Raw genomic sequence first — 56122 nt, 5'->3', positions numbered from 1 at the left:
CCGTCGCGTGCGGCGACGTACTGCTTGCCCTGCCACAGGGGCAGGACGGGTACGTCCTCGGCGACGATGTCCTGAATCTCCGTGAACGCGGGGACGGCGACGTTGCGGTCGACCGCCCTCCGGGACTCGGGGATGAGCCTGGTGCGCACCGCGCTGTTGGCGTACGGCGTGCCCAGGAAGTTGTCCTGCTCCAGGAACGGGGCGAGGAAGTTGTCGGCGTCCGCGTAGTCGGGGAACCAGCCGAGCCCGTAGGCGGCGTGGTCGCCCTTCTTCTGCGCGGGACGGAAGTCGCCCCACTCGCTGCCCTGGACGGTGATGTCGAACAGCTGGGTGGAGTTCAGCTGGGCCTTGAGGGCCTCGAACTCGGCAGCCGTGCCGTCGCCGTAGTGGTCGCTGGTGTAGTGCAGGGTCAGCTTGACCGGGGTCTTGATCCCGGCCTCCTTCAGCAGGGCGGCGGCCTTGGCCGTGTTGGCGTCGCCGTACTTGTTGAAGAAGGAGTTGACGTGGCCCGTCACGGTGGTGGGGACCAGCGAGTAGAGGGGCTGCGCGGACTTGCCGTAGACCTTGGAGATGAGGGCGTCGCGGTCGACGGCGGCGGCGAGGGCCTGGCGTACGGCCTTGTCCTTGACGACCGGGGCCTCGGTGTTGAAGCCGAGGTAGCGGATCTCCAGGCCGGGCATCGGGACCAGCTTGACGCCCTTGGGCGGCCGGTCGCTGAACTCGGCGATCTGGGCGGGCGACAGGGTGCGGGAGACCATGTGGATCCTCCCGTCGGTGAGCGCCTTGCCCATGGCCGGCGAGTCGGGGAAGGTGCGCAGTTCGACCTTGTCGTTCTGCAGCTTGATGTCGCCCTTGTAGTGGGGGTTCTTGCTGAAGACGGCGCGGACGAGCTGGTTGCCCTTGACCTCGGCCTTCATCGTGTACGGGCCGGAGCCGTCCACGGCGAAGCCCTCGCGGAGCTTCTTGGCGTCGTAGTTCTTCTCGCTGACGATGCCGGCGGCGGGGGTGGAGAGCTTGTGCGGGAAGGTCGCGTCCGGGGTCTTCAGCTGGAAGACGACGGTGTCGGCGCCCTTGACCTCGACCTTGTCGAGGGTGGAGAGCAGCGAGGACGGACCGTTCTCGTCCTTGATGGCGAGGACGCGGTCGATGGAGAACTTGACGTCCTGGGCGGTGAGCGGGTCACCGCTGGCGAACTTCAGCCCGGGGCGCAGGGTGCAGCGGTAGCTGGTGTTGCCGGTGTCGGTGAAGCGGCAGGCGGAGGCTGCTTCGGGGACGGGCTGGCCGCCGCCGCGCGGGGTGTGCATCAGCGTCTGGACGGTCTGGCGCAGGATGTTCCAGGCCCCGGCGTCGTAGGCGTAGGCCGGGTCGAAGGGGGCGGGAGCGAAGTCTGCGGCCTCGAACCGGTCGGTGGTGCCGACGACGATCGCTCCGGATCCCGCTCCTCCGCCGCTCGCGGTGCCGCAGGCGGCCAGCGCGGGGGTGAGCAGTCCGGCCGCGGCCGTCAGCACCATGGTCTTGCGGTTCATGCTGGAAGTACTCCCTGTAACCGGCACTTGTTCAAAGCGGCGTAAAGGGCACTTCGCGGCGTCGCCCGTTCAGGGCGGAACGATCGGGCCGGTGTGATGACGATCGGTCCACGCGGTCCCGGCACAGGGGTGTGTGTCGGGACGGCTGAGGTGCGGCGCAGTGCCCGCAATGACACTAGTGGTCCGGGACGGGATGGCTGGAACTGACCGGACTTGGGGCGTAATCGCACCGTGATCGGAGCGAACTGCCTGTTCACGCGCGGGGCTCCGCAGATTCGGTCAGCAGCTGATCAATCCGGACACAAAGGAACCCCCCAGGGGCCCGGGACAGGTCCATGGGGGGTTTGACAGGTGACCAAGCTCACTCTGAGCGACGGGTGCGGAGGGGATGGAATTTCAGCCTCCGGGGCCTGCGGCGGAAGATCCTTCCGCCGGACCTCGATCCTGCAGGCGTTTGGTTCGGCACAGAGCGTGCACACGGAGTTCCGGTGTGTGGCACCCGCCCGGCCGGCGGGTGCCCGCGTGCGCCGCCACGTGGCCGAGTGTGACCAGTACGACGAGTGTCCCGGTCAGTTCATCGGGGCGATGAGGGAGCGCAGGAAGGCCAGGTCGACGTCCTCCAGCGAGCGCACGACCGTACGCCCCGGGGCCGGTTCGATCACGCCCACCGAGGGGATGGCCACGACCCGGCAGCCGGCTGCCTCGGCGGCCGCCACACCGGTCCTGGTGTCCTCGATGACCGCGCACCGCGAGGGGTGCGCGCCCAGCGACCGCGCGGCGAACAGGTACGGGTCGGGATGCGGCTTGGTACGGGGCACCTCGTCGCCGGCGACCGTCATGGTGAAGCGGTCGCGGCCGAGGGTGAGCAGGACCTGGTCGATGACGCGGCGGTGGGAGGCGGAGACGAGGGCGGTGGGCACGTTGTGCCGGGCCAGCTCGGTCAGCAGCCGCTCGGCGCCCGGCATCAGCGGCACCCGGTCGGCGATGCGGGCCTCGAAGCGCTCGTTGAGCAGGACGCTCAGCTCGGCGAGGCCGATGGGGGCGCCGGTCGCCTCGATCAGGAAGGCCGCGCTGCGGCTCATCGGTCCGCCGACGACCACGTCGCGCCAGGCGTCGTCCAGCCGGTGCCCGAGCTCGTGGAAGATCTCCGCCTCGATCTCCCACCAGAAGCCCTCGGTGTCGACCAGGGTGCCGTCCATGTCGAGCAGCACCGCCTGCAGGGCCGAGCCGTCGGCCGTACGGGCGACGGCGGCGGGAACGGTGCTCGTCATGCGCATGCCTCTCAGAAGGGACGAGAAGGCCGGTCACCTCTTCCCGCGGGGCGTTCCCCGGGGAACAGGCGACCGGCCTGTATGGGACCGACAAGTGTACGTCGGCTGAGCTCAGCGTGCGTTGAAATACTTCGCTTCGGGGTGGTGAATCACGATCGCGTCGGTGGACTGCTCCGGGTGGAGCTGGAACTCCTCCGACAGGTGGACGCCGATCCGCTCCGGCTGGAGGAGGTCGGCGATCTTCGCGCGGTCCTCCAGGTCGGGGCAGGCGCCGTAGCCGAGGGAGAAGCGGGCACCGCGGTACTTGAGGTCGAACATGTCCTCGACCGCGGCGGGGTCCTCGCCGCCGAATCCGAGCTCGGCGCGGACGCGGGCGTGCCAGTACTCGGCCATGGCCTCGGCGAGCTGGACGGACAGGCCGTGCAGCTCCAGGTACTCGCGGTAGGAGTCGGACTCGAACAGCTTGGCCGTGGCCTCGCCGATCCTCGAGCCCACGGTGACCACCTGGAGGCCGACGACGTCGGTCTCGCCGGACTCCTCCGGGCGGAAGAAGTCCGCGAGGCACAGCCGCCGGCCGCGGCGCTGGCGCGGGAAGGTGAAGCGGGTCCGCTCGTTGCCCGCCTCGTCGAGGATGATCAGGTCCTCGCCCTTGGACACGCAGGGGAAGTACCCGTAGACGACGGCGGCCTCGAGCAGGTTCTCGGTGTGCAGCTTGTCCAGGAGGCCGCGCAGGCGCGGGCGGCCCTCGCTCTCGACGAGCTCCTCGTACGTGGCTCCGCCCGCGCGGGCCTGCTTGAGGCCCCACTGGCCCTTGAAGAGGGCGCCCTCGTCGAGCCAGGAGGCGTAGTCCTTGAGCGGGATGCCCTTGACCACCCGGGTGCCCCAGAAGGGCGGGGTGGGGACGGGGTTGTCGACGGACACGTCGGAGCGGCCGCCGGTCTCCTGCGGCTCGTCCACCTGGAGGGCTGAGGTGTCGCGCTTGGCGACGCGGCGCTGCTTGAGCTCGGGCAGGGACGCGCCGGGGACGCCGCGCTTGACGGCGATCAGGGCGTCCATCAGGCGCAGGCCTTCGAAGGCGTCGCGGGCGTAGCGGACCTCGCCCTCGTAGATCTCGTGGAGGTCCTGCTCGACGTAGGCGCGGGTGAGGGCGGCGCCGCCGAGGATCACCGGGTAGTCGGCGGCCAGCTTGCGCTGGTTCAGCTCCTCCAGGTTCTCCTTCATGATCACGGTCGACTTCACGAGCAGGCCGGACATGCCGATGACGTCGGCCTTGTGCTCCTGCGCGGCTTCGAGGATCGCGGAGACGGGCTGCTTGATGCCGATGTTGACGACGTTGTAGCCGTTGTTCGTCAGGATGATGTCGACGAGGTTCTTGCCGATGTCGTGGACGTCGCCGCGGACGGTGGCGAGCACGATCGTGCCCTTGCCCTCGTCGTCCGTCTTCTCCATGTGCGGTTCGAGGTAGGCGACGGCCGTCTTCATGACCTCGGCGGACTGCAGGACGAAGGGGAGCTGCATCTGGCCGGAGCCGAAGAGCTCGCCGACGACCTTCATGCCCTCCAGGAGGGTGTCGTTGACGATGTCGAGGGCGGGGCGGGTCTGGAGGGCCTCGTCGAGGTCGGTCTCCAGGCCGTTCTTCTCGCCGTCGATGATGCGGCGCTGCAGGCGCTCGTCCAGCGGCAGGGCGAGGAGCTCCTCGGCGCGGCCGGCCTTCAGTGACTTGGTGTTGACGCCCTCGAAGAGGGCCATCAGCTTCTGCAGCGGGTCGTAGCCCTCGGCCCGCCGGTCGTAGATCAGGTCGAGGGCGGTGGTGACCTGCTCCTCGTCGAACCGGGCGATCGGCAGGATCTTGGAGGCGTGGACGATGGCCGAGTCCAGGCCCGCCTTGACGCACTCGTCGAGGAACACCGAGTTCAGCAGCACGCGGGCGGCCGGGTTGAGGCCGAAGGAGATGTTCGACAGGCCGAGGGTGGTCTGGACGTCCGGGTGGCGGCGCTTGAGCTCGCGGATGGCCTCGATCGTCGCGATGCCGTCCTTGCGGGACTCCTCCTGCCCGGTGCAGATCGTGAAGGTCAGCGTGTCGATGAGGATGTCCGACTCCCGGATCCCCCAATTCGCCGTCAGGTCGGCGATCAGACGTTCAGCGATGGCGACCTTGTGCTCGACGGTGCGGGCCTGACCCTCCTCGTCGATGGTCAGCGCGATGAGCGCGGCGCCGTGCTCCTGGGCCAGTCGGGTGACCTTGGCGAAGCGGGACTCGGGGCCGTCGCCGTCCTCGTAGTTCACCGAGTTGATGACGGCGCGGCCGCCGAGCTTCTCCAGGCCCGCCCGGATGACGGGAACCTCGGTGGAGTCCAGGACGATCGGCAGCGTGGAAGCGGTCGCGAAACGACCCGCCAGCTCCTCCATGTCGGCGACGCCGTCGCGGCCGACGTAGTCCACGCACAGGTCGAGCATGTGCGCGCCCTCACGGATCTGGTCGCGCGCCATCTCCACGCAGTCGTCCCAGCGGGCCTCCAGCATGGCCTCGCGGAACTTCTTGGAGCCGTTGGCGTTGGTGCGCTCGCCGATCGCCATGTAGGAGGTGTCCTGGCGGAAGGGCACGGTCTGGTAGAGCGAGGCGGCGCCGGGCTCGGGCTGGGGGCTGCGCGGGGTGATCTCGGTGCCGCGGACCCGCTCGACGACCTGGCGCAGGTGCTCGGGGGTCGTACCGCAGCAGCCGCCGACCAGGGACAGCCCGTACTCGCGGACGAAGGTCTCCTGGGCGTCGGCCAGCTCGGAGGCGCTCAGCGGGTAGTGCGCGCCCTCCTTGGTCAGGACGGGCAGACCGGCATTGGGCATGCAGGACAGCGGGATGCGGGCGTTGCGCGCCAGGTAGCGCAGGTGCTCGCTCATCTCGGCGGGCCCGGTGGCGCAGTTCAGGCCGATCATGTCGATGCCCAGCGGCTCCAGCGCGGTCAGGGCCGCGCCGATCTCCGAGCCGAGCAGCATGGTGCCGGTGGTCTCGACGGTGACGGAGCAGATCAGCGGGACGGAGACGCCGAGCGCCTCCATGGCCCGGCGGGCGCCGATGATGGAGGACTTCGTCTGCAGGAGGTCCTGGGTGGTCTCGACGAGCAGCGCGTCGGCGCCGCCGGTGATCAGGCCCTCGGCGTTGATCTGGTAGGCGTCGCGGATCTGCGCGTAGGTGATGTGGCCGAGCGTGGGCAGCTTGGTGCCGGGGCCGATGGAGCCCAGGACCCAGCGCTGCTGCCCGGTGGAGGCGGTGAACTCGTCGGCGACCTCGCGGGCGATGCGGGCGCCGGACTCCGACAGCTCGAAGTTGCGGTCGGCGATGTCGTACTCGGCGAGCGCCGCGAAGTTCGCGCCGAAGGTATTGGTCTCGACGCAGTCCACGCCCACCGAGAAGTACGCCTCGTGCACGGTGCGCACGATGTCGGGGCGGGTGACGTTGAGGACCTCGTTGCAGCCTTCGAGCTGCTGGAAGTCCTCCATGGTGGGGTCCTGCGCCTGGAGCATCGTCCCCATGGCTCCGTCGGCGACGACCACGCGGGTCGCGAGTGCCTCTCGGAGGGCATCGGCCCGGGTCTGGGTGTCAGCGGGCGGGGTGGGCAACGAAGCCATGGTGGTGCTCCCTGGGATGCGACGGCTGTCGGCTTTGCACCCCCTCTGTGTCAAGGGCGCACGCGGCCAGCGTAACCGCGAGGCACCGGACCCGGTGCGGGTGTCCCACGTGGCGGACTGCATTCTGTGTCGGGGGTTGCCGGGGCTCCCCCCGGCGCCGCTGCGGCGCAGTCTTTCCCCAACGATGCACGAGGTCGACATCGACCGATACTGTTCAGCATTGTCGAACCACGTCAAGATGTCAGTACGGACAGCAAGGTCAGCAGGAGGCTGCGCGATGGCACGGAACATCCAGTCGCTCGAACGAGCCGCTGCGATGCTGCGACTCCTGGCGGGCGGCGAACGCCGGCTGGGGCTCTCCGACGTGGCCTCCTCCCTGGGCCTGGCCAAGGGCACGGCGCACGGCATCCTGCGCACCCTGCAGGCCGAGGGCTTCGTGGAACAGGACCCCGCCTCCGGCCGCTACCAGCTGGGCGCGGAGCTGCTGCGCCTGGGCAACAGCTATCTCGACGTGCACGAGCTGCGCGCCCGCGCCCTGGTGTGGACGGACGACCTGGCCCGGGCGAGCGGCGAGAGCACGTACGTGGGCGTGCTGCACAAGAGCGGGGTGCTGATCATGCACCACGTGTTCCGGCCCGACGACAGCCGTCAGGTGCTGGAGGTGGGGGCCATGCAGCCGCTGCACTCGACGGCGCTGGGCAAGGTGCTGTCGGCGTACGACCCGGTGGCGCACACCCAGTCGCTGGAGGTGGAGCGCGAGGCGTTCACCCCCCGTACGGTCACGGACGCCGCGGGCTTCGAAGAGGTCCTGGACCTGACGCGGGCGCGCGGCTGGGCCTCCGACGTCGAGGAGACCTGGGAGGGCGTCGCCTCGGTGGCGGCGCCGATCCACGACCGGCGCCGGATGCCGGTCGGCGCGGTGGCGGTGGCGGGTGCCGTGGAGCGGGTCTGCGGGGCGTCCGGGGAGCCGCACGCCGCCCTCGTGGCGTCCGTACGGGACTGTGCGCGCGCGGTGTCACGCGATCTCGGCGCGGGCCGGTTCTAAGCGCCCTCCAGGTCCACGCCAGGCTGCATACGGGCCCCACTCGCGGTCGCTCCGAGTCGCATCCGGGTCGCATCCGGGCCGTCTTCGGGCTCCCTCTAGCACTACCGCGCCGCCATCTGGCTGCTTTCTGCCCATTTTTCGCCAGATCTCGACCACAGGTTGGCCGGATTTGGGCGATCGTACCTAGTGGTAACGATCCGACACCTTGGCCTGACCAGCCCTTGACGCATTCTTCACTTGGGCGGAAAACTGCCGTTCACCGGTCGGCATTGTCGAACACCTGACGGCAATACGCGCTAGGATGCGACAAGGCCAAGGACCGGTGCAGCACTCACCGAGTGCGCGGAACCACCGGTGGGACCCGGTGTCCGCCCACCCCTGGACGTACGTAAGGAGTCGCGGGTGTCTACCTCCGACATCTTCATCGGCGAGACCATCGGTACCGCCCTGCTCACCCTGCTCGGCGGTGGCGTCTGCGCCGCGTTGACGCTCAAGAGCTCCAAGGCCCGCAACGCGGGCTGGCTCGCCATCACGTTCGGCTGGGGTTTCGCCGTACTGATCGCCGCCTACGTCGCCGCACCGCTGTCCGGTGCGCACCTCAACCCGGCGGTCACCGTCGGCCTCGCCGTCAAGACCGGCGAGTGGGGCGACACCCCGGTCTACTTCGCGGGCCAGCTGCTGGGCGCCATGCTCGGAGCGGTCCTGATGTGGATCACCTACTACGGGCAGTTCCGCGCCCACCTGGCCGACCCGGAGCACATCCGCGACGCCAAGCTCGGTCCCGAGGACCCGCACCCGCACGACCAGGCGGGCCCGGTGCTCGGCATCTTCTCCACGGGCCCCGAGATCCGTAACGTCGTGCAGAACCTCGCGACCGAGATCATCGGCACCTTCGTCCTGATCCTGGCCATCCTGACCCAGGGCCTCCAGGACGGCGGCAAGGGCCTCGGTGTGATCGGTGTCCTGATCACGTCCTTCGTGGTCGTCGGCATCGGCCTCTCGCTCGGTGGCCCGACCGGCTACGCCATCAACCCGGTGCGCGACCTCGGTCCGCGCATCGTGCACGCCCTGCTGCCGCTGCCCAACAAGGGCGGCTCCGACTGGGGATACTCCTGGATCCCGGTGGTCGGCCCGCTCGTCGGTGCCGTGCTCGCCGGTGGTCTTTACAACATCGCGTTCGCCTGATCAGCAGTACCGGCACGATCGCAAGATCCGCACCGCCCTCCTGATTCCGCCTACTCACCAGACCTGCCAGGAGCAGCCATCATGACCACCAGCACCGGCCCCTTCATCGCCGCGATCGACCAGGGCACCACGTCCTCGCGCTGCATCGTCTTCGACCGCGACGGCCGCATCGTCGCCGTCGACCAGAAGGAGCACGAGCAGATCTTCCCGAAGCCGGGCCAGGTCGAGCACGACGCCACGGAGATCTGGACCAACGTCCAGGAGGTCGTCGCCGGCGCCATCGCCAAGGCCGAGATCACCTCCGCCGACGTCAAGGCCGTCGGCATCACCAACCAGCGCGAGACCACGGTCCTGTGGGACCGCCACACCGGCGAGCCGGTGCACAACGCGCTGGTCTGGCAGGACACCCGCACCGACGCCCTGTGCAAGGAGCTCGGCCGCAACGTCGGCCAGGACCGCTTCCGCCGCGAGACCGGCCTGCCGCTGGCGAGCTACTTCGCCGGCCCGAAGGTCCGCTGGCTGCTCGACAACGTCGAGGGCCTGCGGGCACGCGCCGAGGCCGGGGACATCCTCTTCGGCACCATGGACTCGTGGATCATCTGGAACCTCACGGGTGGCCCGCAGGGCGGCGTGCACGTCACGGACGTCACCAACGCCTCGCGCACCATGCTGATGAACCTGCACACCCTGGCCTGGGACGAGAAGATCGCCGAGTCCATGGAGGTCCCGCTCAACGTCCTCCCGGAGATCAAGTCCTCCGCCGAGGTCTACGGCCACGTCAAGGAAGGCGTCCTCGCCGGTGTCCCGGTCGCCTCGGCGCTCGGTGACCAGCAGGCCGCCCTCTTCGGCCAGACCTGTTTCGCCGAGGGCGAGGCCAAGTCCACGTACGGCACCGGAACGTTCATGCTGATGAACACCGGCGACAAGATCATCAACTCCTACAGCGGCCTGCTGACCACGGTCGGCTACCAGATCGGCGACCAGAAGCCGGTCTACGCGCTGGAGGGCTCCATCGCCGTCACCGGCTCGCTCGTCCAGTGGATGCGCGACCAGATGGGCCTGATCAAGTCCGCGGCCGAGATCGAGACCCTGGCCTCCTCGGTCGAGGACAACGGCGGCGTCTACTTCGTCCCGGCCTTCTCCGGCCTCTTCGCCCCGTACTGGCGCTCCGACGCCCGCGGCGTGGTCACCGGCCTCACCCGGTACGTCACCAAGGCGCACATCGCCCGTGCCGTCCTGGAGGCCACCGCCTGGCAGACCCGCGAGATCACCGACGCCATGACCAAGGACTCGGGCGTCGAGCTCGCGGCCCTCAAGGTCGACGGCGGCATGACCTCCAACAACCTGCTGATGCAGACGCTCTCGGACTTCCTGGACGCCCCCGTGGTGCGCCCGATGGTCGCCGAGACCACCTGCCTCGGCGCCGCCTACGCCGCCGGCCTGGCCGTCGGCTTCTGGCCCGACACCGACGCCCTGCGCGCCAACTGGCGCCGCGCGGCGGAGTGGACCCCGCGGATGCCCGCCGAGCAGCGGGACCGCGAGTACAAGAGCTGGCTCAAGGCCGTGGAGCGGTCCATGGGCTGGGTCGACGACGAAGACGCCAGCTGACCGCACTCGGCTGACGAATCGACGAGGAGCTAAAGAGATATGAGCAGCCTGCAGAGCGTTCCCGCCCTGGGTACGCACCCGACCGCCGGTTCGAACGCGAGCCGCGCCGAGACCCGTGAGCAGCTGGCGAAGGCCACGTACGACCTGCTGGTCATCGGCGGTGGAATCCTGGGCACCTCGGTGGCCTGGCACGCCGCGCAGTCGGGTCTGCGGGTTGCCATGGTGGACGCCGGCGACTTCGCCGGCGCCACCTCCTCGGCCTCCTCCAAGCTCGTCCACGGCGGCCTGCGCTACCTGCAGACCGGCGCGGTCAAGCTGGTCGCGGAGAACCACCACGAGCGGCGGGTGCTGGCCAAGGACGTGGCCCCGCACCTGGTCAACCCGCTCACCTTCTACCTGCCGGTCTACAAGGGCGGTCCGGTGGGAGCGGCCAAGCTGGGCGCGGGCGTCTTCGCCTACTCCGCCCTCTCGGCCTTCGGCGACGGCATGGGCAAGGTCATATCCCCGGCCCGTGCCGCCGCCGACAACCCGGGCCTGAAGACGGACAACCTCAAGGCCGTCGCGGTCTACTACGACCACCAGATGAACGACTCCCGCGTCGCCGTCATGACGGTCCGCGCGGCCGTCGAGTCGGGCGCGGTCGTCCTCAACCACGCCGAGGTCACCGGTCTGCGCAAGACGCGGGGCCGGGTCACCGGCGCCGATCTCAAGGACCGTCTCGACGGCACCGAGTTCGGGGTCGACGCACGGGTCGTGCTCAACGCCACCGGCCCGTGGGTGGACCACCTGCGGCGCATGGAAGACAAGCACTCCATGCCGTCGATCCGCCTCTCCAAGGGCGCGCACATCGTCATGAAGCGCAAGTCGCCGTGGAAGGCCGCCATGGCCACCCCGATCGACAAGTACCGCATCACCTTCGCCCTCCCGTGGGAGGACCAGCTGCTGCTCGGCACCACCGACGAGGTGTACGAGGGCGACCCGGCGGACGTGCGCGCCACCGAGTCCGACATCGCCCAGATCCTGGACGAGGCGGCCTTCTCCGTGAAGGACGCGGACCTCGACCGCTCCCTGATGACGTACGCCTTCGCGGGCCTGCGGGTGCTGCCCGGCGGCCCCGGCGGCGTGGAGAAGGCCAAGCGCGAGACGGTCGTCTCCGAGGGCGCCGGCGGCATGCTGTCGGTGGCCGGCGGCAAGTGGACGACGTACCGCCACATCGGCCGCGTGGTCATGGACAAGCTGGCGAAGCTCCCGGGCAGCCCGCTGACCGAGGACATGGAGCCGGTGAAGTCCCTGGTGCGCCGGATCGCGCTGCCCGGTGTCGCCAACCCGAACGCGGTCGCGCACCGGCTGCTGGTGGACCGTGAACCGGGCACCCGGATGGACCCGCTGACCGCGCGCCACCTGGCCTCGCACTACGGCTCGCTGGCCTTCGACATCGCGCGGATCGCGAACGAGGACCCGGCGCTGGCCGAGCGCATCCACCCGGACGGCCCGGAGATCTGGGCGCAGGTCGCCTACGCCCGCGACAACGAGTGGGCCGAGACGGTCGACGACGTGCTGCGCCGCCGTACGACGGTGACGATCCGCGGTCTGGACGACGAGGCCGTACGGGCCCGCGTCGAGGAGATGCTGGGCCACAAGGCATAGCTCTCACGCAGGTGGGGAAGAGGGGCGGTTCCGAGGGGAACCGCCCCTCTGTCGTGGGCTGTGGCCGACGTCGTATCAAGGCTTAGGCTGACCCACGTACACAAGGGAACTTCGGAAGGAGACCTGGGTGATCGAGCTTGAGGGCGTGCCCGAGCTGATCGACCCGGTCATGGTGGCCGCGTTCGAGGGCTGGAACGACGCGGGTGACGCGGCCTCCGGTGCGGTCGCGCACCTGGACCGGGAGTGGAAGGGCGAGGTGTTCGCGGCGCTCGACGCCGAGGACTACTACGACTTCCAGGTCAACCGGCCGACGGTGTGGCTGGACAACGGGGTACGGAAGATCACGTGGCCGACGACACGGCTGTCCGTGGTCCGGATCGGCGGTGCCAAACCGCGCGACCTGGTGCTGGTCCGTGGAATCGAACCGTCCATGCGGTGGCGGTCGTTCTGCAACGAGATCCTCGGCTTCGCGCACGAGCTGGGCGTGGAGATGGTGGTCATCCTGGGGGCGCTGCTCGGGGACACGCCGCACACCCGGCCGGTGCCGGTGAGCGGGGTCACCTCGGACGCGGACCTGGCGCGGACGATGGACCTGGAGGAGACCAAGTACGAGGGTCCGACGGGGATCGTGGGCATCCTGCAGGAGGCCTGTACGCACGCGGGCGTCCCGGCGGTGTCGTTGTGGGCGGCGGTGCCGCACTACGTGTCGCAGCCGCCGAACCCCAAGGCCACCCTGGCCCTCCTGAACCGGCTGGAGGATCTGATCGACATCCGGATCCCGCTGGGCGAACTGCCGGAGGACGCACGGGCGTGGCAGCTGGGCGTGGACCAACTGGCCGCCGAGGACAGCGAAGTGGCGGAGTACGTCCAGACGCTGGAGGAGGCGCGGGACACTGCGGACCTGCCGGAGGCGTCGGGCGACGCGATCGCCCGGGAGTTCGAGCGGTACCTGCGGCGGCGGGATCCGGCGGCGGGCCCGGCTCCGGAGCCGGGGGACGGGTCGTACCTCCGCGACACCTCGGGCGGCCTCCCCCGCCCCCCGAAGCGCAAGCCGGACCCCTCCGGGGAGGAAGCGGAGCCGCCGCCCGCCCCGTCCCCCGACGAGGACAACACCCCGCCGGAGTCCTGACATCGCGGGGGCGTCCCCTGAAAATCCAGCCCCGCCGGCGTTTGAGGCGATCTTTCAGCCTCGCCGGCGTCTGAGGCGCGGGGTCCGGGGCGGAGCCCCGATCCTTCAGCCTCGCCGCGGGAAAGGCGATGCCCCCGGGCCGGGTGGCCAGGGGGCATCGGCAGGGCTGCGGGGCGGCTACAGGGCCACGCCGAGCAGCGCGTCCACCGTGCGCGAGACCAGGCCCGGGGCCGACTCGTCGTCCCCGTCCGAGGCGTTCTGCGCGTCCACCCAGCGGTCCACCGCCGCGAGCGCCGCCGGGGCGTCGAGGTCGTTCGAGAGGGCCTCGCGGACCTCCTCGACCAGCGCGTCCGCCGGCAGCCCGTCCGGCCGGGACACGGCCGCGCGCCACCGCTCCAGCCGGGCCACGGCCTCGGCGAGGATGGCGTCCGTCCACTCCCAGTCGGCCCGGTAGTGGTGCGCCAGCAGGGCCAGGCGGATCGCCGCCGGGTCCACCCCGGCACGTCGCAGCGCCGACACGAAGACGAGGTTGCCCTTCGACTTCGACATCTTCTCGCCGTGCAGCGCCACCATGCCCGCGTGGACGTACGCCTTGGCCATCGGGAACTCGCCCGTCAGCGCCTGTGCGTGCGACGCGCCCATCTCGTGGTGCGGGAACGCCAGGTCCGACCCGCCGCCCTGGATGTCGAAGCCCATGCCCAGGTGGTCCAGGGCGATGGCCACGCACTCGATGTGCCAGCCCGGCCGGCCGCGGCCCAGCGAGCCGCCGTCCCAGTCCGGCTCGCCCGGACGTGCGGACATCCACAGCATCGGGTCCAGCGGGTTCTTCTTCCCCGGCCGGTCGGGGTCGCCGCCCCGCTCCGCCGACAGCAGCCGCATCGCGTCGGCGTCGAGGTGGGAGACCCCGCCGAAGTGCGGGTCGGACTCGACCGAGAAGTAGGTGTCGCCGTCGAGCTCGTACGCCGCGCCCGCGTCCCGCAGGCGCTCGACCAGCGGAACGATGCCGGGTATGGCCTCGACGGCTCCGATGTAGTCCTGCGGCGGCAGCATCCTCAGGGCCGTCATGTCCTCGCGGAAGAGCGCGGTCTCGCGCTCCGCCAGCTCGGTCCAGTCGTGGCCGTCACGCAGCGCCCGCTCCAGGAGCGGGTCGTCCACGTCCGTGACGTTCTGGACGTAGTGGACCTGCCGCTTGGTGTCGAGCCACAGACGCTGCACGAGGTCGAACGCGTTGTAGGTCGCCGCGTGACCGATGTGGGTCGCGTCGTACGGGGTGATGCCGCAGACGTAGATACGGGCGACGGGACCGGGGACGAGGGTGATCGTCCCCTGGGTCGCGGAGTCGTGGATCTGGAGGTCGCGGCCCTTGCCAGGAAGGGCGGGGACCTCAGAAGCGGGCCAGGCATGCATGTCTCGAGCCTAACCGGACGGATGTTCCGGAAACGAACCGGACCTGCACTGTTGTCTTGATCGGCGCTCTTGCGGTCTGGCCGGATCTGTGCGTCCGGTCGATGGCCTGATCAGACCGGTGGCCAGGGGATCGCGGGCCACTGCCCGGAAGGCTGCGGGTGGGTCCCGGTGCGCAGCAGGTGCGCCACACGGTCCCGTACGGCGGCCAGCTCGACCGCGGTGATCAGCTCGGCCAGTCGGGTGGCGAGCGGGGCTCCCTCGGCGAGCCCGGCGGCGAGCGCGTCCAGCACCTCGCGCGCCTCGTCCGTCAGCGGCTCCCCCGCCCAGCCCCACAGGAGGGTGCGCAGTTTGTCCTCGGCGTGGAAGGTCACGCCGTGGTCGATGCCGTAGAGCCGGCCGTCGGGCGCGGGCAGCAGGTGGCCGCCCTTGCGGTCGCCGTTGTTGATGACGGCGTCGAGTACGGAGAGCCGGCGCAGCCGCGGGTCGTCGGCGTGGACGAGCAGGGCGGTGCGGCCCTCCCCGACCTCGGCGAAGGCGACGGGCTTCCAGCCCTCCCCCGCCTCCTCGCCCTCGACGAGCGCGAGGAGGGCGCCCGCCGGGGTGCCGCCTTCCGCATCGCGCTCCGCGTCACCCTCCGGGCCGCCTTCCGGGCCGCCTTCCGGGCCGCCTTCCGGGCCCGCCGACTCGATCCACTGCTGGACCATGCCCTCGCCGTAGGGCCCGTCGCGCAGCACCGTGGGGGGCACCAGGCCCCATCCGGTGGCCTCGGAGACCAGGTAGGCGGCGACCTCGCGCCGGGCGAGGTTCCCGTCGGGGAAGTCCCACAGCGGGCGCTCCCCCTTGACCGGCTTGTACACGCAGTCGACGCTCGCGCCGTCGTGCGTGACCGTGCACAGCAGGACGGCGTTGGACGCCTCGCGGATCCGGCCGACGACGGTCAGCTCGCCCTCGGCGAGCAGTTCCTCCAGTTCCCCCGTGTCCGTCACGCCTGGCGCCGGTAGCCGTTCTGGCGCGGGCACACGTGCCCCTCCGGGTCCAGCGGCAGACTGCACAGCGGGCACGGCGGGCGGCCTGCGTTGACCACGTCCAGGGCCCGCTTGGCGAAGGCCCGGGCCTGGGCGCCGCTGAGGCGGACCCGCAGCATGGGCGGGCCGTTCTCCTCGTCCTGGAGCAGCCGCTCCTCCGCCTCGGCGAGGTCCTCGTCGGAGTCGGCGTCGAGTTCGACGAGCGCCTGGGCCTCGACGATCATCCGCTGCTCTTCGCCGTCCCAGGCCAGGGCCATGGTCCCGACGCGGAATTCCTCTTCGACCGGGACGTCCAGCGGTGCGGTGTCGGCGGCCTCGGTGGGGGCGACGGCCGGGACCGGGGCGTTGCCGCCGGTGCGCCGCACGACCTCGTCCAGCAGCTCGTCCATCCGCTCGGCAAGCGCCGCGACCTGGGTCTTCTCCAGGGAGACGCTGGTGACACGGGTGCCGGAGGAGGCCTGCAGGAAGAACGTACGGCGTCCCGGCAGACCGACCGTGCCGGCCACGAAGCGGTCCGGGGGGTCGTAGAGGAACACCTGACGGGGCACGTCCAGTCTCCAAGTCTCGGTGGCAGGGGCGGATCCGCGCCCTTGTGTGGGCCCGTCCACCCTACTGCTCCGTCCGATCATGCCGCGCCCGCGCCGCCTCCCACGACCGCGTTCCCGGTGTCTTCGGCGTCTTTGTCCGATGCGACGGCCTCCGGTACGGCCGGACGCCGTACGAGGGTGCCAAAGTCCCCGGTGTCGCCCAGCCGGAACACGAAGGGCCGGGTCGGCGTGTACCGGATGGCGGTCACCGAGCAGGGGTCGACGTGGATGCGCTGGAAGAGGTCCAGGTGCATCCCCAGGGCGTCCGCGACAAGGGACTTGATGATGTCGCCGTGGGAGCACATCAGGAAGACGGCGTCGCTCCCGTGCTCCTCCTCGACCCGCGCGTTCCACTCCCGTACGGCGTCCACGGCGCGCGCCTGCATGGCGCGCATGGACTCGCCGCCCGGGAAGGCGGCCGCCGACGGGTGCTGCTGGACGATCTTCATCAGCGGTTCTTCGGAGAGCTCGGAGAGTTTGCGGCCCGACCAGTCGCCGTAGTGGCACTCGCCGATGCGCTCGTCGGTGTGCACTTCCAGCTCCGGCCTGGCGGCCAGCAGGGGGGCGAGGGTCTCCCGGCAGCGTTGCAGCGGGCTGGTGACGGCGGCCGCGAGCGGCACGCCCGCCAGCCTCCCGGGCAGCGCGGCGGCCTGCTCGGCCCCGCGCTCGTCCAGGGCCACTCCCGGGGTCCATCCGGCGAGCAGCCCAGCGGTGTTGGCGGTGGACCGCCCGTGTCGTACGAGGATCAGCGTGGCCATGGGCCCAGCCTATGTGCTGCCGTCGGCGTGCGGGCGGGGCCGGGGCGGGCAAGAATGCCCGCGTGATTGTCGACTGCGCGATCTATCGGAACGGCTTCCGGACCGAGGGCCCCGAGGACTTCTCGGACGCCCTCGACGAGGCGCGGGCGAGCGGTGACGCCTTCCTCTGGGTCGGCATGTACGAGCCGACGGAGCAGGAGTTCGACCACGTCAGCCGTGAGTTCGGGCTGCACAGGCTCGCGGTGGAGGACGCGCTGAACGCGCACCAGCGGCCGAAGCTGGAGGTGTACGACGACTCGCTGTTCGTCGTCCTCAAGCCGGTGGCGTACGACGAGGCCGCCGACACGGTGACCACGGGCGAGTTGATGCTGTTCATCGGCGACTCCTTCGTGGTCACGGTCCGGCACGGGGAGGGCGCCGCGCTGGCCGCCGTACGGCGTCGGCTGGAGCACGAGCCGGAGGTCCTCAGGCACGGTCCGACGGCGGTGCTGTACGCGGTGGCGGACGCGGTGGTGGACCACTACATCGACGTGGCGGCCGAGCTCCAGGCGGACCTGGAGGAGCTGGAGGCCGAGGTCTTCTCCCCGAACCCCTCGGACTCCAAGAACACCGCCGCCCGGATCTACGGGTTCAAGCGGCAGGTGCTGGAGTTCCGGCGGGCGACGAACCCGCTGCTCCAGCCGATGGACCGGCTCGCGTTCGGGGAGGTCCCCTTCGTCCACGAGCACGCCCAGCCCTTCTTCCGCGACGTCGCCGACCACCTGACCAAGGCGAGCGAGTACATCGAGGGGCTCGACCGGCTGCTGTCGGACGCCCTGGCCGCGCACCTGGCACAGATGGGGGTCCGGCAGAACGACGACGTGCGCAAGATCTCGGCCTGGGCGGCCATGGCGGCCGTCCCCACGATGGTGGCGGGGATCTACGGGATGAACTTCGAGCACATGCCGGAACTCGGGTCCACCTGGGGCTATCCGGCGGTGCTGGCGCTCATGGTGGCCGTCTGTCTCGGCCTGCACCGGATGTTCAAGCGCCGCGGCTGGCTGTAAGCCGAGCGGGGAACGCAGGTCTACGCGAACCCGGGCGCGGTGGCCGGTGCACCGCCCAGGGCGCCCAGGCGCTCCGGCATCCGCAGGTCCACCATCCGGTGCCAGCCGCTGAACCGCTCGTAGGCGTACATCGCGCGGATGCCGGCGGAGAGCGCGGCGGCCTTGGCGGTGGGCCAGTGCAGCAGCCGTCCCATGTGGTCCATGACGGCGAGGCTCACGTCCCGGTAGACGGCGATCTCGGTGAGCGCGCTCTCGCGCAGCACCCGGTGGATGGTCCGGCCGTGGCCCGCGCGGGCGAGCCGCAGCAGTTCCTCGTGGCAGTAGGCGAGGTGGTTGTCCTCGTCGTGGCTGATCATGTGGATCGCCTTGCCCACCTCGGGGTGGTCGCCGAAGTACTTGACCAGCATGTCCATCTGGTCGGCGGCGCGCTGCTCGGTGACGCGGCTGTGCGCGAGGTAGACGACGATGTCCTCCTCGCTCAGCGCCGCCTCACGGCGCAGCTTCTCGTGCGCGAGCCCGATGCCGCGGCGTTCCAGCAGCATCGTGTAGTCGGTCTCGGGCGGTACGGGGACGGGCGTCAGGCCCCGCTTGCGGAGCAGGGCGTTGAAGATCCGGCCGTGCTTGTCCTCGTCCGCGCCGTGCCGGGTGATCTTGGGCGCGAGGTCGCGCATGGCGTCCGGCACCAGGGCCGCGATGCGCGCGTTCTCCCAGCCGCCCTGGGTCTCCCCGCTGGCGGCGATGGAGCAGAACAGCTGGAAGGAATCGTCGTGGTCGACGATCTCCTGGAACAGGCTGCGGGCAGAGAGCATGCACCGAGTCAAACGCCGGTCGGCGGGGCGGGCAACCGATACGTCGCACTACTCGTCCGAATGAACGAAATCAGGGGATGGGCCTCGTTGCGTAACCCGGCGGCCGCCCGGCGCGTTGTTGGCTGTGTCGGCCGTGGCGGGGAAGACCCCCCGAGCCCCCACCACGGCCGCAGAGCTTTCCGGCGGCAACCGGCTCATCCGGCCCCTCCGGAATCATCCGGTCCCTCCGGCTCAGGCGAGGCCCGCGCGCTCCATCGCCTCGGTGCCGGCGCGCAGGGCGGCGATCCGCTCGTCGAGGGTGAAGCCGGCCGGGGCCAGCGTGAGGGTGGTGACCCCGGCCTCCGCGTAGGCCCGCATCCCGTCCGCGATCCGCTCGACCGGACCGAGCAGGGTGGTCGAGTCGATCAGCGAGTGCGGGACGGCCTCGGCCGCGCCGGTCTTGTCGCCCGCCAGGTACTTGTCCTGGATCTCGGCGGCTTCCTTCTCGTAGCCCATGCGCTGGGCCAGCTGGTTGTAGAAGTTCTGCTTCCGGCTGCCCATGCCGCCGACGTACAGGGCGGTGTAGGGGCGGAACATGTCCGCGAGCGCGTTCACGTCCTCGCCGAGGGCCAGCGGCACGGTCGGGCAGACGTCGAAGCCGTCCATGGTCAGCCCGGCCTTCTCGCGGCCCGCCCGGATGTGGGTGAGCGCGGTGGCCTCCAGGTGCTCGGCGGCCGGGAAGATCAGCAGCGCGCCGTCGGCGATCTCGCCGGTCTGCTCCAGGTTCTTCGGCCCGATGGCGGCGATGTAGAGCGGGATGTGCTCGCGCTCGGGGTGCACCGTCAGCTTGAGCGGCTTGCCCGGGCCGCCCGGCAGCGGCAGGGTCCAGTGCTCGCCCTCGTACGAGAGCCGCTCGCGGGTCATCGCCTTGCGGACGATCTCCACGTACTCGCGGGTCCGGGCGAGCGGCTTGTCGAATTTGACGCCGTACCAGCCCTCGGAGACCTGCGGGCCGGAGACGCCGAGGCCGAGCCGGAAGCGGCCCTTGGTGAGCGAGTCGAGGGTGGCCGCCGTCATGGCGGTCATCGCGGGCTGCCGCGCCGGGATCTGCAGGATCGCCGAGCCGACGTCGATGCGCTCGGTCTGGGCGGCGACCCAGGCGAGCACGGTCGGGGCGTCGGAGCCGTAGGCCTCGGCGGCCCAGCAGACGTCGTAGCCGAGGCGGTCGGCCTCCTGGGCGACGGCGAGGTTGTCGGAGTCCATCCCCGCGCCCCAGTAACCAAGATTGATGCCGAGCCGCATGTGTCGTCCCCTTACCGGTTTACCGATCAGTAACGTAGGTCTGCGGGGACTGTAGCGCGCCAGGGTCCTCTGCGTCAGCGCCCCAGTAGTCTCAGCGCTCATGGAGCACAGGCATCTCGGCCGCACCGGACTGCGCGTCTCCCGGATCGGCCTCGGCACCCTCACCTGGGGCCGCGACACCGGCGAGGAAGCGGCCGCCGAGCAGGTGAAGACCTTCTGGGAGGCGGGCGGCACCCTCGTCGACACCGCCGACGTGTACGGCGGCGGTGCGGCGGAGTACCTCCTCGGGCAGCTGGTGGGCGGGCTCATCCCGCGCCGGGACCTGGTGATCGCGACCAAGGCGGGCAGCGTGCCGGACCCGGACCGCAGGTTCGACGGCTCGCGCGGGCACCTGCTCGCCGCCCTGGACGCCTCGCTGGACCGGCTGGGCACCGACTACGTCGACCTGTGGCAGGTGCACGCCTTCGACCCGGCGACCCCGCTGGAGGAGACCCTGCAGGCGGTGGACCTGGCGGTGAGCAGCGGGCGGGCCCGGTACGCCGGGGTGTCGAACTTCTGCGGCTGGCAGCTGGCGAAGGCGGCGACCTGGCAGCTCGCCGCCCCCGGCGTGCGGACCCGGATCGCCTCGACCCAGATGGAGTACTCCCTGTTGCAGCGCGGCGTGGAGCGGGAGGTGCTGCCGGCCGCGCTGGACCTCGGGATCGGCCTGCTGCCCTCGTCCCCGCTGGGCCGCGGGGTGCTGACGGGCAAGTACCGGGACGGCACCCCCGCGGACTCCCGGGGTGCCTCGGAGTCCCTGGCCGCCTTCGTGGACCCGTACCTCGACGAGGCGGCGGGCCGGATCGTGGACGCGGTGGTGACGGCGGCCCAGGGGCTGGCCGTGACCCCGCTGCAGGTGGCCCTGGCGTGGATCCGGGACCGGCCCGGGGTGGTCGCGCCGATCGTCGGCGCGCGGACATCGGCGCAGCTCGCGGCGGCGTTGTCGGTGGAGGCCCTTAGTCTTCCCGAGGAGATCTGCCGGGCGCTGGACGATGTTTCGGCTCCGGTGCACCGCTACCCCGACCAGGACTGGAGCACGCTGTGAGTACGGACCGCCAAGCTGCCGGACCCGCTGCCGCGGAGGACCCGGCAGCCCCCCAGGCGGCCCCCACCCCCGTCCCCACCCCCACCCCGACCCCGGCACCCGCCGAGGCCACCCCCGAGGCAGCCACGACAAAGCCGACGCCAACGGACGCCGAAGCGCAGGCAGTCGAGGCGGAGCCCCGGCCAGGCGAAGAGCCGACACCGGCCGAGGCCACAGACACCGGCGAAGCCGAGGCAGTGGGGGCGGAGCCCCAGCCGGCCGACGCCGCGGAGCCCGGGGAAGAACCGGCGCCTGCCGAGGCGGACGGGGCGGAGCCGCAGCCGGCCAACGCCGCGGAGCCCGGGGAAGAACCGGCGCCTGCCGAGGCGGACGAGGCGGAGCCCCAGCCGGCCAACGCCGACGCCGAGGGAGGCGGGGCGGAGGCTCCGGACGGCGAAGCCACGGACCGGGGGCCGGGGGCGGAGCCCCGGCAGGCCGAGGGCGCTGGTCCCGGCGAAGCCGGGGACGGGGAGCCGGAGTCGGCTTCCGCCGTGGAGTCCGGCGAAGCCGGGGGCGATGGTGCCCCGCGCAGCGGTGGGGACGAGGACGGGGGTCCGGGGGCGGAGCCTCCGGTTTCGGGAAGGGGCGGGGTGGGGGAAAGCCCCGCAGGGCCCACCCCCGACCCGGAGAAGCCGGCGCTCAGCGAGGCCGCCGCCGAACTCGCGGCCCAGAAGATCGAGCGCGAGCGCATCGCCCGGCGCAAGGCCGAGCGCGACGGCCCCGTCGAGGCCGGCGCCAAGCTCAGCGGCAAGGCCGCCGACCTGCAGGCCGCCGTACGGGCCGTGGAGAGCGGTGCGAAGCCGGCCGCCGTGTACTTCGACGAGGCGACCCCGGCCGCGCCCCGCAAGGCGCCCCAGGCGCCCCAGGCACCCCGCCCGGCCACCCCGGCACCGACGACCGCCGCCGCACCCTCCGCCGACGCCGTCGACGGCGTACGGGCCGTACTGGCCCGCGGTGGCGCCCCCGAGACCCTGGCCGCCCCCGCCGCCGCGGCCCTCGGCGAGGACGCCGCCGAGCAGCTCGCCGAGAACCCCTGGCGGCTGCTGGCGGTCCCCGCCGTACGTCCGACCCAGGCGGACGGCTTCGCGCGCGCCCTGCTGGGCCCCGAGGCCGGTCCCGGGGACGAGCGCCGCACCACCGTCCTGGTGGGCTGGCTGCTGACCCAGGCCGGGCTCAAGGGGCACACCGCCCTGGAGGCCCCGGTACTGGAGAAGGCCCTGGTCCAGTACGGCGTACCGGACCCGGCCGCGGCGCTGGAACAGGCCATCGCCGAGGGCTCGGTGCTGGTGTTCCACGAGCCCCTGGGGCCCCCGGCCGGCAAGCACGCGACGCCGGACGCCCGGGACGCCCAGGACACGGACGACGACGCGCAGGACGCCCAGGCCGAGGAGCAGCCCGTACAGATTCTCGTCGGCCTGGAGGGTTCCGCCATGGCCGAGGAGAGCCTGGCCGACGGCCTGGCCCGGGTGGCCAACACCTTCGAAGGCCCGGCGGACTGGGAGCAGGCCGCCGGAGCCGCACCGTCCCCCTCCGCCGCCGAGCTGATCCGCGCGGTCGCGGGCCACGGCCTGGTCACCCACACCGGCGGCGAGGCCGCCCGCGCCGAGCCGTTCGCGCTGGCCGCGGCGGCCCGGGAGCTGGGCCTGCGGGTCTGCCTGGCCGCGCACGCACCGGGCGGACCGGACTCCGTGACCGTGGCGGGGCTGCTGTCCGGGTCCGAGGGGCCCGGGCTGGACGCCGACGGGCAGTTCGCGCTGGACCTGCTCGTGGTGCTGGACGCGCCGCAGCTGGACGTGGAGGCCGCGGCCGCGCTGGTGGAGTCCGTCCCGGACGGGGCCCGGCTGGTCCTCTCCGGAGACCCCGGAGTGCTCGGATCCGCCGGGGCCGGACGGGTGTTCGCCGACGTACTGGCGGCCCGTACCTTCCCGCAGCTGGTCTCCCGCACCCCCGACCCGGGCCCGGTCGGCGAGCTCGTCTCCGGCATCGGGATCGGGGAGCTGAACCAGGTCGACGCCCCCGGCAAGGAGGTCGTCATCGTCCCGGTGCACGACGCCGGGGAGGCCGTGCACCGCGCCGTACAGCTGGTGGCCGAGTCGGTGCCGCGGGCCTTCGGGATCCCGGCGGACAGCGTGCAGGTGATCACCCCGGGCCACGGCGGCTCCGCGGGGACCCGGGCCTTGAACACCGCCCTCAAGGAGCGGCTGAACCCCGGTCCCGGCCGGTTCGGCGGCTTCGACCCCGGCGACCGGGTCGTCCACGTGCCGTCCGCCGGGCGGGCGCTGCCGGCCCGGGTGGTGTCGGCCGACGCACAGGGGCTGCACCTGGAGCGCGCGGGCGCGCGGATCGTCGTACCGAAGGAGTTCGTCGAGGCGCAGGTGCGCCACGGCTGGGCGGTGACGGCGCACCAGGCCGTGGGCATGCGCTGGCCCGCGGTGGTCGTCGTACTGCCGGGCGACGCGGCGCAGGCCCTGTCGCGGGACTGGGTCTACACGGCCTTCGGGCGGGCGGAGCGGCATCTGTCCGTGGTGCACGGCGTGGACCAGGCGCTGCCGCGCGCGGTGGCCGAGGTCCTGCCCAAGCCGCGTACGACGCGGCTGACGGTCCTGCTGACGGCCTTGGCGGCGGCGGGCGAACGGCCGGAGTAGTCCGAATCGGCCGGACGACCGACCGTGGCCCCCGCCCTGCGGGGCGGGGGCCACGGTGGCGCCGGCACGCGTCCGTCAGGCCGCGATCAGGCCGGGGTCAGCCCCTGCTCGGCGGCCCTGCCCTCGCTCTCGCCGCCCTCGCTCTCCCCGTCACCGTCACCGTCACCGTCAGCCTCGTCGAAGTCGTCCGCCTCCTCGTCGAAGACGGAACTGACGTCGAACCGGTGCAGCACGTCCTGCGGATCGATGTGCCCGAAGGGCGATCCCAGCCACTCCCCCGGCTCCGCCATCTCCTCCGAGGCCGCGATCCAGAGGGTGGAGTCGCCCTCCTCCAGCCCGAAGTCCTTGAAGCGGGAGGCGATTTCGTCGGGCTCGTACTCGCCGAAGAGGACGCCCAGCGCGTCGGCGGTGCCGCCGTCGTGGACGAATTCGGCGTCCCGGTCGTGCGCGGCGACCCGCTCGGCCTGGGCGATCAGCCTCGCCGGTTCGACCACGGCGTAGTCGCGGCGGATGAGCACGCTGAAGGCGGCGGGCTCGGCGGGGCCGGTGTACGGCACGCCGTCCTCGGGCGTGGGGATCTCGAAGGGGGTGACCTCGTCGTAGCGGTCGTAGAGGAGTTCGTCGTACTCCTCGGCTGCGGCGGCGAGTTCGTTGAACGCGGCGTAGACGTCCGGGTCCTCGTCCCCGATCCTGCGCTCGACCGCGGCGAGGTGGCGGTCGAGCGCGGCCTTGACCGCCTCGGCGGCGGCGCGTACCTCGGCAACAGTGGGCAGAGCGGCATCAGACATAGAGCAGACGCTATCCGTAGCAGGGCTCTGCCCGCACAATAGATGCGATGCCGGAATACGAATTTGTCGACGTGTACGTGCCCCGTGGCGTTCCTCGCAAGGAGGCGACGCGCCTGCTGACCGACCATGCCGAGTACGGAAACTGGGAACTGGACCGGCTGAGCCTGCACCGGGACGGCAGCCGCCGTGTGCGACTGCGCCGCCGGATCATCCGCCAGGTCCGCGCGACCTGGTGACGTGACCTGGTGTCGTGACCCTGGTGTCGTGACCCTGGCGGGGACGCCTCCCGGCGGTGACCGGCCGGCGCCCCCGCCCTGAGCAGCCGTCAGGCGGCGTTGCGGGCGCGGCGGTAGAGCACGGAGCCGGCCAGCAGCAGCCCGCCCGCGAGCGGGAGGCCCGCGGTGAGGACGTCACCGGAGCCGGTGGCGGCGAGACCGGCCGGCCCACCGAGGTTGCCGTTGCCGATCTCCGTGCCGGTTCCCGGGCCGGGGTGCGTGACCGGGGTGACGGTGCCCGGCCCGGGATGGGTCGGCGTACCGGGCGTACCCGTGCCCGGAGTACCAGGGGTGCCCGTTCCCGGAGTACCGGGGGTGCCCGGGGTTCCGGGAGTGTGACCGCCCGGCGTTCCGGGGGTGCCCGGGTTCCCGGGGGTCTCGCCGCCGCCCGGGTTTCCGGGGGTGCCGGGGTTCTCGCCGCCCGGCGTACCGGGGTTTCCGGGCGTACCGGGGTTCTCACCACCCGGCGTACCGGGGTGTCCCGGGTTGCCCGGGTGGTCGTCGCACGGCTCGTCGCCGCCGCCCGGGTGTCCGGGATGGCCCGGGTGTCCGGGGTTGCCCGGGTGTCCCGGGTGGTGGGGCTTGCTCGGCTTGCCGGGCTTGGTCGGCTTGCCGTGGCCCCACCCGTTGGAGCAGTGGTTCCCGAAGGCCGGATTGAGGCCCCCCACCACGTTGACCGTGTTCCCGCAGGCGTTCACCGGTGCGTCCACGGGCGCCTGCAGCGTGTTTCCGGACAGCAGGCCCGGAGAGTGCGCGGCCTTCCCGGAAGCGCCGGAGTCCGCGTGTGCGTGGCCCCCGCCCAAAGCGAGGACACCCCCCGCGGCAGCCATGGTGATCAAGGTCTTCCTGGTGACCTGTGCCGGTCGTCGCATCTGTATTCGTCCCCTGGTGTGTGCGTTCGGCCGCCGCTGGGCGGCCTGGCCGTCCAGGCTCCCCCGCCTGGTACGCCGAAAGTGAGAATCCGGGCCGGAAAGCCCGGTGGCCCCGGAGCGCTGGAATGCGCTCCGGGGCCCAAGACTTCAGACGCGTCAGGCGTTGACGCAGGTGTTGCCGAAGGCCGGGTTCAGCAGGCCGATGACGGAGACCGAGTTACCGCACACGTTCACCGGGATGTGAACGGGAACCTGGAGCACGTTGCCGGACAGGAAACCGGGCGAGCCGATGGCCGCACCCTGCGCCTCGGCGTCGGCGTGGGCCAGACCCGCACCCGCGAGAACCAGGCCACCAGTGGCAGCCGCAGCGGCGACAACCTTCTTGATCATTGTTCCTCCTAGTAGGCAATTGCGGTCCCAGCCGCGGACCGCACCACCTGTAACGAGGAGGGATCACCAGGGCTACGAGCGTATGAGTGCATTCACTCTTCTCAGTGGAAGGCGCACACCTCTGCGATTCTCAGGCGTTGTCGATGAATCGGTCGAGGACCCGCACGCCGAACTTCAGCCCGTCGACCGGCACCCGCTCGTCCACGCCGTGGAACATCCCGGCGAAGTCCAGCTCGGGCGGCAGCTGCAGCGGCGCGAAGCCGAAGCAGCGGATGCCGAGGTCGTCGAAGGACTTGGCGTCCGTGCCGCCCGAGAGCATGTACGGGACCGCCCGCGCGATCGGGTCCTCGGCCTTCAGGGCGCCCTGCATGGCGTCCACCAGCCGGCCGTCGAAGTCCGTCTCCAGCGCCTTGTCCCCGTGCACGTCTTCCCGCTTCACGCGCGGGCCGAGGATGCGGTCCAGGTCGGCGAAGAACTCGTCCTCGTAGCCCGGCAGGAAGCGGCCGTCGACGTGGGCCGTCGCCTGGCCGGGGATGACGTTGACCTTGTAGCCGGCGCCGAGCATCGTCGGGGCGGCGGAATTGCGCAGCGTCGCGCCGACCATCTTGGCGATGCCGCCGAGCTTGGCGAGCGTCGCGTCCATGTTGTCCGGGTCCAGCGGCGTCCCGAGCGCGTCCGAGAGCTCGTCCAGGAAGCTGCGCACGGTCTTGGTCACGCGCACCGGCCACTGGTGGCGGCCGAGCCGGCCCACGGCCTCGCACAGCTCCGTGATGGCGTTGTCGTTGTTCGTCATGGAGCCGTGGCCCGCGGTGCCCTCCACCGTGAGCCGCATCCAGTGCATGCCCTTCTGGGCGGTCTCCACGAGGTAGAGCCGCAGGTTCTCGTTCACGGTGAAGGAGAAGCCGCCGACCTCGCCGATCGCCTCGGTGACCCCCTCGAACAGCCCCGGGTGCTTGTCGACGAGGTGCCGGGCCCCGTAGATGCCGCCCGCCTCCTCGTCGGCGAGGAACGCCAGCACGATGTCGCGCGGGGGCTTGCGCCCGCTGCGCATCCGGTCGCGCACGACGGCCAGCGTCATCGCGTCCATGTCCTTCATGTCGACGGCGCCGCGTCCCCACAGGCAGCCGTCGGCGATCTCGCCCGCGAACGGGTCGTAGGTCCAGTCGGCGGCATTGGCCGGAACCACGTCGGTGTGCCCGTGGATCAGCAGCGCCGGCCGGGAGGGGTCCTCCCCCTCGATCCGCGCCACGGTCGAGGCGCGCCCCTTGTGCGATTCGAAGATCTGCGGCTCCAGCCCGACCTCGGCGAGCTTCTCCGCGACCCACTCCGCCGCCTTGCGCTCCCCGGGGCCCGAGTGGTCTCCGTAGTTGCTGGTGTCGATCCGGATGAGATCCCGGCAGAGGTCGACTACCTCGTCCTCGCCGGAGACGGTCCTGCCCGCGCTCGACTCGCTCACGCTGCTTCCTCCCACTGATCAGTACCGAACGCCCCCATCCTCCCGCTCCGGGCCGCTCTCCCCAAGGGCGATCCCCGGCCGTCGGGGGGTGTGATCGAGGACCCCGGAATGTTTGGTAATGTTTTCCACGTCGGAACGGCCCGCGAGGGACGCGAGACAGACACCTTGTCCGGGTGGCGGAATGGCAGACGCGCTAGCTTGAGGTGCTAGTGCCCTTTATCGGGCGTGGGGGTTCAAGTCCCCCCTCGGACACTTACGGCGAAAGGCCGGTCGGGAATCCCCCGACCGGCCTTTCGTGCGTTCGGCGACGACTGCCGGCAACGGACCCGGGTCCCGTCACGCCGCAAAGGCCGGGTTCCAGTTCCAGGTGGCCCTGGGCGTGGGTGATGCGCTCCAGGAGGGTGCGGAGCGGGCCCGGGCTCGGCGGCGTTGGGGGCAGAGGTCCGCCGTCCCGGCCCGGCGCAGGGAGGAGAACGTCGAGGCCCCCCGCGCGGAAAGGGAGTTCCGGCGCGGGGGGCCTCGTGGGGGGTCAGGGCGTCAGCGGCGGGAGGTGGCGAGTTCGGCTACGCGGCCTCGGACCAGGAACCAGCCGGCGACCAGGGCGGCGCCGATCAGCGGGACGAACATGACCGTGGTGCGGCCGACGCCGCCGTCGCACCACATCAGGACCAGGACCGCGAGGAGGAAGGCGAGCGTCACGATCTGGGTGTACGGGGCCCACGGGAGCTGGTACGCCGGGCGCTCCAGGCGGCCCTCCTGCGCGCGGCGCCAGAAGAAGAGCGAGCAGAGCATGACCATGCCCCAGGTGCCCAGGATGCCGAGCGAGGCGAAGTTGAGGACGATCTCGAAGGCGTCCTCGGGCATGAAGTAGTTCAGGCCGACACCCGCGACGCCGAAGGCGGCGGTGAACAGGACGCCACCGTAGGGGACCTTGCCCTTGTTCATGACGCCGGTGAACTTCGGGGCGGAGCCGGACAGGGCCATCGAGCGCAGGATGCGGCCGGTGGAGTAGAGGCCGGAGTTCAGGCTGGAGAGGGCCGCAGTCAGGACGACCAGGTTCATGACGCCGGCGGCGCCGGGGACGCCGAGCTTGTCGAAGACGGTGACGAAGGGGCTCTGGTCGGAGCTGTACGCGGTGTAGGGCAGGAGGAGGGCGAGGAGGACGACCGAGCCGACGTAGAAGAGGCCCACGCGCCACATGATCGAGTTGATCGCCTTCGGCATGATCTTCTCGGGGTTCTCGGTCTCGCCGGCGGCGACGCCGCAGAGCTCGACGGAGGCGTACGCGAAGACGACGCCCTGGATGACCAGGAGCATCGGGAGCATCCCGGAGGGGAAGATCCCGCCGTTGTCCGTGACGGTGGACAGGCCCGGGGTGTGGCCGCCGATCTCGTGGCTGGTGGCGACGAGCCAGATGCCGACGATCAGGAAGATCACCAGGGCGGCGACCTTGACCAGGGAGAACCAGAACTCCATCTCGCCGAAGTACTTCACCGAGATCAGGTTCGCGGTGAGGACGATGGCGAGGGCGATGAAGGCGAGGACCCACTGGGGGACGTCGGTGAACAGCGACCAGAAGTGCGCGTAGGTCGCGGCGGCCGTGATGTCGGCCACGGTGGTCGTGGACCAGTTCAGGAAGTACAGCCAGCCAGCCGTGTACGCGCCCTTCTCCCCCATGAACTCACGGGCGTAGGAGACGAAGGCGCCGGAGGAGGGGCGGTACAGGACGAGCTCGCCGAGCGCGCGGACGACGAAGAAGGCGAAGACTCCGCACACCGCGTACGCGATCGCGAGCGAGGGGCCCGCATCGGCGAGGCGGCCGCCGGCGCCGAGGAACAGGCCGGTGCCGATCGCCCCGCCGATCGCGATCATGTTGATGTGGCGGGACTTGAGGTCCTTGCTGTAGCCCTCGTCACCGGCGTCGACATGGCGGGAAGACGCCGGGGCGGCGGGGGCCTCGGTCAAGGTGCGGTCACTCAGGTCACTCATGTATGACTTCGCCTTCGTGGGGGTCGGACGACAGGTCCGTTCCACGGCGCAGGGGAGCTGGGTGGTGTCCCCTGTGTCGCGGTCCGGTGATTTTGTCGCACCAGGAGACCATGAGGGTCCACGACCGCCAAAACCGACCCCCTGCACGCCGAAGCCCCCGACGACCATGGAAACGGTTGCCGGGGGCTTCGTGGGCGCTGGAAAGGGAGGTTCCGGAGGTCAGTCCCCGGCCGGGGTCTGCGCGGCCTGGTCGAGGCGGAAGGCCTCGTTCCCCAGACCGATGCGGGCGTGCACCTCGGGCCGGCTGCGGCGCAGCACCGCCCCGTAGACCAGGCCGACCACGACGGCGGCGCCGATGATGCCGGGCAGGACCCAGCTCAGTGCGGAGCCCTTCTCGGCGCCGACGAGAACGCCGAAGTCCTTGACGGTGTAGACGGCGATGCCGAGCAGCGCGACACCGGCGGCGCCGGCCGCCACGAGGCGCCAGATCTGGGCGCCGGCGGTGCCGCGGCGGACGAAGAAGGCGATGACCGCGAAGGAGGCGGCGGCCATGAGGAGGGTCACGCCGAGGGCGCCGACACTGCCCATCCAGGTGAACAGGTGCAGTACGGGGGCGGTGGGGTCGGGGAGCTGCACCGCGAGGGTGGGGTCGGCGGGTGCCTTGTCCTCGGAGACCGCGAAGGCGATCACGACGAGGGCGGCGATTCCGGTCTGCAGCAGGGAGCCGGTGGCGGGGGCGCCGGTGCCGGCGTTGGTCCGGCCGAAGGCGGCCGGGAGCAGGCCCTCGCGGCCCATGGCGAAGGCGTAGCGGGCGACCACGTTGTGGAAGCTGAGCACGGCCGCGAACATGCCGGTCACGAAGAGGACGTGCAGGACGTCGGTGAAGGTGCCGCCGAGGCGGCTCTCGGTGAGCTGGAAGAGCAGGCCGGGGCCGGCCTCGGCGGAGGTCTTGACGACCTCGGCGGGGCCGGTGGCGACGGTGAGGGCCCAGGCACTGAAGGCGAAGAAGAGGGCGACGAAGCCCACGGCGAGGAACATCACCCGCGAGACGACGATGTGCGGCTTGCTGGTCTCCTCGGCGTACACCGGGGACTGCTCGAAGCCGACGAAGGCGGCGATGCAGAAGCAGAGGGCGGTGCCGAAGCCGGCTCCGCTGAGGGTCTCGGGGTTGAAGGCGTGCAGCGAGAGGCCCTCGGCGCCGGGCTGGGCGAGGGCGGCGACGTCGAAGACGACGACGAGGGCGCACTCGATGAGGAGGAGGATCCCGAGGACCTTGGCGTTGAGGTCGATCTTGAGCCAGCCGAGCGCGCCGGTGAGGGCGACGGCGAGCAGGGCCGGTATCCACCAGGAGAGTTCGATCTCCAGGTAGGTGGCGAAGAGGCCGGATATCTCGAAGCCGAGGATGCCGTAGACGCCGACCTGCATGGCGCTGTACGCGACGAGGGCGACGAGCGAGGCACCGGCGCCGGCGGTGGGGCCGAGGCCGCGGGCGATGTACGCGTAGAAGGCGCCGGCGTTGTGGACGTGCCGGCTCATCTCGGCGTACCCGACGCTGAAGAGCGCGAGGACGGCGCCGAGGATGACGAAGAGCAGCGGCTGGCCGACGACGCCCATCACGCCGAAGGTCGTGGGCATGACACCGGCGACCACCATCAGGGGGGCGCTGGCTGCGAGTACGGAGAGCAGCAGGCCGGCGGTGCCGAGCCGGTCGGCGCGCAGCGCCCGGTCCTGGCCCTTGTACGTACGGATCTCGGCCGGGTCTTGGAGCGTGGTGGATCTGCCCGTCGGCATGGCGGCGTCCTTTCGGGGGCGCGGTTCTTTCGGGGGTGGCGTCTTCGGGGCTTGCGTCTTCGGATCGAGGGGTTTCGAGGGCTGCGGTACTGGGCGGTGCCGGAGGGTGTCAGGCGGTGCCGAGTGCGACGCTGCGCGCGGCGAGGAAGGCCTTCTGCGGGTCCCGGTCCGGATAGGACCAGGGAGCGCGGGTGGCGTGGCTGCCGATGCGATGGAAGAGGGCGGCGGCCTCGGCGGGGCGGCCCTCGCAGAGTTTGGCGTGGGCGAGGAAGTTGAGGTCGACCCGGTTGCGGGGGTGGTCGTCGCGCTCCCATTCCAGCCACCAGTCGAAGGCGGAACGCAGGACCTGGCGGGCCCGGCGGCCGGCCCAGTGGGCGGCGGCAGCCTCGGGAGAGTGACCGTGCGTCGCAGCGAGCACCCGGTAGCGCTCGGCGTGCGCGACGACGGGGAGCACCGCCAGCGGGGAGTCGGCCGGGGACTCCTCGGCGGCCCAGGACGCGAAGTCGTAGACCTCGTGGAGCGGGTCCTGGCCGGAGAGGAGGGCGCGCTCGGCCAGCTTGGCGACCATCAGGTGGTGGGCGTGGTGGTGCTCCCGGTGGCGGGCGCGGACCTGGTCGAAGTGGCGGCTGAACTCCTCCTCGGTGCCGAAGGCGCCGGAGAGGAGGAGCAGCCCGAGCCAGGGGGTGGGGTCGGCGGGGAGCAGGGCGGCGGCCCGGCGGCAGGCTTCCTCGGCGGCGGCCGGGCTGCCCTTGTGGCGCAGGGCGGTGAAGACGGCGGCGCAGGCGAGGAGGGTCGCCGCGTCGGCGCTCTCCGGTTCGGCGAGGAGCCATTCACCGGCCCAGGCGGTGGCCGCCGGGGTCTGGGCGAGGACGACGACGCGGTGGCTCCGGCGGTCCCAGTCGTCGCCGGTGCCGACCAGGAGGGAGCGGGCCCTGGCCCACCGGCCCTGGGTGAACTGGGAGCGTACGTCGACGAGTTCGGCGTCGCAGAGGGCCGGGTCGAACAGCTGGGCGTCCCGCTTGCGGGCGCGGCCGAGGGGCGGCGGAGGCGGGGACATCCGCGGGTTTCCCTCCAGGGCGCGGGCGGACAAGGGACAACGGCGGCCGCCCACGCGCGCGGAGTGCACGCGAGCGGTCCGGCCAGGGGGTGGTTCGAGGTGGTCCGGGGTGTTCTGGGGGTGATCTTGGGAGCGCTCTTGGGACGGTCCGGGGACCGTGTCGGTGAGCGCACCGGTGATCACGCACAGCAAAGCGGTATGCACAGCTCCGAGTCAAGGTCCAGTCCACTGCGTGGCGGGTTTCAACTGCTGTGTTGATCGTGTGAGTTGAGGTGGTAGCGCCTGTTCTGGGGGCGTCCGCACGACGCCGCGGAGTGGCTCGGTGCCCGCACGAGATGATCTTCCGCCGGACGAACCGCCGCCGGAGGCGGACGCCCGGTCCCTGCCGGTCCGGCTCCGCGCAACAAGGCGTGGGAGCGGCGGAATTGACGGCCGTGGAGGTGCTGCGGCTCGCCGGCGTCGGGCCGCGGCACACGCGCTCGACGAGGGCGAGCGATGCACCTCGGTGGCCGAACGGCACACGGCACATGAGGAGTTCCGGCAGGGCGATCCGGCCCGGCGATCCGGTACGCGCGGTGATCGGTGACCCGGGGTTCGCGGTCGACGACGACACCCTGGTCGTCGCGGAGCGGCTCCGGGTCACCGAACGCCGTCAGCCCACCGCCTCGGCGGCTGCGCGGCCCGCCGCCCGGCCCGAGAAGATGCACCCGCCGAGGAAGGTTCCCTCCAGGGCCCGGTAGCCGTGGACCCCGCCGCCGCCGAAGCCGGCCGCCTCGCCCGCCGCGTAGACGCCGGGCAGCGGTTCGCCCGCCTCGGTCAGGACGCGGGAGGAGAGGTCGGTCTCCAGGCCGCCCAGGGACTTGCGGGTCAGGATCGAGAGCCGTACCGCGATCAGCGGCCCGGCCTTGGGGTCCAGGATCCGGTGCGGCGCGGCCGTGCGGATCAGCTTGTCGCCGAGGTACTTGCGGGCGCCGTGGATGGCCGTCACCTGGAGGTCCTTGGTGAAGGGGTTGGCGATCTCGCGGTCGCGGGCCACGATCTGGTCGCGGACGGTGGCCTCGTCGAGGAGGTCCTCCTTGGTCACCGCGTTCATCCCGCGCACCAGGGCGGACAGGTCCCGCTCGACGACGAAGTCGGCGCCGTTGTCCATGAAGGCCTTGACCGGGGCGGGTACGGCCTGGCGGGCGCGGGTGAAGACGTCGCGGATCGACTTGCCGGTGAGGTCCGGGTTCTGCTCGGAGCCGGAGAGGGCGAACTCCTTGCCGATGATGCGCTGGTTGAGCACGAACCAGGTGTGGTCGTGGCCGGTCTTCATGATGTGGTCGAGGGTGCCGAGGGTGTCGAAGCCGGGGAAGAGCGGCACGGGCAGCCGCTTGCCGGTCGCGTCCAGCCACAGCGGGGAGGGGCCGGGCAGGATGCGGATGCCGTGGCGGGCCCAGATCGGGTTCCAGTTCTGTATGCCCTCGGTGTAGTGCCACATCCGGTCCTTGTTGATGTGACTGGCGCCCGCCGCCTCCGCGATGCCGAGCATCAGGCCGTCCACGTGCGCCGGGACCCCGGAGAGCATCCGCTGCGGCGGGGTGCCGAGCCGGTCGGGCCACTGCGCGCGGACGAGGTCGTGGTTGCCGCCGATGCCGCCGCTGGTCACGATCACGGCCTGGGCGCGCAGGGAGAAGGCCCCGCTGACCTCGCGGCCGCTGGCGGTGCCGCGTACGGCGCCGGAGGGCTCCAGGACCTCGCCCGTCACGGTGTCCACCGCGCCGGCCGTGCCGGAGAGCCCGGTGACCCGGTGGCGGAACTTCAGCTGGACCAGACCGCGGGCCACTCCGGCGCGCACGCGCCGCTCGAAGGGCTCCACCAGGCCGGGGCCGGTGCCCCAGGTGATGTGGAAGCGGGGGACGGAGTTCCCGTGGCCGTTGGCGTCGTAGCCGCCGCGCTCCGCCCAGCCGACCACGGGGAAGAAGCGCACGCCCTGGGCGTGCAGCCAGGAGCGCTTCTCGCCGGCCGCGAAGTCGACGTAGGCCTCGGCCCAGCGGCGCGGCCAGGCGTCCTCCTCGCGGTCGAACCCCGCGGTGCCCATCCAGTCCTGGAGGGCGAGCGCGTGGCTGTCCTTGATCCGCATCCGGCGCTGCTCGGGCGAGTCCACGAAGAACAGCCCGCCGAAGGACCAGTGCGCCTGGCCGCCGATCGACTGCTCCGGCTCCTGGTCGAGCAGGATGACCTTGCGGCCCGCGTCGACGAGCTCGGCGGTGGCCACGAGGCCGGCGAGCCCGGCTCCGATCACGATCACGTCTGCGTCGTACGTCATGCGGTTACCCGTCCTCCGTCGGTGGTGGGGCAGATCCTTTGCTACGGAGCGGTAACCAGTCAACAGCGGTGGCGATGGTTGGATGACCCGTGTGAGTGCCGCTGATGAAGTACTGGACGTGGTGGACCGGGACGACCGGGTCGTCGGGCAGGCCCCGCGCGGCGAGGTGTACGCCCGCGGGCTGATCCACCGGTGCGTGTTCGTGCTGGCGAGGGATGCGCGGGACCGGGTCTTCGTCCACCGGCGGACCGCCTCGAAGCTCGTCTTCCCCTCGTACTACGACATGTTCGTGGGCGGGGTGCTGGGCGCGGGCGAGGACTACGCCGGGGCGGCCTTGCGGGAGGCGGAGGAGGAGCTGGGGGTGCGGGGACTGCCGCAGCCCGAGCCGCTGTTCAAGTTCCTGTACGAGGGCCCGGGCGGGGCCTGGTGGTCGTACGTGCACGAGGTGCGGTGCGAGCTGCCGGTGGCCCCGCAGGTGTCGGAGGTCGACTGGCACACGTACCTCGCGCAGGAGGAGCTGGACCGGCGGGTCGAGGGCGGGCAGTGGGCCTGGGTGCCGGACGGGCTGGAGGCGTACCGGCGGCTGCGGGAGCACTGGCGGCTGCAGGGGTTCCGGGGGCCCGGCCAGTAGATTGGGCAGGTGATCGACTTCGTCAAGGACGTGCGCCTCTGGTTCGCACCCGCACGCCTGAAGGACGAGGGCGTGACCCCCGACTACCGCTTCTCGCTCGCCAACGAGCGGACCTTTCTGGCCTGGATCCGGACCGCGCTGGCCCTGGTGGGCGGCGGTTTCGCCGTCGACCAGTTCCTGCCGGACCTGCGGTGGGGGGTGCGGGTCGGGATGGCCTTCGCGCTGCTCGCGGTGGGCGCGGCCTGTGCGCTGCGGGCGGTGAACCACTGGGTGCGGTGCGAGCGGGCGATGCGGCGGGGTGAGGACCTGCCGCTGTCGCGGTTCCCGGTGGTGCTGAGCCTGGGCGTGGGGCTGGTCGCGGTGGCGATGGTGGTGGTCGTGCTGCTGGGCTGGACGTCCGGGCAGTGAGCGCGTCGGGCACGGACCGCGATGCCGGGCTGCAGCCCGAGCGGACCCGGCTCGCGTGGCGGCGTACGACGCTGGCCTCCTCGGTCGTGGCGGTGCTGGCGCTGCGGCAGGCGCTGCGCGGGTTCGGCGCGCCGGTGGAGGTGGCCGGGGCGGCGTCGATCGCGCTGATCTGGCTGGTGTTCCTGTGGGTGGCGCACCGGCGGATCCGGACGCTGGCGGCCGACCGGCCGCCGCCGCTCGCGCCGCGGGCGGCCCTGGCGGCGGTGGCGTGCACGGTGGCGCTGGCGCTCTTCGCGATGACGGTGATCTTCTGAGCTGCCGGTCGGATGATCGCGCTTCGCCGCGCCACTCGGACACAACGGGCGATATGCGGCGATCCGCACTAATCTCGGCCTCATGACGACCCTGCACCACGAACATCCCACGCACCAGCACACGCACGGCGCGGACTGCGGGCACCAGGCGGTCTCGCACGGCGACCACGTCGACTACGCGCACGACGGCCACCTGCACCGGGAGCACTCGGGGCACTGGGACGAGTGCGAGCCCGCCGGGCACACCACGCACGACGGCCACACGCACGCGCACGGCGCGAACTGCGGGCACGATGCGGTCCAGCACGGCGACCACGTGGACTACCTGCACGACGGTCACCGGCACGCCCAGCACGATGGCCACTACGACGACCACTGAGCGCCAGGCCCCTGAGGGGCACGCCCCGGAGCGACGGCTCCCCTGACCGGCGCCACAGCTGAACCGTGCCGTGGCTGACCGAGTTTCCGGTCAGCCACGGCACCCGCTCTCCCCCCGCACGGCAACGGCTGGCAGGATGCCGACCGCCCGTCAAAGCGATCCGGGGAGAGCGCAGATGACCGTCGCAGAGCCGTACCTCGTCCAGCCCGCACCCGGGGTGCACGCCTACGTCCAGCCGGACGGCGGCTGGTGCCTCAACAACGCCGGCTTCGTCAGCGACGGCGGCCGGACCCTGCTCGTGGACACCGCCGCCACCGAGCGGCGGGCCCTGGCCCTGCGCGATGCGGTCGTCGCGGCCGGGGTGCCGCTCCCGCGCACCGTGGTGAACACCCACCACCACGGCGACCACACCTACGGCAACGGCGTCTTCGCCCCCGAGGCGCTGATCCTCGGGCACGACAACGCGCGGGCCGAGCAGCTCGCCGCCGGGCACCAGCTGGAGATGATCTGGCCCGCGACGGACTTCGGCGCGATCGACATCACCGCACCCGACCTCACCTACAGCGACCGGGCGACGCTGCACGTCGGCGGGACGGAGGTGCAGGTCGTCCACCCGGGCGTCGCGCACACCACCGGGGACTCGATCGTGTGGCTGCCCCGGCAGCGGGTGGTCTTCACCGGCGACCTGGTCTTCGCCGAGGGGACTCCGTTCCTGGCGATGGGCTCCCTGGCCGGCTCCCTGCGCGCGCTGGAGCTGCTGCGCTCGCTGGACGCGGAGACCGTCGTACCGGGCCACGGACCCCTGACCGATCCCTCGGCCTACGACTCCACCGAGCGCTACCTGCGGTACGTGGCCGAGCTCGCCCGGGAGGGGCGGGCGAAGGGACTGACCCCGCTGGAGGTGGCCCGGCAGGCCGATCTCGGCGAGTTCGCCGCCTGGCGGGAGAGCGAGCGGCTGGTGGCGAACGTGCACCGGGCGTACGCCGAACTGGCCGGGGAGCCGGAGGGCGCACCGCTGGACATCCTGGCGGTCCTGAAGGACATGACGGTGATGAACGGCGGGACCCCAATCCTCTGTCACGCGTGACATTGCCGGGCGGAAGGGGTTCTTTCCGCCCGCACTCTGGACGGCATACCGACTGGTCGGCATGATGGGGCTGCGACGGTGCGCCGACGTACCGCCGTTCTTCCCCTCGTTTCCCTCGTTTCCCTCGTTTTTCTCGTTTCCCTCGTTTCCCCTCGTCTCCCGTCGACTCCCTCGTCGACTCCGCACGGAGGTGCGCACCATGACGTCAGCCCCAGCCGACCCGCGCGGCCTGGATCTGGAGCGGCTGCGCGGTCATCTCGACCGGGTACGCCCCGGACTCGTGGCCGGGGCGCTGCGCGGCCGGCTGATCGAAGGCGGCCGCTCGAACCTCACGTACGAGATCACCGACGGGACGGCCCGCTGGGTGGTGCGCCGGCCGCCGCTGGGCCACGTCCTCGCCACCGCGCACGACATGCGGCGCGAGCACCGGGTCATCGAGGCGCTGCACGGCACGGCCGTGCCGGTGCCCGAGCCGCTGCTGCTCTGCGAGGACGAGGAGGTGCTCGGGGCCCCGTTCTACGTCATGGAGTTCGTGGAGGGCGTGCCCTACCGGACGGCCGGCGAGCTCGCGGCGATCGGGCCCGAGCGCACCCGGCGGGCGGTGCTCGGCCTGGTGGACACCCTGGTCGAACTGCACGCGGTGGACCCGGAGGCGGTCGGCCTGGGCGACTTCGGCCGGCCCGAGGGCTTCCTCGACCGGCAGCTGCGCCGCTGGGGCAAGCAGCTCGCGGCCTCCCGGGGACGGGAACTCGCGGGCATCGACGAGCTGCACGCGACGCTCGGCCGGACCCTGCCCCGCTCCCCCGCCCCGACCGTGGTGCACGGGGACTTCCGGCTCGACAACGTCCTGATCGGCGGCCCGGACGACACGATCCGGGCGGTGCTGGACTGGGAGATGTCCACGCTCGGGGATCCACTGACCGATCTCGGGCTGCTGGTGATGTACAGCTCGGACCTGGGCCTGACCGGATCTCCGGTCAGTACGACCAGCGGCGCGCCGGGCCATCCGACGCCCGCCGAGCTGGTCGAGCGGTACGCCGCCCGCTCGGGCCGGGACACCGGCGCCATCGCCTGGTACACGGCCTTCGCCTGGTTCAAGCTCGCGGTGATCCTCGAAGGCATCCACTACCGCTACACGCTCGGGCAGACGGTCGGTGCGGGCTTCGACCGGATCGGCGAGCTGGTCCCGGTCTTCATCGAGCACGGACTCGCCACGCTCCAGGACCTCCAGGACCTCTAAGACCTCCAGGAAGGCTGAGGCAGCACCCATGGATTTCGCATTCGACACCCGGACCGAGGAACTCCGCGAGCGGCTGCTCGCGTTCATGGAGGAGTACGTCTACCCGGCGGAGCCCGTCGCCGCCGAGCAGCGCGCGCGGCTGGCCTCGCCCTGGGACACCCCGGCCGTCTTCGGTGAACTGAAGGCCGAGGCGCGCCGTCAGGGCCTGTGGAACCTCTTCCTTCCGGACGCGGAGTACGGCGCCGGGCTGACCAACCTCCAGTACGCGCCGCTCGCCGAGATCACCGGCCGCAGCCCGCACCTGGCGCCGACGGCGACCAACTGCGCGGCCCCCGACACCGGGAACATGGAGCTGCTCGCGCAGTTCGCGAGCGAGGAGCAGAAGAAGCAGTGGCTCGAGCCGCTGCTGACCGGAGAGATCCGCTCCGCCTTCGCGATGACCGAGCCGGAGGTCGCCTCCTCGGACGCGACGAACATCGAGACGCGCATCGAGCGCGACGGTGACGCGTACGTGGTCACCGGGCGCAAGTGGTTCATCTCCGGGGCCATGAACCCGGATTGCAAGATCTTCATCGTGATGGGCAAGACCGACCCGGAGGGCTCCGATCCGCGCCGCCAGCAGTCGATGATCCTGGTCCCCCGCGACACCCCGGGGGTCGAGGTGCGCCGGGCCATGACGGTGTACGGGTACGAGGACCACGACCACGGCGGCCACGCCGAGGTCGTCTTCGACGGGGCGCGGGTCCCGGCGGCGAACCTGATCGGCGAGGAGGGCACCGGCTTCGCCATCGCCCAGGCCCGGCTCGGCCCGGGTCGCATCCACCACTGCATGCGGCTGATCGGCATGGCGGAGCGGGCCATCGAGCTGATGTGCCGGCGCGCGGTGGAACGTACCGCCTTCGGCAAGCCGCTGGCCGCGCAGGGCGTCGTCCAGACGTGGATCGCCGACGCCCGGGTCACGGTGGAGCAGCTGAGGCTGCTGGTGCTGAAGACGGCCTGGCTGATGGACACGGTCGGGAACCGGGGCGCGCACACCGAGATCCAGGCGATCAAGATCGCGACCCCGCGGGCCGTGGTGGGCATCCTGGACCGGGCGGTGCAGCTGCACGGCGCGGGCGGGGTGAGCCAGGACTTCCCTCTGGCAGAGCTGTGGGCGGCGGCGCGGACGCTGCAACTGGCCGACGGACCGGACGAGGTGCACCAGCGGTCGCTGGCGCGCCGGGAACTGAAGAAGTACAGCTGACCGGGGCGGGCCGTCGGCCGCGCGGTCCGGGACGCCGACCCCGGACCGCGCGGCCGTCGGCCGTCCGCTGACCGCCTTCGCGGCTGGCGGTACGGCGGCCTGTCGGCTTGCCGGTCGGCCGGTCGGAGGCCCGAGGCCCGGAGGCCCGGAGGCCCGGCGGATCGTCAGGCTGAGCCGGACGCGGCGATGTGGCCCGCCGCCGCGTCGATGACCTCGTCCAACACCTCGCGCGAGCGGAGCAGCTCGCCGATCATCCGGTCGATCCGCTCCCGCTCGCCCGTCAGCTCGGCCACCAGCTGCGGGGTGGCGCGCACCGACGGGCCGCCGTCCTCGTCCCGCATGCAGGGCAGGATCCGTGCGATCTTCGAGCTGTTCAGCCCTGCCGCGTACAGCTCCTGGATGCGGATGACCCGGTCGACGGCCCGCTCGGAGAAGTCCCGGTGGCCGCCGGGCGTCCGGTCGGCGGCCAGCAGTCCCTGTGCCTCGTAATAACGCAGCGACCGCTCGCCGACACCGGTGCGCGCCGCCAGTTCCCCGATCCGCATGCCCCGCCTCAGGTCTTGAATCTGACATCACTGTCAGGTTTTACGGTACCGGGCATGACGCAGACACAGCAGGTTCCCGCCGCATCCCGACTCTTCGAATCCACCCGCCTCGGCGGCCTGGAGCTCCCCAGCCGCCTCGTGATGGCGCCGCTGACGCGCAACCGCGCCGGGGCCGACGGCGTCCCGGGCGAGCTGATGGCCACGCACTACGCCCAGCGCGCGTCGGCCGGTCTGATCATCGCCGAGGGCACCACCCCGAACGCCGTCGGCCAGACCTATCCGCACATCCCCGGCATCCACAGCCCGGCGCAGATCGCCGGCTGGCGCCGGGTCACCGAGGCCGTGCGCGCGGCCGGCGGGCGGATGTTCCTCCAGCTCCAGCACGGCGGCCGGGTCGGCCACCGCGACACCAGCGGGCACGTCCCGCTCGCCCCGTCGGCGGTGCGGTTCCCCGAGCCGCTGCACACCCTCGGCGGCCTGCGGGACGCGGTCACGCCCCGTGCGATGACGGACGAGGACATCAGGTCCACCCTCGCCGACTTCGCCGCGGCCGCCGTGCACGCCGTCGAGGCGGGCTTCGCGGGCGTGGAGGTGCACTCCGCCAACGGCCACCTGCTCCACCAGTTCCTCTCGCAGAACACCAACCGGCGCACCGACGCGTGGGGCGGCTCCGTCGAGGGGCGCATCCGGTTCACGGTCGAGGTGGTCCGGGCCGTCGCCGAGGCCATCGGGCCGGAGCGGGTCGGCGTACGGATCTCACCCGGGCTGAACGTCAACGGCATCGAGGAGGGCGACACCGAGGACATCTACCCGGCGCTGCTCCAGGCCCTGGCGGAGCTCGAACCGGTCTACCTGCACCTGGTCCACGCCGACCCGGACCGGCCCGCCTTCACCGAGATCCGCAAGGCGTGGCCCGGCACGTTGATCGCCAACCCGGTGCTCTCCCGCGAGGAGGTCGCGGCCGACGGCGGCCGGCTGCGCGGCGAGGCCCTGCTGGCCGCGGGCGCCGATCTGGTCGCGCTGGGCCGCGGCTTCATCGCCAATCCCGACTTCGTGGAGCGGCTGCGCACGGGCGCGCCCCTGGGCGAGCTCCGTCCGGAGTTCCTGATGCACGTGCACGGGGCGGAGGGCTACACCGACTACCCCACGCTGGAGGAGGCGAACGGGCGACCCGTCAGGGGCGCAGCGCGCGCAGCAGCAGGTCCGCGAGATGGTCGGCGACCTGCTGCGGCGTGAGCGGGCCGTCCGCCCGGTACCAGGTGGACAGGTGGTGCACGGATCCGAAGTGGTAGTCCACCACCAGGTCGGCGGGGGTGGCGCTGGAGAACACCCCGGTGCGCTGGCCCTCCTCGACCAGGGCCCGGAAGCGCTCGTGGTAGCGGCGGCGCTCAGCCCGGACCTGCTTGAACTTCTCCGGGCTGAGCTGGTGCATCGACCGGAAGAAGATCATCGCGTCGTCGAGGTTCTCGATGGTCGTGACGACCACGTCGGCGGCCGCCGCCCGCAGCCGCTCCTCGACGGGCGCGTCGGAATCGGCCACCGCGTCGAGCCGCTGCTGTTGCAGGCGCAGCATCCGCGCGTACACCTCGTGCAGCAGATCGTCCTTGGAGCCGAAGTAGTGGTAGAGCGCACCCTTGGTGACTCCGGCCGCCTCGACGATCTCCTGGACGGAGGTGCGGTCGTAGCCGCGCTCGGCGAACAGCCGGGTGGCGACGGCCAGCAGCCGCTGCGGTACCGGGGCTTCGTGCGTGCCTGCGGGCTCCGTGGTCCTGGCCGCCATGGCGCTGACCTTCCCTTCCTCATTCCTGCCTGGTCACTGCACTGCGACCAGCTGTACGACCGTCCGACTGTTTTCAGCCGCGATCGCGCAGTTCCCGTCGCAGGATCTTGCCACTGGTCGTCTTCGGAAGGACAGGCAGGACCTCCACCTGGCGCGGGTATTTGTACGCGGCGATGCGCGCGGCGCAGTAGGCGGAGAGCTCCTGCGGTTCGGCCGAGGTGCCGGGGCGCAGGCTCACGTACGCCTTGACGCTCTCCCCGCGGTAGGGGTCGGGGACGCCGACCACCGCCGCCTCGCGGACGGCGGGGTGGGTGTAGAGCACGTCCTCGACCTCGCGCGGCCAGACCTTGAAGCCGGAGGCGTTGATCATGTCCTTCTTCCGGTCGACGACGTAGAGCCAGCCGTCCGGGTCCATGAAACCGACGTCCCCGGTGCGCAGTTCGCCGTCCGGGAAGGCCTCGGCGGTGTCCGCGGGCAGTCCCCAGTAGCCGGGCACGACCTGGGGGCCGCGGACGGCTATCTCGCCGGTCTCGCCGAAGGGCACCTCGGCGCCGTGCTCGTCGAGGATGCGCACGACGGTGTCGGCGCCGGGCAGGCCCACGGAGAGGGTGCCGGAGGCGGGGTCGACGGGGGCTTCGAGGTGCACGGGCACGCTGGCGCAGGGGGCGGTGCACTCGGTGAGGCCGTAGCCGTTGCGGAGGTAGAAGCCGAAGGCGGTGCGCAGCCGCTCGACGAGGGCGGGCGGGAGCGGGGCGCCGCCGGAGGAGATCACCTGGAACGAGGCGAAGTGGTCCGGGGTGGCGACGGGGTGCGCGGCGAGGGCCATGAAGGCGGTGGCCGGGCCGACGGTGTAGGCGGGGCGGTGCTCCAGGAAGGCGTCGAGGACGGCTCCGGCGTCGAAGCGGTGGGCGAGGACGAGGGTGCCGCCGTTGGCGAAGGAGGCGGTGAGCTCGCAGACCATGCCGGTGATGTGGAAGAGGGGTGCGAGGGCGAAGTAGGTGGCGCCTTCGGGGAGGGGGTGGGCGGTGACCTGCCGTACGGCGTTGTACGTGAGCGCGCCGTGCGGGTTCATCGCGCCCTTGGGGGTGCCGCTGGTGCCGGAGGTGTAGCTGATGAGGGCGGTGTCGGCGGCGGTGAGGCCCGGGTCCTGCGGCGCGGGGCGCGTGCCGCGGGCCACGGTGGCGAGGTCGGCGACATGGGGGTCCGCCGGGGCGCCTGCGAGGGCCGTCCGACCGCGCGCCTGGCCGACCGTCTCGCCGACGGTCTCGCCGACCGCCTGATCCGACGGCCCGGGGACGGGGTCCGGCGCGGACGGCGCGTCCTGCGGGGCGGGCCGGGTGGGCGCCGGAGGGAAGATCCGCGGGTCGTTCCGGGTCTGGAAGTCCTGGTCCGAGCTGGTCAGGACGGTCCGCACGGCGCTGCCCCGCACGGCCTCGCACAGGTACGCCTCCCACGCGCGGCCGTCGCAGACCAGCGCGGCGGCCCCGGAGTCGCCCAGGACGTGCGCGACTTCGCCGGACTTGTACATCGGGTTGAGCGGGACGACGACGGCCCCGGCCTTCCAGGCGGCGAGTACGGCGAGCACGAAGTGCGGGGTGTTCTGCAGCATGACCGCGACCCGGTCCCCGCGGCGGACGCCCCGCGCCGCGAGGTGACCGGCGACGGAGTCGGAGAGCGCGTCGGCCTCGGCGTAGCCGATCCGGCCGTCGAAGTAGGCCAGCGCGGTGCGCTCGGGGGCCCGGGCGACGGCCTCGCGGAAGGCGTGCAGGACGGTGGGCGGCGGAGTCACGGGCGCCCGCTGGACGGGGGCGAGCAGCCCGAGCCAGGGCTTGGCGGCGTACGCGGAGCCGTACGGGGTTCCGTACGAGGATCCGTACGTGGTCACCGGGTTTCCCATTTCTGCTGGAGGTGGTTCATGCCGCTCAGCCAGCGGTCCGGCTCGGTGGCGCGGGCGGCGTAGAAGTCGGCGACCTCGGGGTGCGGGAGGATCAAGAACCGGCCCTTCTCCATGCCGTCGAACAGCGCGTCAGCGACCGCTTCGGGCTCGATCGCGGTCGGCGCGAGGACGAGTTCGCCCGCCGAGCCCGCGGCGGTCAGCATGTCGGTGCGCACCCCTTGCGGGCAGATCGCGTGGACCTGGACACCGCGGTGCCGGTAGGTCAGCGAGAGCCATTCGGCGAAGGCGAGCGCACCGTGCTTGGTGACACTGTACGGGGCCGCCCCGATCATGGTCAGCAGCCCGGCTGCCGAGACGGTGGACACGAAGCGGCCGCTCTCCCGCTCCAGCCAGTCCGGCAGCAGCAGTCGCGCGGCGCGCACGTGGGCCATGACGTTGGTGTCCCAGGCCGCTTCCCAGACGGCCTCGTCGGCGAAGGCGTCGCCGCCCGAGGCGAGTCCGGCGTTGGCACAGTAGACGTCGACCGTCCCGCCGAGGGCCTCGCGCGCCTCGGCCACGATCGCGGAGGCGTCGCCGGGCACCGGGATCGCGCGGTCGCCGATCGCGCCCGCCACCGCGGCGGCCTTGGCCGGGTCGAGGTCGTTGATCACCACCGTGGCGCCCTCGGCCGCGAAGCGGTGCGCGAGGGCGGCGCCGATGCCGCCGCCCGCGCCGGTGACGACGACTCGCTGGTCCTGGTACGCGTTCACGGGGATCACCTCTCGTGCGGCCGGAATCCGACCGTGCTCATCTGCCGACGGCGAGCAGACTAACCAGTCGGTATGTCCGGGCGGAAGGGGCGCGACTCGTAGCGTGGCCGGATGACGCTGTCGCGACGCGGGGTGCTGGGGCTGGCGGGGGCCATGGGATCGGCGGGCGCCCTGGGGGCGGTGGGAGCCGGCACGACGGCCGGGTCCGCGGGCGCCGGGTCCGCAGCCGGGGCTGGGACCGGGACCGCCGGCGCCGGGGCCGCAGCGCCCGCCGGATCGGCCGCACCGAGGGCCGCCGGCCGGGTGCGCACCGGCTTCGAGCAGCTCGCGGCGGACGGGTACGGCGTACTGGCCGGGCAGAAGGTCGGGGTGGTCACCAACCCCACCGGGATCACCCCCGACGCCCGGCACTTGGTCGACGTCCTGCACGCGGACGAACGGGTCGACCTGGTCGCGGTGTTCGGGCCCGAGCACGGCTTCCGCGGGACGGCGCAGGCAGGGGACTCCGAGGGCGCCTCCCGGGATCCGGCGACCGGACTTCCGGTGTACGACACGTACGACAAGAGCGGGCAGCGGCTCGCGGACGTCTTCACGGCGGCCGGGATCGACACCGTCGTCTTCGACATCCAGGACGTCGGGGCGCGCTTCTACACCTACATCTGGACCCTCTACGACTGCATGCGCGCGGCCGCGCTCGCCGGCAAGGCGGTGGTGGTGCTCGACCGGCCGAACCCGGCGGGCGGCCGGCGGGCCGCGGGGCCCGTGCTGGAGCGGCCGTACGCGAGCTTCGTCGGCCGGGAGCCGATCGCCCTCGCGCACGGGATGACGACGGCCGAACTGGCCCGGCTCTTCAACGGCGAGTTCCTGGCCGACCGGCCCGTCACGCTGCGGACGGTGGCGATGTCCGGGTGGCGGCGGGAGTCGTTCTTCGGGGAGACCGGGCTGCCCTGGGTGCCGCCCAGCCCGAACATGCCGACACCGGACACGGCCCTCGCGTACGCCGGCACCTGCCTGTTCGAGGGGACGAACCTCTCCGAGGGGCGCGGGACGACCACACCCTTCGAGGTGGTGGGCGCGGAGGGCATCGACCGGCGGTGGGCGGAGGCGGCGAACGAGCTGGGCCTGCCCGGGGTGTGGTTCCGGGAGGCGTACTTCACGCCGACCTTCTCCAAGCACGTGGGGAAGGTGTGCGGCGGGGTCCGGCTGATCGTGCACGACCGGGAGGCCTTCGATCCGGTACGGGCCGGGATCGGACTGCTGGTCACCGCGCGGCGGGCGTGGAGCGGCTTCGCCTGGCGGACGGACCACTGGATCGACCGGCTGACCGGCTCGGACCGGGTACGGACGATGGTGGACGCGGGGGCCGGGGTGGAGGAGGTCGCGGCCGACTGGGCGGCGGGGCTGGCGCGCTTCGGCGCGGTGCGGGAGAAGTACCTGCTCTATCCGTGAGCCGACCGCGTCAGGGGGCTGGCCGGGCGGGCCCGGCAGCAGGATGCTGACTGCACCGGAGGCACGGCGTGGAGGGGGACGTCATGGCGGACATCGGTGGCGGATTCGGGAGCGGCGCGGGAAGCGGGGACGGGACCGGCGGCGGGACCGGTGCGCGGATCGGGGTCAGTGCGGAAACCGGAGCCGGGACCGGGACCGGGACCGGGACCACCGGTGCGGGGCACCGGGCAGGGATCGGGATCGGGGCCGGGATCGGGGCCGGGCTCCGGACAGCGTTCGGGGCCGGGATCGGGGCCGGGCCGTACGCCGAGCTGACCTTCGACTCCCAGGGGGACGTGGACCGGGCCACGCAGGGCACGGTGGCCCGGATGGAGGCCACGGACCTGCTGGTCTTCGCGCACGGCTGGAACAGCGACCGGTCCACCGCGACCCGGCTCTACGACCGGTTCTTCGCCCCCTTCCCGGGGCTGGTCGGGTCGGGGGTCCGGCTGGGCTACGTGGGCGTCGTCTGGCCCGCGATGCGGTTCTCGGACGAGCCCATACCGGACTTCGACCCGCCCGGTGCCCTCGCCGACCCCGGCTTCGGTACGGCACTGGACCCCCTCACCCGCCAGGCGCTCGGGCAGTTCTGGCCGGGCCGCCGGGCGGAGCTGGACCGGTTGGCGGAACTGCTGGAGGAGCGGCCGGAGTCGGAGGCCGCCTTCATCGAGTTCGGCGCACTCGTACGGGAGTTGGCGGGGGTGGACGCGGTGCCCACGGCGGCCGCCCCGGCGGTTCCCGCGATCTTCGCGGACGACGTGCTGGAGGTGTGCCGGGTCCTCGCGCGCGCCCTGGTCGAGGCGGGCGGTCCGGCCGCCGACGGCGGTGACGGTGACGGCGGTGAAGGCGGCGACGGGCCGGGCCTCGCGGTCGGCGGCGGGCTGCGCGGCCTGTGGGGCGGCGCCAAGGAACTGCTGCGACAGGCGACGTACTACAAGATGAAGAAACGGGCGGGCCTGGTCGGCGAGCGCGGCCTCGGACCGGTGCTGGCGGAGCTGGCGGCCGTCCGCCCGGCGCTGCGGTTCCACCTGATCGGACACAGCTTCGGAGCGCGGGTGGTGTCGTTCTCGTTGCGCGCGGCGCCGGTCGGCGCCCGGTACCTGAAATCCGTCACGCTGCTCCAAGGGGCCTTCTCCCACTACGCGTTCGCCGACCGGCTCCCCCACGACAAGGGCCGCGGCGGCGCCCTGCGCGGCCTCCAGCACCGGGTCGACGGACCGGTGGTGGCCTGCCACTCCCCGCACGACTCGGCCCTCAAGGTCTTCTATCCGCTGGCCTCCCGGATGGCGGGCGATTCGGCCGGACTGCTCGGCTTCGACGAGCGGTGGGGCGCGATCGGACACGACGGGGTGCAGGCGGTGCCCGGCGCACCGCGGCTGAGCCTGGACGCCGCCCTGCGCGAAGGGGTCCCCGCGGCCGGTTGCGTCAGTGTGGACGCGGGCTCCGTGGTGCGGCGCGGCGGTGCCCCCTCGGGGGCGCACAGCGACATCTGCCACGAGGAACTGGCCCGGATCGTGGTGGCCGCGGGGCGCATGGGGCGCTGACTTCCGGCCATGTGCCACCCGCACGCCTCGACCGCCCCCGCATGCGCCCGCCTCGGGCCGGGCATGTTGGGCACATCGGCGGAGGTGATGGTGTCATGGCGGGTTTCCGGAGTCTGGCCTACCAGGTGCGCGACGCGCGCAACGACCGGGCCCTGCGGCGCCACTCGCTGCGCCGCTGCCTGGAACGGTTCGCGCCGTACGGGCACCGGGCCACGTGGTGGCACCTGTGCGACCGGCACGGGATCGCCCCCGAGGACCGGGGGGCCGATCCGCTGCGGCTGGTCGCGGCGCTGGAGGAGCTGGAGGACGCGCGGGCGGTCTGGCTGGAGTACGAGCGCCAGTTCGCGGAGCGGCGCCGGCGGGAGAAGCACCACGGGCTGCGCCGGCCGGAGTGGGCGTGGGGCGGGAGCGGGGACGCGGTGGTGCGGTGCGCGGATCCGGGAGTGCGGCCGGAGGGGGCACTGGGCGAGGTCCTGCGGCGGCTGGTGCGGGCGCTGGAGTCGGAGCCGGGATCGGCGTGCCCGGTCTGCGGGGACACCGAACTGCGCTGGCCGGTGGTGGCTCCGGTCGGCCCCTGGGCGGGGGCGTGGGCGTGGGACGGCCCGGTGTGCGCGGGCTGCGGAATCGTTGTGCCGAGACCGGCCCTGGCGGACACCCCCTCGGCAGGGGCCGCGTGAACCCGCTGCTGCCGGTCTCGCTGAACGGCTCCCGGAGCGCCGCCGACGGTCCGGCCGTGCCGATGTCGCCGCAGGACCTGGCGGAGTCGGCCGTGCGGGCAGTCGCCGCGGGGGCCGGGGAGGTACTGGTGCACCCGCGGACCCCGTGCGGGCGGGAGAGCCTCTCGCCGCGGGTGGTCGGGCCGGTGCTGGAGGCGCTGCGGGGCGCCGGGGTCGGCGTACCGCTGTCGGTGTCCGCGAGCATCGGGACCGAGCCCGATCCGGCGGGGCGGCGGGAGCGGGTGCGCTCGTGGACGGTGCTGCCGGACCGGGCCGTGGTGCACTTCGCGGAGCCGGGGGCCGGGGAGCTGGCGGAGGTCCTGCTGGCGCGCGGGGTGGCGGTGGACGCGGTGGTGCCGTTGGGCGGGCCGGCCGGGCCGGAGCCGTTGGCACGGTTCCTGGCCTGGCCGGTGCGCGATCCCGGGCGGGTCCGGCTCGCGGCCGAGCTCGCGACGGCCGATCCGGCGCTGGTGGCCGGGCTGCGCGGGCTGCCGCCGGTGGCGGTGCTGCTGTACGGGCGGGACGCGGCCGCCTGGCCGGTGCTGCGGCTGGCCGCGCGGTGCGGGACGGGCGCGCGGACCGGCGCGGGGGACGTGCTGCGCCTGCCGGACGGGCGGCCGGCGCGGTCGAACGCCGAACTGGTGGCCGCGGCCCGGGAACTGGTTCCGGAGGGGGCCGCGGGCTGATCCGATCCGGCACGCTCGCGCAGTGATCCGGCATGGTCCGGAACATCCCGCATGGTCCGACATGGTCCGGAACGATCCCGCATGATCCGGAAGGCGGGTCCTCGGGTACTACAGCCGCGAACCGGTGAGCCGTTCGCCGAAGGCGTCGTCCGGGTTGGACAGCGCGCAGGTCTCCATCGAGAGGCAGCCGCAGCCGATGCAGTCCGTCAGGTGGTCGCGCAGGCGGCCGAGTCGGGTGATCCGCTCGTCCAGCTCGGCGCGCCAGGCTTCGGAGAGCCGGGCCCAGTCCTCGCGGTTGGGGGTGCGTTCCTCGGGGAGTTGGGCCAGTGCCTCGCGGATGCTGGCCAGGGGGATGCCGACGCGCTGGGCGGCGCGTACGAAGGCCACGCGGCGCAGCGCGTCGCGGGTGTAGCGGCGCTGGTTGCCGGAGGTGCGGCGGCTGCTGATCAGGCCCTTGGCCTCGTAGAAGTGGAGCGCGGAGACGGCCGCGCCGCTACGGGCGGACAGCTGGCCGACGGTGAGCTCATGGATTTTCTCGGGAATCTGCGGCACCCCGCCGAGCGTAGTCGGAGGTCCGTTGACATACACATGCGGTCCCAGCATGCTGAGCAAGCGCTTATTCGTTCGTCAGTCTCCGTCAGTCGTCCGTCAGTCGTCCGTCAGTGGTTCGCGAGAGGCAGGAACAGGGCATGGCCGAGCCGAGGGTCTTCACGTCCGCCGAGGAGCTGCACGCCGGTATCGGCGAGCCGCTCGGTCCCAGCGGGTGGCTGGAGGTGGACCAGAAGCGGATCGACCTCTTCGCGGACGCGACCGGAGATCACCAGTGGATCCACGTGGACCCGGAGCGCGCCGCCACCGGACCCTTCGGTTCCACCATCGCGCACGGCTACCTGACGCTGTCTCTGCTGCCGAGCCTGGTGCCGCAGATCATGCGGGTCGAGGGCATGCGGATGGGCATCAACTACGGGACGAACAAGGTGCGTTTCCCGGCGCCGGTGCCCGTCGGCTCGCGGCTGCGCTCCACCGCCGTGATCACGGAGGTCGTGGAGGCGGGCGGCGGCGTACAGGTCACGGCCACGGTCACCGTCGAGCGCGAGGGCGGCGACAAGCCGGTGTGCGTGGCGGAGTCGGTGTCCCGCTACTACTTCTGAGGTCCGGCTCCGCTTCCGGGAGTCCGCCGGCCGCCCGCTTCTCTACTTCTGCGGGCCCGGCCGCGCGGCCACCATGCGGAGCACGAGGTCGGCGTAGAGCGCGCCGACCTCGTCGGGCGTGCGCTGCCCGGCCACGTTGAACCAGCGGGCCACGTCGATGCACAGCGACAGGACGGCGAGGGTGGTGCCCGGCACGTCGGGGACGTCGAACTCCCCCGCCGCGACCCCGTCGGCGAGGATGCGGCGTACGGCGGCGTCGCTCTGCCGGCGCAGTGCCACGATTTCGGAGCGGTGCTCCGCGGCGAGAGCATCGAGCTCGTACTGGACCACGCGCGCGGTGGTGTGGTGCGCCGCGTGCCAACGTACGAAGGACCGTACGGCGGCATCGAGCCGCTCGGCGGCGCAGCCGGGGCCGTCGGCCGCGGTGGTGAGGATCTCCAGCGCCTTGTCGTGGCCGATCCGGCTGATCCGGTGGAGCAGCTCTTCTTTGGTCTTGTAGTGGATGTAGAGCGCGGCCGGGCTCATGCCGGCACGGCCCGCGATGTCACGTGTGGTGGTGGCGTGGTACCCGCGCTCGGCGAAGGCGTCGACGGCGGCGACGAGCAGCCGCCGCGCGGCGTCGGGGGTGACCTCGGACCACGGCCGGTAGCCGTCGACCGTGTCCTCCGCGCTGTCCATCGCTCACTCACCTCTTCACCGTGTGGGGAGTGACACCCTACCGGAGGGTGAGCAAGCGCTTAGCGTTCGCGAGTCGACTACTTCGGCGAGAAGGGGTCGTACTCGGCCATGATCTTCTCCATCCTGGCCTGATCCACCCGGCTGACGATCTGCGTGACCTCCTGACGGTCGCGGATCACCTTGGCGAGCGTGAAGGCCGAGGTGGTGAGGTACAGGACCGCGATGCCGAGGAAGGCCCGGACCCAGCCGTCCACCTCCATGTTGTAGATCCCCACGGCCACGGCGCCGATGGCGATGCCGAAGGAGGCGACGGCCTGGCCGTAGTACGCCCCCGTGCTCTGCTGCTTGACCGGTGTCTCGTTCATGGGTCGAGCATCGGGCCGGACGGGGCCGGGCACATCCGCACGCGTACTCATGCGGGTACTCAGACGACCTCGGAGAGTGCCCGGGGGCCGAGAGGTCGGCTCTTCGGCTCAGAAGGCGGAAACCCCGGTGCGGGCGCGCCCGATGAGCAGCTTCTGGATCTGGCTGGTGCCCTCGTACAGGGTCATCACGCGGGCGTCGCGCAGCAGCTTGCCGGCCGGGTACTCGTCGATGTAGCCGTAACCGCCGTGCACCTGGAGGGCTTTGCTCGCGGCGCGCACGGCGGCCTCGGAGGCGAAGAGCTTGGCGGTAGAGGACTCGGTGGCGAAGGGCTGCCCGCGGTCGATGAGGTCCGCGACCCGCCAGGTCAGCAGCCGGGCCGCGTCCACGTCGACCGAGATGTCGGCGATGAGCTCCTGGACCAGCTGGTGGTGGGCTATCGGCCTGCCGAACTGCTCGCGCTGGGCGGCGTACGAGACGGCCGCGTCCAGTGCCGCCTGCGCGATGCCGACACAGCCGGCGGCGACCGACATCCGGCCCTTGGCGAGGGCGGACATGGCGACCGAGAATCCCTTGCCCTCGGGACCGAGCATCGCGGAGGCGGGTACGCGGACGCCGTCGAGTACGAGTTCGGCGGTGGCCTGGCCGCGCAGGCCGAGCTTGCCGTGGATCTCGCGGCGGGTCAGGCCCGGTGTGTCGGTGGGGACGAGGAAGGCGGAGACCCCGCGGTGGCCGGGCTCGTCGCCGGTGCGGGCGAAGAGCAGCACCACGTCTGCCCAGGTGCCGTTGGTGATGAACATCTTGCTGCCGTCCAGGACGTACGCGCCCCCGTCGCGCACGGCGCGGGTGGTGAGGCTGCCGGCGTCGGAACCGGTTCCGGGCTCGGTCAGTCCGAAGCAGCCGAGCGCGTCGCCGGAGCACAGGCGGGGCAGCCAGGCGCGCTTCTGCTCCTCGGTCCCCCAGGCGGCGATGGTCTTGGCGACGAGGCCGAGGGAGACGGAGACGATGCCGCGCACGGCGGAGTCGCCGCGTCCGAGTTCCTCGGTGACCAGGACGTAGGCGAGGTGGTCGCCGCCGGAGCCGCCGTACTCCTCGGGGACGGTCAGGCCGAGGAAGCCGAGCGCCCCCAGCTTCTTCACGATGGCCCGGTCCACGCTCTCTGCGCGGTCCCACGCGGCGGCGTACGGGGCGACCTCACGCTCGGTGAACTCCCGGGCGAGCCGGCGTACGGCGCTCTGCTCCTCGCTCAGCTCCAGGTTCACCGGGCACCTCCGGGCGGCGTGGCGTCTCGTCCGGAGCCTTTAACTAGCACCGGTAGTTTATGGCGGGCAGGCCCTACTATGTGGCGCATGGCCAGACCGCGCAAGCCCCTCCTCAGCCGAGACCGCATCGTCGAGGCGGCCGGCGCACTCGTGGACACGGAGGGGCTGGAGGCGGTGTCGACCCGGCGGCTGGCGGCCGCGCTCGGGGTCAGCGGACCCTCGCTCTACAACCACTTCCGCACCAAGGACGAGATCCTGGACGCGGTGGCCGACGCGGTGAGCGCACGGGTCGACTTGTCGATGTTCGACGGCGGAGGCACGGACTGGCGCGGGGCCCTGCACGCGTGGGCGCACTCGTACCGGGACGCCCTGGCGGACCATCCGAACATCGTGCCGGTGCTGGCGCGCGGGCCGGGCCGCCGCCCGGCCGGACTGCGGCTGGCGGACGCGGTGTTCGGCGCGATGACCGCCGCCGGCTGGCCTCCGGCGCAGGCGACCCGGATCGGCGCGCTGATGCGCTACTTCATCCTCGGCTCGGCGGTGGCCTCCTTCGCCCGGGGTTTCGTGGACGACCGCACGGCATACGACCCGGCGGACTACCCCCACCTGGGCCAGGCCCACCTGCTGGCGGAGCGCGGGCGCGAGGTGGACGAGGGCGCGTTCGAGACGGGCCTGACGGCGCTGCTGGACGGGCTGGCCCTGCAGTACGAGGCCCTGAAGGAGACGGCGTGACGCACGGGGACACCGAGTTGATCAGCGCGGCGCGGGCCGAGGACGCGGCGCGCGTGCGCGCACTGCTGGAGGCCGGTCCCGATCCCGACCTGGAGGCGCTCGGTGCGGACGGCCTGACGGCGCTGGAGATCGCCGCGGCCCTCGGTTCGTACCCGGTGGTCGACGCCCTGCGCAGCCACGGGGCGAAGCTCGACCGCCAGGGCCCGGACGGCCTGACCCCGCTGCTGCGGGCGGTCGACGCCGGGGCCTACGCGGCCGCCTCGCTGCTCCTGTCCTCCTCGGTGCCGACCTGGCCGAAGGGCCCCGACGGACGGACCGCCCTCGAACTGGCCCGCCACTGGCACGAGACCGGCGCCGAGAACGAGCTGCGCCGCAGGTCGGGGGGCACGGGGGCGGCGGAGCTCAGCCGCGTTCCGGACGACGAGTACTCCTTCACCGGCCTGCTGCGGCTGGGAGTCGACGGCCCGCAGGTGCGCACCGGGCACACGGCGATCCTGTGCATGCTGGAGGTGGCGTACGGGATACGGACCCCCTTCGCGGAGCTGCTCGCACGGGCCGAGGCGGAGGCCGACCTCGAGGGCGTGACGCGCTCGGCGGCGGTGACGGCGCTGTACGGCCGGGCCGACCGCGAGACCTGGGAGGAGGCGGCGGCGCTGCGCGGCCATCCGCAGTCCTCCGTACGGCACTTCGGGGCCGAGGTGGTGCGCTGCATGAGCCTCTTCGACACGTGCGACGCGGGTGGCGCGGGTGGCGCGGGTGGCGCGGGAGAAACGGACGACGGGGGCGATGCGGTCGCCGGGGCCGCCGCGGGCGAGACCTGTGTCGACGGGCCCGCGTGCGTGCAGGTCCTGACTCGGGACCTGTTCCTCGCCTGGGCCGCCGATGAACCGGCGCCGGAGGTGCTCGCACTGCTGCTCTGCGGCCTCCCTGACTGCCCGGCCACCGTACTCTCCGACGCCGTGCTCGCCGACGCGCTGCTCCCCCACGCACGGCATCCGTCCGCGCTGGTCCGGCGGGCAGTCGCGATGGCGTTCAGCCGCTGCGCGGGCGAGGAACGGGTGCGTCCGGCGCTGCTCGCCTACCTCCGGGACACCGACGGCACCGTGCGCGGCCAGGCCTGCCGCGCGCTGGCGGAACGGGGGGAACCGCGGGAACGTTCCTCCGACGTACGCAAGGCACTGAGGTCACTGCTGGCCGATCCGTCGGTCGAGATCCAGATCGAGGCGGTACGGGCGCTCGTACTGCTCGACGACCCGCGGGGCGAGGAGGCGTTGGACTGGCTCACCTTCGGGTACCAGCAGGACTGGCCCGGGTACTGGTCACTGGACGAGGCACACCGGCACCTGCGGCGGAGGCGGGAAGCGGCGACCGGCGCGGCGAACTGAGACCTGCCGCGCCGGTGGGCACAGGGCGGCGTTGGACGCACGGCGCGCTGGACGCAAAGCGCTGGTGAACGCACGGCGCGCCGATGGGCGGCGGGCAGCGTGCGCCGGCGGGCGGGGGCCGGCATCCCCGTCGGGTGGCGTCGGGCGGGGCCGGGTGCCTGCGCCGGGCTGGGCTGGGCTGGGCTGGGCTGGGCTGGGCTGGGCTGGGCTGGGCTGGGCTGGGCTGGGCTGGGCTGGGCTGGGCTGGGCTGGGCTAGAAGACGACCAGGGAGCGGCCGCCCTTGCCCGCCAGCATGGCGTCGAAGGCGGCCGGGATGCCGTCGAGCGTGATGCGGTCCGTGACGAGGGCGCCGAGGTCGAGGCGGCCCGCTCGGACGTGTTCGGCGATCACCGGGAGGTCGCGGGCGGGGTCGCTGTTGCCGTAGACGCAGCCGGTGAGGGTGCGGGCGAAGTGGAAGATCTCCAGGGCGTGGAAGGTGACCTGCTGCTCCTTGCCGCCGATGCCGACGACGGTGGTGCGGCCGCCACGGCGAGTGGACTCCCAGGCTCCGCGGATGGTCTCCGCCCGGCCGACGCACTCGACGGCGACGTCCGCGCCCTGGCCCGCGGTGAGCGCGCGGATCTGCTTGGCGGTGGTGTCGGAGGCGAGCACGAACTCGGTGGCCCCGGCCGCGCGGGCCAGTTCCTCCTTGGCCGGGGACACGTCGACGGCGATGACCGGGCCCGCCTGCGCGATCCGGGCGGCCTGCAGCGCGGCCAGCCCGACCCCGCCGACACCGAAGACGGCCACCGACTCGCCCGGGCGGACCTGGGCGCTGTGGTGGACGGCCCCGTAGCCGGTGAGGACGGCGCAGCCGAGCAGGGCGGCCTCGGCGAGCGGGATCCCGGCGGGCGCGGGCAGCACGCAGTTGGCCGCGACGACGGTCTCCTCGGCGAAGGCGGCCACGTTCAGCCCGGGGTGCAGCTCGGTGCCGTGGGCGTCGTGCGCGTAGACGGCCCCCACCCCGGTGAGCGCCAAGGCACACAGCCAGACCTCGCCGATGGTGCAGTGGTGGCATTCCCCGCAGGACGGCGCCCAGTTGAGCACCACACCGTCCCCGGGGGCGACGTGCGTGACGCCCTCCCCGACGGCGAGGACCGTGCCCGCGCCCTCGTGGCCGAGGACGACGGGCACGGGAACCCGCATGGTGCCGTTGGTGAGG

Annotated in this window: 50 protein-coding genes and 1 tRNA gene (2 of these 51 cut by a window edge); 25 read left to right on the top strand and 26 right to left on the bottom strand. The window is 72.3% G+C overall.

From position 1 onward, the window contains the following. The 3 genes from OG534_RS29230 to metH all read right to left on the bottom strand — a co-directional run. On the bottom strand, positions 1 to 1526 hold the 5' portion of the coding sequence (locus tag OG534_RS29230) for an ABC transporter substrate-binding protein (RefSeq protein WP_326591958.1). Its footprint begins 79 nt before the window's first position; the window shows 1526 of its 1605 coding nt (coding positions 1-1526); the start codon lies at positions 1524 to 1526; the stop codon falls past the left edge of the window. 569 nt (positions 1527 to 2095) lie between these two features. Beyond that, positions 2096 to 2797 (bottom strand): HAD family hydrolase, encoded by a 702-nt coding sequence (locus tag OG534_RS29225; protein WP_326591956.1) that lies wholly within the window; start codon positions 2795 to 2797, stop codon positions 2096 to 2098. Positions 2798 to 2908: 111 nt separating this feature from the next. Beyond that, positions 2909 to 6421 carry a methionine synthase gene (metH, locus tag OG534_RS29220; protein ID WP_326591954.1) on the bottom strand — a complete coding sequence of 1171 codons (3513 nt, stop codon included), beginning with the start codon at positions 6419 to 6421 and terminating at the stop codon, positions 2909 to 2911. A gap of 277 nt (positions 6422 to 6698) precedes the next feature. Between metH and OG534_RS29215 the strand changes: the two genes are divergently transcribed. The 5 genes from OG534_RS29215 to OG534_RS29195 all read left to right on the top strand — a co-directional run bounded on the left by OG534_RS29215 (position 6699) and on the right by OG534_RS29195 (position 13035). Further along, on the top strand, positions 6699 to 7466 hold the full coding sequence (locus OG534_RS29215; protein ID WP_326591952.1) for an IclR family transcriptional regulator: 768 nt from the start codon (positions 6699 to 6701) through the stop codon (positions 7464 to 7466). Between the two features lie 402 nt (positions 7467 to 7868). Further along, positions 7869 to 8651, top strand: coding sequence for an MIP/aquaporin family protein (locus tag OG534_RS29210; protein ID WP_326591951.1), 783 nt, complete (start codon positions 7869 to 7871; stop codon positions 8649 to 8651). An 81-nt stretch (positions 8652 to 8732) separates the two neighbouring features. After that, positions 8733 to 10259: a glycerol kinase GlpK gene (gene glpK, locus OG534_RS29205; protein WP_326591949.1), complete on the top strand. Its 1527-nt coding sequence runs from the start codon at positions 8733 to 8735 to the stop codon at positions 10257 to 10259. 39 nt (positions 10260 to 10298) lie between these two features. Continuing rightward, positions 10299 to 11906, top strand: a complete 1608-nt coding sequence (locus tag OG534_RS29200; RefSeq protein ID WP_326591948.1) for a glycerol-3-phosphate dehydrogenase/oxidase — start codon at positions 10299 to 10301, stop codon at positions 11904 to 11906. A 127-nt stretch (positions 11907 to 12033) separates the two neighbouring features. Beyond that, a complete protein-coding gene (locus tag OG534_RS29195) occupies positions 12034 to 13035 on the top strand; it encodes a PAC2 family protein (RefSeq protein WP_326591946.1) in 1002 nt (333 codons plus the stop codon). Between the two features lie 177 nt (positions 13036 to 13212). On the opposite strand, the gene mshC is transcribed toward OG534_RS29195, so the two are convergent. The 4 genes from mshC to OG534_RS29175 form a co-directional block, all read right to left on the bottom strand. After that, positions 13213 to 14442, bottom strand: coding sequence for a cysteine--1-D-myo-inosityl 2-amino-2-deoxy-alpha-D-glucopyranoside ligase (gene mshC / locus OG534_RS29190; protein ID WP_326591944.1), 1230 nt, complete (start codon positions 14440 to 14442; stop codon positions 13213 to 13215). A 110-nt stretch (positions 14443 to 14552) separates the two neighbouring features. Next, positions 14553 to 15461: an SCO1664 family protein gene (locus OG534_RS29185; RefSeq protein WP_326591942.1), complete on the bottom strand. Its 909-nt coding sequence runs from the start codon at positions 15459 to 15461 to the stop codon at positions 14553 to 14555. Beyond that, complete coding sequence (locus tag OG534_RS29180; protein WP_326591940.1) at positions 15425 to 16015, bottom strand: DUF3090 domain-containing protein; 591 nt, start codon at positions 16013 to 16015, stop codon at positions 15425 to 15427. Before OG534_RS29180 ends, OG534_RS29185 begins: the two co-directional genes overlap by 37 nt. A 77-nt stretch (positions 16016 to 16092) precedes the next feature. Continuing rightward, positions 16093 to 16812: a histidine phosphatase family protein gene (locus tag OG534_RS29175; RefSeq protein ID WP_326591939.1), complete on the bottom strand. Its 720-nt coding sequence runs from the start codon at positions 16810 to 16812 to the stop codon at positions 16093 to 16095. Positions 16813 to 16874: 62 nt separating this feature from the next. Here OG534_RS29175 and corA point away from each other — a divergent pair, with 62 nt between their 5' ends. Beyond that, positions 16875 to 17858: a magnesium/cobalt transporter CorA gene (gene corA / locus OG534_RS29170; protein ID WP_326591937.1), complete on the top strand. Its 984-nt coding sequence runs from the start codon at positions 16875 to 16877 to the stop codon at positions 17856 to 17858. A 20-nt stretch (positions 17859 to 17878) separates the two neighbouring features. Here corA and OG534_RS29165 read toward each other — a convergent pair whose 3' ends face one another. Further along, the gene (locus OG534_RS29165) at positions 17879 to 18667 is read right to left on the bottom strand and encodes a ferritin-like domain-containing protein (RefSeq protein ID WP_326591936.1); all 789 of its coding nucleotides are present in this window, start codon (positions 18665 to 18667) and stop codon (positions 17879 to 17881) included. 231 nt (positions 18668 to 18898) lie between these two features. Further along, complete coding sequence (locus OG534_RS29160; protein WP_326591935.1) at positions 18899 to 19948, bottom strand: LLM class F420-dependent oxidoreductase; 1050 nt, start codon at positions 19946 to 19948, stop codon at positions 18899 to 18901. Positions 19949 to 20048: 100 nt separating this feature from the next. On the opposite strand from OG534_RS29160, the gene OG534_RS29155 reads away from it, so the two are divergent. Beyond that, positions 20049 to 21032: an aldo/keto reductase gene (locus OG534_RS29155; protein ID WP_326591933.1), complete on the top strand. Its 984-nt coding sequence runs from the start codon at positions 20049 to 20051 to the stop codon at positions 21030 to 21032. A 236-nt stretch (positions 21033 to 21268) separates the two neighbouring features. After that, positions 21269 to 23716, top strand: coding sequence for an ATP-binding domain-containing protein (locus OG534_RS29150; protein WP_442807251.1), 2448 nt, complete (start codon positions 21269 to 21271; stop codon positions 23714 to 23716). A gap of 86 nt (positions 23717 to 23802) precedes the next feature. Here the strand turns inward: OG534_RS29150 and OG534_RS29145 are convergent, their stop codons facing one another. After that, positions 23803 to 24504 (bottom strand): hypothetical protein, encoded by a 702-nt coding sequence (locus OG534_RS29145; RefSeq protein WP_326591930.1) that lies wholly within the window; start codon positions 24502 to 24504, stop codon positions 23803 to 23805. Between the two features lie 47 nt (positions 24505 to 24551). Here OG534_RS29145 and OG534_RS29140 point away from each other — a divergent pair, with 47 nt between their 5' ends. Continuing rightward, positions 24552 to 24740: a DUF5703 family protein gene (locus OG534_RS29140; protein WP_073774709.1), complete on the top strand. Its 189-nt coding sequence runs from the start codon at positions 24552 to 24554 to the stop codon at positions 24738 to 24740. An 89-nt stretch (positions 24741 to 24829) separates the two neighbouring features. On the opposite strand, the gene OG534_RS29135 is transcribed toward OG534_RS29140, so the two are convergent. From OG534_RS29135 to OG534_RS29125, 3 genes are all read right to left on the bottom strand, one after another. Continuing rightward, positions 24830 to 25609, bottom strand: coding sequence for a chaplin (locus OG534_RS29135; protein WP_326591928.1), 780 nt, complete (start codon positions 25607 to 25609; stop codon positions 24830 to 24832). Between the two features lie 198 nt (positions 25610 to 25807). After that, positions 25808 to 26041 carry a chaplin gene (locus OG534_RS29130; protein WP_326591927.1) on the bottom strand — a complete coding sequence of 78 codons (234 nt, stop codon included), beginning with the start codon at positions 26039 to 26041 and terminating at the stop codon, positions 25808 to 25810. Positions 26042 to 26171: 130 nt separating this feature from the next. Further along, the gene (locus OG534_RS29125) at positions 26172 to 27497 is read right to left on the bottom strand and encodes a M20/M25/M40 family metallo-hydrolase (RefSeq protein WP_326591925.1); all 1326 of its coding nucleotides are present in this window, start codon (positions 27495 to 27497) and stop codon (positions 26172 to 26174) included. Between the two features lie 167 nt (positions 27498 to 27664). Between OG534_RS29125 and OG534_RS29120 the strand changes: the two genes are divergently transcribed. After that, positions 27665 to 27749: transfer RNA gene (locus OG534_RS29120), tRNA-Leu, on the top strand. Positions 27750 to 28034: 285 nt separating this feature from the next. Here OG534_RS29120 and OG534_RS29115 read toward each other — a convergent pair. The 4 genes from OG534_RS29115 to OG534_RS29100 form a co-directional block, all read right to left on the bottom strand. Then, positions 28035 to 29477: an amino acid permease gene (locus OG534_RS29115; protein WP_326593928.1), complete on the bottom strand. Its 1443-nt coding sequence runs from the start codon at positions 29475 to 29477 to the stop codon at positions 28035 to 28037. A gap of 228 nt (positions 29478 to 29705) precedes the next feature. Further along, positions 29706 to 31277: an APC family permease gene (locus OG534_RS29110; RefSeq protein WP_326591923.1), complete on the bottom strand. Its 1572-nt coding sequence runs from the start codon at positions 31275 to 31277 to the stop codon at positions 29706 to 29708. 109 nt (positions 31278 to 31386) lie between these two features. Beyond that, positions 31387 to 32334: a hypothetical protein gene (locus tag OG534_RS29105; protein ID WP_326591922.1), complete on the bottom strand. Its 948-nt coding sequence runs from the start codon at positions 32332 to 32334 to the stop codon at positions 31387 to 31389. 652 nt (positions 32335 to 32986) lie between these two features. Continuing rightward, entirely contained in the window at positions 32987 to 34642 is a 1656-nt protein-coding gene (locus OG534_RS29100) for an FAD-binding dehydrogenase (RefSeq protein ID WP_326591920.1), read from the bottom strand. Between the two features lie 82 nt (positions 34643 to 34724). Here OG534_RS29100 and OG534_RS29095 point away from each other — a divergent pair, with 82 nt between their 5' ends. The 7 genes from OG534_RS29095 to OG534_RS29065 all read left to right on the top strand — a co-directional run bounded on the left by OG534_RS29095 (position 34725) and on the right by OG534_RS29065 (position 39944). Beyond that, the gene (locus tag OG534_RS29095; RefSeq protein ID WP_398564809.1) at positions 34725 to 35273 is read left to right on the top strand and encodes an NUDIX domain-containing protein; all 549 of its coding nucleotides are present in this window, start codon (positions 34725 to 34727) and stop codon (positions 35271 to 35273) included. Between the two features lie 9 nt (positions 35274 to 35282). After that, positions 35283 to 35681 carry a YidH family protein gene (locus OG534_RS29090; protein WP_326591918.1) on the top strand — a complete coding sequence of 133 codons (399 nt, stop codon included), beginning with the start codon at positions 35283 to 35285 and terminating at the stop codon, positions 35679 to 35681. After that, positions 35678 to 35995, top strand: coding sequence for a DUF202 domain-containing protein (locus tag OG534_RS29085; RefSeq protein ID WP_326591917.1), 318 nt, complete (start codon positions 35678 to 35680; stop codon positions 35993 to 35995). Before OG534_RS29090 ends, OG534_RS29085 begins: the two co-directional genes overlap by 4 nt. Before the next feature lie 82 nt (positions 35996 to 36077). Beyond that, on the top strand, positions 36078 to 36374 hold the full coding sequence (locus tag OG534_RS29080; protein ID WP_326591915.1) for a hypothetical protein: 297 nt from the start codon (positions 36078 to 36080) through the stop codon (positions 36372 to 36374). Between the two features lie 175 nt (positions 36375 to 36549). Then, a complete protein-coding gene (locus tag OG534_RS29075; protein ID WP_326591913.1) occupies positions 36550 to 37461 on the top strand; it encodes an MBL fold metallo-hydrolase in 912 nt (303 codons plus the stop codon). Positions 37462 to 37660: 199 nt separating this feature from the next. Then, a complete protein-coding gene (locus OG534_RS29070) occupies positions 37661 to 38701 on the top strand; it encodes a phosphotransferase family protein (protein WP_326591911.1) in 1041 nt (346 codons plus the stop codon). A 28-nt stretch (positions 38702 to 38729) separates the two neighbouring features. After that, complete coding sequence (locus OG534_RS29065; protein WP_326591909.1) at positions 38730 to 39944, top strand: acyl-CoA dehydrogenase family protein; 1215 nt, start codon at positions 38730 to 38732, stop codon at positions 39942 to 39944. A gap of 164 nt (positions 39945 to 40108) precedes the next feature. Here the strand turns inward: OG534_RS29065 and OG534_RS29060 are convergent, their stop codons facing one another. Further along, positions 40109 to 40489 carry a MerR family transcriptional regulator gene (locus OG534_RS29060; RefSeq protein WP_326591907.1) on the bottom strand — a complete coding sequence of 127 codons (381 nt, stop codon included), beginning with the start codon at positions 40487 to 40489 and terminating at the stop codon, positions 40109 to 40111. A 54-nt stretch (positions 40490 to 40543) separates the two neighbouring features. Between OG534_RS29060 and OG534_RS29055 the strand changes: the two genes are divergently transcribed. Then, a complete protein-coding gene (locus tag OG534_RS29055; RefSeq protein ID WP_326591905.1) occupies positions 40544 to 41725 on the top strand; it encodes an alkene reductase in 1182 nt (393 codons plus the stop codon). Here the strand turns inward: OG534_RS29055 and OG534_RS29050 are convergent. The 3 genes from OG534_RS29050 to OG534_RS29040 form a co-directional block, all read right to left on the bottom strand. Then, positions 41664 to 42269 (bottom strand): TetR/AcrR family transcriptional regulator, encoded by a 606-nt coding sequence (locus OG534_RS29050; RefSeq protein WP_189973680.1) that lies wholly within the window; start codon positions 42267 to 42269, stop codon positions 41664 to 41666. The genes OG534_RS29055 and OG534_RS29050 overlap by 62 nt on opposite strands. Positions 42270 to 42342: 73 nt before the next feature. Continuing rightward, positions 42343 to 44166 (bottom strand): class I adenylate-forming enzyme family protein, encoded by a 1824-nt coding sequence (locus OG534_RS29045; RefSeq protein WP_442807165.1) that lies wholly within the window; start codon positions 44164 to 44166, stop codon positions 42343 to 42345. Next, positions 44151 to 44924, bottom strand: coding sequence for an SDR family oxidoreductase (locus tag OG534_RS29040; protein ID WP_326591902.1), 774 nt, complete (start codon positions 44922 to 44924; stop codon positions 44151 to 44153). Before OG534_RS29040 ends, OG534_RS29045 begins: the two co-directional genes overlap by 16 nt. Before the next feature lie 102 nt (positions 44925 to 45026). Here OG534_RS29040 and OG534_RS29035 point away from each other — a divergent pair, with 102 nt between their 5' ends. The 4 genes from OG534_RS29035 (at position 45027) to OG534_RS29020 (ending at position 49349) form a co-directional block, all read left to right on the top strand. Next, positions 45027 to 46364, top strand: a complete 1338-nt coding sequence (locus tag OG534_RS29035) for an exo-beta-N-acetylmuramidase NamZ family protein (protein ID WP_326591900.1) — start codon at positions 45027 to 45029, stop codon at positions 46362 to 46364. A gap of 83 nt (positions 46365 to 46447) precedes the next feature. After that, positions 46448 to 47947: a serine-threonine protein kinase gene (locus OG534_RS29030; protein ID WP_326591899.1), complete on the top strand. Its 1500-nt coding sequence runs from the start codon at positions 46448 to 46450 to the stop codon at positions 47945 to 47947. 95 nt (positions 47948 to 48042) lie between these two features. Continuing rightward, positions 48043 to 48624 (top strand): hypothetical protein, encoded by a 582-nt coding sequence (locus OG534_RS29025; RefSeq protein WP_326591897.1) that lies wholly within the window; start codon positions 48043 to 48045, stop codon positions 48622 to 48624. Continuing rightward, positions 48621 to 49349 carry a 3-keto-5-aminohexanoate cleavage protein gene (locus OG534_RS29020; RefSeq protein WP_326591895.1) on the top strand — a complete coding sequence of 243 codons (729 nt, stop codon included), beginning with the start codon at positions 48621 to 48623 and terminating at the stop codon, positions 49347 to 49349. Before OG534_RS29025 ends, OG534_RS29020 begins: the two co-directional genes overlap by 4 nt. 108 nt (positions 49350 to 49457) lie before the next feature. Here the strand turns inward: OG534_RS29020 and soxR are convergent, their stop codons facing one another. Further along, positions 49458 to 49901, bottom strand: coding sequence for a redox-sensitive transcriptional activator SoxR (gene soxR / locus OG534_RS29015; RefSeq protein ID WP_301372142.1), 444 nt, complete (start codon positions 49899 to 49901; stop codon positions 49458 to 49460). A gap of 137 nt (positions 49902 to 50038) precedes the next feature. Between soxR and OG534_RS29010 the strand changes: the two genes are divergently transcribed. Beyond that, positions 50039 to 50500: a MaoC family dehydratase gene (locus tag OG534_RS29010; RefSeq protein WP_326591893.1), complete on the top strand. Its 462-nt coding sequence runs from the start codon at positions 50039 to 50041 to the stop codon at positions 50498 to 50500. 42 nt (positions 50501 to 50542) lie between these two features. Here OG534_RS29010 and OG534_RS29005 read toward each other — a convergent pair whose 3' ends face one another. The 3 genes from OG534_RS29005 to OG534_RS28995 all read right to left on the bottom strand — a co-directional run bounded on the left by OG534_RS29005 (position 50543) and on the right by OG534_RS28995 (position 52803). Then, complete coding sequence (locus OG534_RS29005) at positions 50543 to 51178, bottom strand: TetR/AcrR family transcriptional regulator (protein ID WP_326591892.1); 636 nt, start codon at positions 51176 to 51178, stop codon at positions 50543 to 50545. 77 nt (positions 51179 to 51255) lie between these two features. Further along, positions 51256 to 51543, bottom strand: a complete 288-nt coding sequence (locus tag OG534_RS29000) for a YiaA/YiaB family inner membrane protein (protein WP_326591891.1) — start codon at positions 51541 to 51543, stop codon at positions 51256 to 51258. 108 nt (positions 51544 to 51651) lie between these two features. Beyond that, positions 51652 to 52803, bottom strand: a complete 1152-nt coding sequence (locus tag OG534_RS28995) for an acyl-CoA dehydrogenase family protein (protein WP_326591890.1) — start codon at positions 52801 to 52803, stop codon at positions 51652 to 51654. Positions 52804 to 52890: 87 nt separating this feature from the next. Here OG534_RS28995 and OG534_RS28990 point away from each other — a divergent pair, with 87 nt between their 5' ends. Continuing rightward, positions 52891 to 53535 (top strand): TetR/AcrR family transcriptional regulator, encoded by a 645-nt coding sequence (locus OG534_RS28990; protein WP_326591889.1) that lies wholly within the window; start codon positions 52891 to 52893, stop codon positions 53533 to 53535. Then, positions 53532 to 54920: a HEAT repeat domain-containing protein gene (locus OG534_RS28985; protein ID WP_326591888.1), complete on the top strand. Its 1389-nt coding sequence runs from the start codon at positions 53532 to 53534 to the stop codon at positions 54918 to 54920. The genes OG534_RS28990 and OG534_RS28985 overlap by 4 nt, the downstream gene beginning before the upstream one ends. Positions 54921 to 55173: 253 nt before the next feature. Here the strand turns inward: OG534_RS28985 and OG534_RS28980 are convergent, their stop codons facing one another. Continuing rightward, positions 55174 to 56122, bottom strand: the 3' portion of a protein-coding gene (locus OG534_RS28980; RefSeq protein ID WP_326591886.1) for a Zn-dependent alcohol dehydrogenase. The gene runs 131 nt beyond the window's last position; the window shows 949 of its 1080 coding nt (coding positions 132-1080); its start codon lies off the right edge, out of view; it ends in the stop codon at positions 55174 to 55176.

It is taken from the genome of Streptomyces sp. NBC_01294 (assembly GCF_035917235.1).
GTDB lineage: Bacteria > Actinomycetota > Actinomycetes > Streptomycetales > Streptomycetaceae > Streptomyces > Streptomyces caledonius.
This window is presented reverse-complemented; position numbering and strand designations above follow the sequence as displayed.

What these genes read in the sequence shown, in the direction of transcription:
- OG534_RS29225 (WP_326591956.1), bottom strand. Translation starts at nt 2,797, where the DNA reads ATGACGAGCACCGTTCCCGCCGCCGTCGCCCGTACGGCCGACGGCTCG.
- metH (WP_326591954.1), bottom strand. Translation starts at nt 6,421, where the DNA reads ATGGCTTCGTTGCCCACCCCGCCCGCTGACACCCAGACCCGGGCCGAT.
- OG534_RS29215 (WP_326591952.1), top strand. Translation starts at nt 6,699, where the DNA reads ATGGCACGGAACATCCAGTCGCTCGAACGAGCCGCTGCGATGCTGCGA.
- glpK (WP_326591949.1), top strand. Translation starts at nt 8,733, where the DNA reads ATGACCACCAGCACCGGCCCCTTCATCGCCGCGATCGACCAGGGCACC.
- OG534_RS29200 (WP_326591948.1), top strand. Translation starts at nt 10,299, where the DNA reads ATGAGCAGCCTGCAGAGCGTTCCCGCCCTGGGTACGCACCCGACCGCC.
- mshC (WP_326591944.1), bottom strand. Translation starts at nt 14,442, where the DNA reads ATGCATGCCTGGCCCGCTTCTGAGGTCCCCGCCCTTCCTGGCAAGGGC.
- OG534_RS29175 (WP_326591939.1), bottom strand. Translation starts at nt 16,812, where the DNA reads ATGGCCACGCTGATCCTCGTACGACACGGGCGGTCCACCGCCAACACC.
- OG534_RS29165 (WP_326591936.1), bottom strand. Translation starts at nt 18,667, where the DNA reads ATGCTCTCTGCCCGCAGCCTGTTCCAGGAGATCGTCGACCACGACGAT.
- OG534_RS29160 (WP_326591935.1), bottom strand. Translation starts at nt 19,948, where the DNA reads ATGCGGCTCGGCATCAATCTTGGTTACTGGGGCGCGGGGATGGACTCC.
- OG534_RS29155 (WP_326591933.1), top strand. Translation starts at nt 20,049, where the DNA reads ATGGAGCACAGGCATCTCGGCCGCACCGGACTGCGCGTCTCCCGGATC.
- OG534_RS29145 (WP_326591930.1), bottom strand. Translation starts at nt 24,504, where the DNA reads ATGTCTGATGCCGCTCTGCCCACTGTTGCCGAGGTACGCGCCGCCGCC.
- OG534_RS29140 (WP_073774709.1), top strand. Translation starts at nt 24,552, where the DNA reads ATGCCGGAATACGAATTTGTCGACGTGTACGTGCCCCGTGGCGTTCCT.
- OG534_RS29135 (WP_326591928.1), bottom strand. Translation starts at nt 25,609, where the DNA reads ATGGCTGCCGCGGGGGGTGTCCTCGCTTTGGGCGGGGGCCACGCACAC.
- OG534_RS29130 (WP_326591927.1), bottom strand. Translation starts at nt 26,041, where the DNA reads ATGATCAAGAAGGTTGTCGCCGCTGCGGCTGCCACTGGTGGCCTGGTT.
- OG534_RS29110 (WP_326591923.1), bottom strand. Translation starts at nt 31,277, where the DNA reads ATGCCGACGGGCAGATCCACCACGCTCCAAGACCCGGCCGAGATCCGT.
- OG534_RS29105 (WP_326591922.1), bottom strand. Translation starts at nt 32,334, where the DNA reads ATGTCCCCGCCTCCGCCGCCCCTCGGCCGCGCCCGCAAGCGGGACGCC.
- OG534_RS29100 (WP_326591920.1), bottom strand. Translation starts at nt 34,642, where the DNA reads ATGACGTACGACGCAGACGTGATCGTGATCGGAGCCGGGCTCGCCGGC.
- OG534_RS29095 (WP_398564809.1), top strand. Translation starts at nt 34,725, where the DNA reads ATGACCCGTGTGAGTGCCGCTGATGAAGTACTGGACGTGGTGGACCGG.
- OG534_RS29080 (WP_326591915.1), top strand. Translation starts at nt 36,078, where the DNA reads ATGACGACCCTGCACCACGAACATCCCACGCACCAGCACACGCACGGC.
- OG534_RS29075 (WP_326591913.1), top strand. Translation starts at nt 36,550, where the DNA reads ATGACCGTCGCAGAGCCGTACCTCGTCCAGCCCGCACCCGGGGTGCAC.
- OG534_RS29070 (WP_326591911.1), top strand. Translation starts at nt 37,661, where the DNA reads ATGACGTCAGCCCCAGCCGACCCGCGCGGCCTGGATCTGGAGCGGCTG.
- OG534_RS29065 (WP_326591909.1), top strand. Translation starts at nt 38,730, where the DNA reads ATGGATTTCGCATTCGACACCCGGACCGAGGAACTCCGCGAGCGGCTG.
- OG534_RS29060 (WP_326591907.1), bottom strand. Translation starts at nt 40,489, where the DNA reads ATGCGGATCGGGGAACTGGCGGCGCGCACCGGTGTCGGCGAGCGGTCG.
- OG534_RS29055 (WP_326591905.1), top strand. Translation starts at nt 40,544, where the DNA reads ATGACGCAGACACAGCAGGTTCCCGCCGCATCCCGACTCTTCGAATCC.
- OG534_RS29050 (WP_189973680.1), bottom strand. Translation starts at nt 42,269, where the DNA reads ATGGCGGCCAGGACCACGGAGCCCGCAGGCACGCACGAAGCCCCGGTA.
- OG534_RS29045 (WP_442807165.1), bottom strand. Translation starts at nt 44,166, where the DNA reads ATGGGAAACCCGGTGACCACGTACGGATCCTCGTACGGAACCCCGTAC.
- OG534_RS29035 (WP_326591900.1), top strand. Translation starts at nt 45,027, where the DNA reads ATGACGCTGTCGCGACGCGGGGTGCTGGGGCTGGCGGGGGCCATGGGA.
- OG534_RS29030 (WP_326591899.1), top strand. Translation starts at nt 46,448, where the DNA reads ATGGCGGACATCGGTGGCGGATTCGGGAGCGGCGCGGGAAGCGGGGAC.
- OG534_RS29025 (WP_326591897.1), top strand. Translation starts at nt 48,043, where the DNA reads ATGGCGGGTTTCCGGAGTCTGGCCTACCAGGTGCGCGACGCGCGCAAC.
- OG534_RS29010 (WP_326591893.1), top strand. Translation starts at nt 50,039, where the DNA reads ATGGCCGAGCCGAGGGTCTTCACGTCCGCCGAGGAGCTGCACGCCGGT.
- OG534_RS29005 (WP_326591892.1), bottom strand. Translation starts at nt 51,178, where the DNA reads ATGGACAGCGCGGAGGACACGGTCGACGGCTACCGGCCGTGGTCCGAG.
- OG534_RS29000 (WP_326591891.1), bottom strand. Translation starts at nt 51,543, where the DNA reads ATGAACGAGACACCGGTCAAGCAGCAGAGCACGGGGGCGTACTACGGC.
- OG534_RS28990 (WP_326591889.1), top strand. Translation starts at nt 52,891, where the DNA reads ATGGCCAGACCGCGCAAGCCCCTCCTCAGCCGAGACCGCATCGTCGAG.